The sequence below is a fragment of the Vibrio sp. E150_018 genome, assembly GCF_053544035.1.
The window spans coordinates 115344-157204 of sequence record NZ_JBHGNY010000008.1; the positions used below are offsets into that span (position 1 = coordinate 115344).

Below are 41861 nucleotides of genomic sequence, written 5' to 3' on the forward strand. Positions count from 1 at the left end.
TTCTGGTAAACGAGTAGCATGGAATGCGTTGTAACAATGCCCTGCAATGATACCAGCAAAAATACCGCCGAAGAATGACATATTAACTTCAGCATCGATTTGTTGTGCTGTTGCAGTTAATACAAAGTAAGCAACGGCACCGGCTAAACCAGCCGCACCCGCACCATCTTTAGATAAACCAATTGCAATACCTAAACCAAATAGTAAAGGTAATTGGCTGAAAATAGCATTACCGGCTGATGCCATAAATGCGATGTCTAACAGGTCAGGTTGACCCAGACGAAGTAGAAGCGCTGCAACAGGTAATGTTGCAATAGGTAACATCAACGCTTTACCTAGTCTTTGTGCATATCCAAGTATATTCACCGTAATTCCCCCCTATAGGATTGGTAAAATTCGTATCACTTATTTTTCTTAAAGAATTTAGTACAACGACAGTCTATTCGATTAATTTTGGCCCGCAAATTAAAACCCTATTATTTGTGATCTTTATCAATAGTTATTTGCGAGTTTGCGTCATTCTTGTGAAGGATTTATCTTATTTATACTGGATAGTTTTCAAAACTTATTTTATCATGCAAAATAATGAAGTGAATATCCTATTCTAAATTTTATTTTTGTCCTATAAGAGGTGTACTGTGAGACTAATTCCACTCGATAATGCAAATGAAGTTGGCCTATGGTCAGCTCGCCATATTATAAATAAAATCAACAAGTTCAACCCAACAGAAGATCGTCCTTTTGTTCTTGGTTTACCGACAGGTGGCACACCTCTAATGACTTATAAGCAGCTAATTAAACTACATAAAGCTGGCGAAGTAAGTTTTAAGCACGTTGTGACATTTAACATGGATGAATATGTTGAATTAGCAACGGATCATCCTGAATCTTACCGTTCATTTATGTATGAAAACTTTTTCAACCATATTGATATTCAAGAAAAAAACATCAACTTACTCAACGGCAATACCGATGACCATGAGGCTGAGTGCAAGCGTTACGAAGATAAAATCAAGTCCTACGGTCGTATCAACTTATTCATGGGTGGTGTAGGTAACGATGGCCACATTGCATTCAATGAACCCGCTTCTTCTCTGTCTTCACGAACTCGAATTAAAACACTGACTGAAGATACACGAATCGCTAATTCACGTTTCTTTAATGGTGATATTAGTCAAGTACCTAAATATGCGCTAACTATCGGTGTTGGTACGTTACTAGATTCTGAAGAAGTTATGATTTTGATCACAGGCCACAATAAAGCACACGCTTTGCAAGCGGCGGTCGAAGGCTCAGTCAATCACCTTTGGACGGTATCTGCTTTACAACTGCATGCAAAATCAGTAATTGTGTGTGATGAACCTTCAACTCAAGAGCTTAAAGTAAAAACGGTTAAATACTTTAAAGAACTTGAAGCAGAAAATATTAAGAACTTGAAATAGAGGATGCCGACTATGTATGCTCTGATAAATGCAACAATCTACACAGGTCATGACGTACTTACAGAGCATGCTGTGATAGTGGATGCAGGTAAAATTCAATCTATCGTTAAAATGGATGAACTACCAAAAGAGATAGAGATTCACGATCTACAAGGCGCAAATCTTAGTCCAGGTTTTATCGATCTACAGTTAAATGGTTGTGGCGGCGTAATGCTGAATGACGCAATCACCGCCGATACCATGCATATCATGCACAAAGCCAATTTAAAATCTGGCTGTACTAGCTTTTTGCCAACATTAATCACATCCTCTGATGAAGATATGCAACAAGCTATTTCTGCAGCTCGTGAATATCAGCGACGCTACCAAAACCAATCATTGGGATTACATTTAGAAGGTCCTTACCTTAATGTGCTGAAAAAAGGCATCCACCGTCCTGATTTTATTCGCAAATCAGATGATGAGATGATCCAAACGATTTGTGATAACCACGATGTGATAGCCAAGGTAACCTTAGCACCAGAGCAAAATGAACCAGCGCATATTCAACGTTTAAGAAATGCAGGTATCGTTGTGTCCATCGGCCACACTAACGCTACTTACCAAGAGGCTCGTCAAGGTTTTGCTAATGGTATTACATTTGCAACACACCTTTTCAATGCAATGACTCCGATGGTTGGACGTGAACCAGGTGTTGTAGGTGCAATCTACGATACTTCAGAAGTTTATGCTGGTATTATTGCTGATGGCTTCCATGTAGACTATGCCAATATCCGAATCGCCCATAAAATCAAAGGTGATAAGCTAGTATTAGTGACGGATGCCACAGCTCCAGCAGGAGCTGACATGGATCACTTTATTTTTGTGGGTAAGAAAGTATATTACCGAAATGGTAAGTGTGTTGATGAAAATGGCACACTTGGTGGTTCAGCTTTAACCATGATTGAAGCCGTACAAAATACGGTTGAGCATGTAGGTATCGCTTTAGACGAAGCACTGAGAATGGCCACGCTTTATCCTGCACGAGCAATCGGCGTAGAGAGACAGCTTGGTGAAATCAAACCGGGAATGGTCGCAAACCTCACTGTGTTTGATCGTGACTTCAATGTAAAAGCGACGGTTGTTAACGGACAATACGAGCAGACATAGAATGAATGGCGGACAAATTGGTAATGTAGATTTAGTCAAACAACTTAATAGCGCGGCAGTATATCGCCTAATTGACCAACAAGGTCCAATTTCGAGAATACAAGTTGCCGATGTTAGCCAACTAGCCCCCGCCAGTGTCACTAAGATCACTCGCCAACTACTTGAGCGAGGATTAATTAAAGAAGTAGCACAACAAGCCTCCACTGGGGGTAGGCGTGCTATTTCTTTAACTACAGAAACGACCCCTTTCCATTCCATCGCTATTCGTTTAGGCCGAGACTACATCCAGTTAAGTATCTATGACTTAAGCGGCCATGAACTTGCCAATCATCACGCCTCTTTTAAATATGATAAACAACAAGATTTATTTGATGGTTTAGTCCTACATACCAAAGCATTCATCAATCAACACAAAGATACTATCGAGCAATTAATTGCTATTGGTGTCACTCTTCCTGGCTTAGTTAACCCTGAGACTGGGGTAGTTGAATACATGCCAAATACCGAGATCGATAACCTTTCTTTAGGTAAATTATTAAGCGATACATTTGAAGTTGAAACCTTTGTCGGTAACGATATTCGAGGATTAGCACTGGCTGAACATTATTTTGGTGCAAGTCGTGACTGCCAAGATTCCATCTTAGTGAGTGTTTATCGAGGCACTGGTGCAGGTATCATAGTTAACGGTCAAGTATTCTTAGGCTCTAACCGCAACGTAGGTGAAATCGGTCACGTACAAATTGAACCACTAGGCGATCGCTGCCAATGTGGTAATTTTGGTTGTTTAGAAACCATTGCCGCCAACCCTGCAATTATTGCTCATGTACAATCACGACTTGATCAAGGCTTCCCCTCAAGCTTATCTCGTGTCGATAAGCTTACCATGAGTGTGATTTGTGAACATGCAAATCAAGGAGATGACCTAGCTAGCCAAGCACTTATCCGTGTTGGCCACTACCTAGGTAAAGCCATCGCCATGACGGTTAACTTATTTAATCCACAAAAAATAATTATCGCAGGTGAACTGGTCAAATCGAAAGATATTATCTTTCATGCCATTCAACGAAATATTGAAAGCCATTCACTAACCGCTTTCCACAAAAACCTTCCGATTGTGGAATCCAAACTGTATGAGCAGCCTACCATTGGGGCATTTGCTATGATCAAGCGCGCAATGCTTAATGGTGTATTACTACAAAAATTACTGGGCGAATGAGATAAATAACACACTCTTTGAGTGCTTAAGTATATAATTCCGACGGGTATATCAATTGATATTCCCGTTTTTTATTTTAGGGAAAGGAATATTATATGGATCTCTTGCTTATTATCGCCGCTTTTGTTTCCGGCTTTATCGCGCTCAAATGCAGCCTTCCACCATTAGTCGGCTTTTTAATTGCAGGGTTTGGCTTGCAGTATGCAGGCTTTACTAGTAACGAAACCATATCGACATTATCCGATTTAGGTGTCACTCTTTTGCTATTCACTATCGGACTAAAGCTAGATGTGAAAACCTTACTCGCGAAAGAGATTTGGGCCAGTGCAACCTTGCATAATTTACTATCTACAACTTTTTTCACTTTAACTCTACTAGGCCTAAAGACTATCGGGATAAGCCTATTTAGCGATGTAGACACCACTCAAATACTGCTACTTGGTTTTGTATTATCCTTTTCCAGTACCGTATTTGCGATTAAAAGTTTAGAAGAAAAAGGCAGCATGAATTCCACCTTTGCCACCATATCAATTGGCATCTTGATCATGCAGGATATTTTTGCCGTACTTTTTCTTACCATTTCAACCGGTAAACTACCTGAATGGTATGCACTCGCGCTGTTTATTCTTCCCTTTCTTCGTCCTCTTTTTTATAAAATCCTCGACAAATGTGGTCACGGCGAGATGCTTGTCTTATACGGTTTTTTTATGGCGCTAGTCATGGGGGCTGGGCTTTTCAATCTCGTGGGAATGAAGGCAGATTTAGGTGCATTAATTTTAGGTATGCTGCTTGCAGGTCACTATAAAGCATCAGAGTTATCTAAATCTCTCTTTAACATTAAAGAACTATTCTTAGTTTGTTTTTTCTTAAACATTGGTTTATCTGCTCCACCTACTTTAGACGGCTTTATTCTTGCTCTGCTATTGCTTTGCTTATTGCCAATTAAGGGCGCGCTGTACTACGTCGTCATAAACCTATTTAAATTCCGTGTACGTACATCTTTACTCGTTTCACTTACCCTACTTAACTACAGCGAATTTGGACTCATAGTCTCAGGACTTGCTTATAAACTCGGTTGGTTACCCGACGAAATGATGATCGCGATTGCTATGGCTGTCTCTTTATCTTTCATTATTGCTGCGCCAATCAATAGTATGAGCCACAAAATCTATCGTTACACATCGCACTGGTTAAGAGATCAAGCGGATGAAAAACTGCACCTTAAAGACAAACGTATTAACCCTGGCCATGCCCAAGTCCTTATTCTCGGCATGGGCCGCATAGGTACAGGTGCTTACGATGAAATTCGTACCCGTTATGGAAAAATCAGCTTAGGCATAGAAACTCGATCAGATGTTGTACAAACACATAAAACCAGTGGTAGGAATGTCATCCAAGGCGATGCAACCGATTCTGATTTCTGGGAGCGCATCCTTGATATTGCCAATGTAAAGTTAGTATTACTTGCTATGCCCCATCATCAAGGGAATCAATCAGCACTCGAGCAGTTAAAAGCTCGTAACTACCAAGGGAAAATTGCGGCGATTGCCGAATATCCAGATCAGGTGGTTGAAATGACGGAAAATGGCGTAGATGCTGCCTTTAATATTTATAACGAAGCTGGTGCGGGTTTTGCTCGCCATGTATGCGACAAACTCAATCCACAATTCAAGACAATGCAACCCGGCGATTGGGATACAAGTAATAATTTAACTTAGTATCCATCGAATCGGATAAAAACCGACCAAGAGTGGATAGAATCTATAAATATATCGATTTTGGTGAATTCTATTCACACAAATTACTTTTATGTAATTAATTTAATAATGATTGGTTGATTTTTTTGTTGGTCATGGCAAATTGGATTCAACAGATTAAATTAACTCTAATAAACGACTAGAAGTTTAAAACGGATTTTAAGGAAGAGAATATGTGTTCAATATTTGGCATTTTAGATATTAAATCGGATCCCACCCCACTACGCCCATTGGCGCTAGAAATGTCTAAAAAGCTTCGTCACCGAGGTCCAGACTGGTCAGGTATCTACGCTTCAGATAAAGCGATTCTAGCTCACGAGCGTCTATCTATCGTAGGTTTAAACAGCGGCGCACAACCTCTGTATAGCGAAGATAAAAAACACATCTTAGCGGTCAATGGTGAAATTTATAACCATAAAGAAATTCGTGCTCGCTATGCTGACAAATTTAACTTTCAAACCGATTCTGACTGTGAAGTTATCCTAGCGCTATACCAAGAATTAGGTGAAAACTTATTAGAAGAACTAAACGGTATCTTTGCTTTTATCTTATATGATGAAGAAAAAGACAAATACTTAGTTGGTCGTGATCACATCGGTATTATCCCTCTTTATCAAGGTTACGACGAACACGGTAACTACTACGTAGCATCAGAGATGAAAGCACTAGTTCCTGTTTGTAAAACCATCAGTGAATTCCCTCCAGGCAGCTACTACGGTTCTGATGATGCGGAACCTGTCCGCTACTACCAGCGTGATTGGATGGAATATGCAGCCGTACAAGGTAACTTAACGAGCAAAGAAGACTTAACTCAAGCACTAGAAGATGCAGTCAAACGTCAGCTAATGACGGATGTACCATACGGCGTATTACTTTCTGGTGGCCTTGACTCTTCTATTACTTCTGCGGTTGCCAAACGTTTTGCTGCCATGCGTATCGAAGATGACAGTCAATCTCAAGCTTGGTGGCCACAACTGCACTCTTTTGCGATTGGTCTAGAAGGTGCACCTGATTTAAAAGCCGCTCGTGAAGTAGCTGATAAGCTGGGTACTGTTCACCATGAAATGACCTACACGGTTCAAGAAGGTATCGATGCCATTCGTGACGTGATTTATCACATTGAAACTTACGATGTTACTACGATTCGCGCTTCTACCCCAATGTTCCTACTCGCACGTAAAATTAAAGCGATGGGGATTAAAATGGTTCTTTCTGGTGAAGGCGCCGATGAAATCTTTGGTGGTTACTTGTACTTCCACAAAGCACCAAATGCTAAAGAGTTCCATGAAGAAACGGTACGTAAGCTACTTGCTCTTAACATGTTTGACTGTGCCCGTGCTAACAAATCATTAGCGGCTTGGGGGGTTGAAGGACGTGTTCCATTCTTAGACAAAGAGTTTATCGATGTTGCAATGCGCTTGAACCCTGAAGACAAGATGTGCGGTAACGGAAAAATGGAAAAACACGTTTTACGTGAATGTTTTGAGCATTACTTGCCAGAGTCGATCGCATGGCGTCAAAAAGAACAATTCTCAGATGGCGTTGGTTATAACTGGATTGATTCTTTAAAAGCACAAGCAGAAGAGAAAGTAACTGATCAGCAACTAAAGACTGCAGCATTTAAATTCCCATACAACACACCGACAACTAAAGAAGGTTATGTATACCGTGAGATTTTTGCGGAATTATTCCCTCTAGAATCAGCAGCGGAATGTGTACCGGGAGGACCATCTGTAGCCTGTTCATCAGCCACTGCGATCGAATGGGATGAATCATTTAAAAACAACGCCGATCCATCAGGTCGCGCCGTGAAAGCAGTCCATAACGACGCTTATTAATCCCAATCTTTCTTGCCTAAAGGTTTGAATGATAGATCTGAATTCTGCATCCTGAAGCCACTGGGTATATAATAAAAGCCTACCGCACATGAGTGTTGGTAGGCTTTATCAATTACAGAGCTAATCTTAAAAAATCACCTCTAACTATTTGTTGAAATTATTCCGATATTATTTACGCCACTCCACGTCACTATTTTCAACCCTTACTTCAACCTCTTGATTTATCAGTGTTATAAGCAAAATTGATCGTTTTTCACCATCAGGCTCTTGATAAATAGCTTTAAGCCCAGAAAATTGGCCAGATTTTATTTGAATGGTTTCACCTTTTTTAGGTATTTGTTTTTCTAATAATTCTTCTTGATAAATCCGACACTGTAAGTGTTGAATCAAAGCCCCTGATACTTTATGTGGTTTACCGCCAAAGCGAACAAAATCCATCACACCTCTGGTTGAACGAATAGTCGTAAAGCTAAGGTGCTCTTCATCTTCTAATGCGATAAATATATAAGAAGGAAACAATGGCTCCATGACTTGTTTCCTTTTTCCTCTTAGGATTTTTTCTATTTCAATTTCAGGGTAATAGCACTCGACGCCTTGGTTTTCCAAATGCATTTTGGCCCTTTTTTGCTCACCACGCTTACAATACAATAAATACCAAGACTTCATACAATCCATACCCTAGAAAATTTTATCTATTCTAACAGTTATCCCTATTAGTAATAAATGATGAAATCTAATCGCAACACATTACAACATTAACTTACACTTTACATTACCGCCAATCTTGCAACCTGGGAGGTTATTTTGTAATCAAACAATAAATAAATGATAATTTGATGGCAAATTAGGATTGTGATTTTGAAATTTGAGCTGTATATATAATGTAACATTAGATTCTGTGATCTAAAGCATAATTAAAACTAATGCTAAATGTAAATCGATATGACAATTTAAAAATCTTATTTATCGGTCACCAGCACAACATTATATGGCAAATATAACCTTCATTATAAAGCCACCACACAAATGGAAACTCACATGACAACACAACAAGTCACTGTTTCAAAGACTAAATCATTTATGACTGTGTCCATGATTGAATTATGGGAACGATTTGGTTACTACGGCATGCAAGCACTAATCGTTTACTTCATGATTCAACGCCTAGGGTTTGAAGATTCACGCGCAAACTTAGTATGGGGTGCTTGTGCCGCATTAATTTATGTTTCACCAGCAATCGGCGGCTGGATTGGCGATAAGATCTTAGGTACTAAACGTACTATGATCATGGGGGCATTTATTCTGGCTCTTGGTTATGCCTTAATGACACTGCCGTCTGAAAATACTTGGGTACTCTTTTTTGCACTAGGTGTTATCGTCGTCGGTAATGGTATGTTTAAACCAAACGCTGGTAACCTTGTACGTAAAATATACGAAGGTGATGATTCTAAAATCGACAGTGCGTTTACTATCTACTACATGGCGGTAAACATTGGTTCAACGATTTCGATGTTATTAACGCCTTGGGTGAAAGACTACGTCAATGACAATTATCACAATGAATTCGGTTGGCATGCAGCATTTGCGGTGTGTTGTGTAGGCTTATTAGTCGGTTTGGCTAACTTCTTCGTAATGCGTAATACTTTAGGCGCTTACGGTTCTGAACCAGATACTAAACCTGTCGATGGTCGTAAACTTACTTTCGTTCTATTGGGGTCGATAGTTGCTGTTGCAATTTCTGCGGTTATTTTAGAATATCAAACTCTTGCTCGTATATTTGTTTACCTTGCGGGTATCGTTGTTTTAGGTATTTTCACTCATCTAATTCGTAGCAGCGAGCAACATGAGCGTGCTGGTCTTATTGCTGCACTCGTTCTGATCATACAAACGGTTTTCTTCTTTATTTTCTACCAACAAATGTCTACGTCATTGGCTCTATTTGCACTACGTAACGTTGATCTGAACTTCACTGTTTTTGGTAGCCATCTATTAACTTGGTCTCCAGCACAGTTCCAGGCATTGAACCCTATTTGGATCATGCTACTCAGTCCTATTCTTGCTTTGATTTATTCAAAAGCTGGCGCAAAAAATAAGGACCTTTCTATTGCTGCGAAATTTGCTCTAGGTTTTGCTGTCGTAGCAGTTGGCTTCTTTGTTTATGGCTTTGCAGGTAACTTTGCAGTAAACGGTAAAACAACGTCTTGGGTGATGATTATCGGCTACGGTGCATACTCTCTAGGTGAATTATTAGTAAGTGGCCTGGGCCTTGCGATGATTGCTCGTTATGCTCCTGAGCGTATGGGGGGCTTTATGATGGGGGCTTATTATGTTGCTTGTGGTATTTCTCAATACTTAGGTGGTGTTGTGGCTAACTTTGCTAGCATTCCAAAAGGTATGACTGAACCATTAGAAACATTGGCTATCTATACGACCCTATTCAACAAACTAGGTATGGCTGCAGTAGTTTGTACTTTTATGGCATTAGCTGTTCTACCGTTAATGCGCCGCCTTGATAAAAAACACCAAGGTATTCAGTAATTAACTACCGACCATAGTTACTAACTGAATCCTCAACGTGTAAAAAATACCGCACAATTCAACTGAACTGTGCGGTATTTTTATGTTAGATAGCCAGATAAATTCAATACATTATTGCGTAGAACGAATCAAGTCAGCCATCATTTCAATATGCTCATCCGAGTCGTTTAAACATTCAATATAACGGTAGGCTTGCCCACCAGCTCCTTGATAGATGTCTTTACATTCAATGGCAATTTCTTCCAAGGTTTCGATGCAATCACAAGCAAAGGCCGGTGAAATAACATCTAAGGTGGCAAGTTTCTTATCCGCTAAATTTTCGAGCGTTTTATCGGTATAAGGTTGTAGCCACTCTTCTTTACCAAAGCGGGATTGGTAACTCATGCCTATTTGCTGTTGCGATAAGCCAAGCTCAAGACGCAACAACTCTGTGGTTGTTTCACAGTGCTTCGGATAAACATCACCTTGATTGGCAAGACGCTGTGGGATCCCATGATATGAACACAGTAGATAGTCACCTTGCCCATGCTGCTGCCAGTAATCGCGAATCTTACTTGCCAGCGCTTTAATGTATAAAGGGTGCTGATGATAATCACGAATTAAGTGATAACCCGGCAAGGCAATCATTTTACTCAAACTACGTGATAGCGCATCGGATACCGCCGCGGTGGTGGTACTCGAATACTGAGGATATAAAGGCAGTACGGTAATCGTATCGCAGCCCTGCTCAATCAGCTTATTAATGCCACTTTCAATACTAGGGTTACCATAAGTCATCCCTAGCTCTACCGGGAGTGTGAGCCTCTGTGCAAGCTTTTCGGCTTGGCGCTTTGAATACACCATTAAAGGTGAACCTTCATCCATCCAAACTTGTTGGTAAATCTTAGCTACTTTGGGTGAGCGCAACGGTAAAATCACGCCATTAAGTAAAGGCCACCAAAGTAACTTCGGGATGCTCACAACGCGTTTATCACTCAAGAAAGGTTTTAAAAAGTCTTTAACCCCTTTAGCAGATGGGGATTCTGGCGTTCCAAGGTTGACTAATAAAATGCCTGTTTGGCTTGCGACTGATTTGCCCATCCTCGACCTCTACAAAAAGATATAAAAAAAGCGACATTACGAATAATGTCGCTCAATATAACAAAAATCTTACTTAGTCACTTATCTATTTTGCCTATCAAATCAATCGTAAAATAGACACTACAGTGAGACTAAAAATTAAGATAATGCTTTTTCGATGTCAGCACTTACTTCTGAAACCTGCTTAGTACCATCAAATTTCAAATATTGAGTGTGACCCGCTTCTGCTTCTTTATTGTAGTAAGCGATAAGAGGAGCCGTTTGCTCATGGTAAACACCTAGGCGAGCACGTACTGTCTCTTCTTTATCATCATCACGTACTACTAGATCTTCACCTGTTACGTCATCTTTACCTTCCACTTTAGGTGGGTTGTAAGTCACGTGGTAAGTACGGCCTGATGCTAGGTGAGCACGACGGCCTGCCATACGATCAACAATCACGCTGTCAGCAACGTCAAATTCGATCACATAATCCACTTCAACACCAAGTTCTTTCAAGCCATCTGCTTGAGGGATAGTGCGTGGGAAACCATCAAGTAAGAAACCTTTTTCACAATCCGCTTGTGCAATGCGCTCTTTGATAAGACCAAGAATAATGTCATCAGAAACGAGTTGACCCGCATCAATAACCGCTTTCGCTTGCTTGCCCATTTCAGTGCCTGCTTTAATTGCAGCACGTAACATGTCACCAGTTGAAATTTGTGGAATACCAAACTTGTCCATGATGAATTGAGCTTGAGTACCTTTACCAGCACCCGGAGCACCTAAAAGAATGATGCGCATGTATATTCCTCTTATTTAAAATTTTTATACCGAAGCTCACTGTAATGAATGTAAAACAATGGAGACACTGCGGTAAGTTTCGGTATAAGGATGAAGTCAGCATATCCCTGTTGTATCAAAAAATACTGACCTATTACAAAACTAGGGCCAGAATTTTACCACAAATTCCAGCCCCATTTCATTTTTACTTAATAAGAAGTGCGTTGATTGCACCAACAAAGTGACTTGGATCTTCCATTGCGCCGCGTTCTGCAAGCATAGCTTGGCCAAGTAACACTTCAACCCAACGGCCAAAGGCTTCTTCATCTGCTTCATCTGCCATACGTTTCACTAACGCATGATTAGGGTTTAGCTCGAAGATATACTTCACTTCAGGCACTTCTTGTCCAGCTGCCGCTAACAGTTTTGCCATCTGTGTACCCATTTCATAATCATCAGTCACTACAACCGCAGGCGTACTCGCAAGCTTGAAGGTCGTGCGAACTTCTTTTACTCGGTCACCCAAATAATTTTTAGTACGCTCAACAACCGATTTAAACTCTTCTTCCTTTTCTTTCTGCTGCTCTTTTTCGGCTTCATCTTCAAATTTAGACAGATCTAAACCCGCTTTAGTGATTGCTTGGAATTGTTTGCCATCGAACTCAGTTAAGTAATTCATTAACCATTCATCAATACGGTCAAACATAAGAATCACTTCCAGACCTTTCGCTTTAAATTGCTCTAGGTGTGGGCTATTTTTTGCCGCAGCGTAGCTATCAGCCGTTAGATAATAAATTTTATCTTGACCTTCTTTCATACGCTCAACATAAGAAGCTAAAGATATGGTTTGCTCTGAATTATCAACATGAGTCGAGGCAAAGCGCATTAAACCAGCAATTTTCTCTTTATTTGAGAAATCTTCTGCCGGGCCTTCTTTTAGAACAAGACCAAATTCTTTCCAAAAGCTTTGGTATTTTTCTTCATCACGGTTGGCCATTTTTTCCAACATGCCAAGAACACGTTTAGTGCACGCACTTCTTAACGATTGAGTGATCTTGTTATCCTGCAAAATTTCACGAGATACATTTAATGGCAGATCGTTAGAATCAATTAAGCCTTTTACAAAACGTAAGTAAGAAGGCATAAACTGCTCAGCATCGTCCATAATAAAGACGCGTTGTACATACAGTTTCAAGCCGGCTTGATGATCTCGATTCATCATATCCCAAGGTGCTTTCGATGGGATATATAACAAGCTAGTATAATCGTTCTTACCTTCAACCTTGTTATGGCTCCAGGTCAATGGATCGGCAAAGTCATGCGAAACATGCTTATAGAACTCAATATACTCTTCATCATTGATCTCGCTTTTCGCGCGCGTCCATAATGCTTGAGCTTTGTTGATTTGCTCCCAAGACGCTTCTTTTTTAGTGACTTTAGTGCCATCTTCATTTTCTTCGCCAGTTTCAACATCTTTTTCTGTCCAAATGGATACTGGAATACCAATATGGTCAGAGTACTTACCAATCACATCACGCAGACGATATTCATTTAAGAATTCTTTACCTTCTTCACGCATGTGCAAAATAATATCAGTACCACGTGCTTCTTTGGTGATGTCTTCAATTGTGTAATCGCCTTCTCCCGCAGAATGCCACTGCACTGCTTTATCTGCAGGTAGGCCTGCCGCGCGCGTGCGAACCGTTACCGCATCCGCCACAATGAAAGCCGAATAGAAGCCAACACCAAATTGACCAATGAGTTGTGAATCTTTACTTTGGTCTTCTGATAATTTAGAAAAGAAATCTGCCGTACCTGATTTCGCAATCGTTCCTAGGTGTTCAATGACATCTTCACGTGACATACCAATACCATTATCAGAAATAGTCAGCGTATTGGTTTCACTATTGAAAGAGAGTTTAACGCCTAGATCGGCATCACCTTGGTACAAATCTGCATTTGATAATGCTTGAAAACGTAACTTATCAGCTGCATCAGAGGCATTAGAGATTAGCTCTCGCAAGAAGATTTCTTTATTAGAATACAGAGAGTGAATCATCAAATGCAGTAGTTGTTTTACTTCTGATTGAAATCCACGTGTTTCTTTATTTGTTGTCATTGTATCGCTCATTAGAACTCCACTCTTGTTTGTACAGATGGTATTACAAAGCTGTTTGTTAAAAACTTACTCTACAAATTTGGGCTGGCGAATATAAATTCAAGGTGAAAATTCATCAAAACCGTGTTTTTCTTATCACTTTTCATTATCATGAAGGTGAAAAATATCACAAAATCTAAATTTCGCTAATTTTTAGCTATGCGAAAAATCGATTTCAACCAATTTTTGCTACTGAGAACACCTAAATGACCAATATAGGCACTAAATATATTCTTGCCCAAAAGTTCATATTCGATCCTTATAGCAACACGCTAAGTGATCTAAATGATGACAACAATATCGTACGTTTAGGAAGTAATGAAAGCCGCATACTTTTAATCTTAATTGAAAACTCAAATCAAGTAGTGAGTCGTGATCAACTACACGAGTATGTATGGCGAGACCAAGGATTTCAGGTCGACGATTCAAGCCTTACTCAAGCAATTTCTACGCTTAGAAAAATGCTACAAGATTCAACGAAATCTCCTCAATTTGTGAAAACGGTACCAAAACGAGGTTATCAATTGATTTCTTCGGTCGATATTGCCACCCAATCACAAGCACATGAAGTAGCCGATAAAGTTGAAGCTCTGAATTTGAAAGATGACTCAACGACTACTCATAATAAAGAAGAAGTAAAACAAACGGTTCAATCAAGTCAAAGTACTACTGCAAGTGCGAAAGTAACATCACCGAAAACAGATACAACGTTCCCAGCTTGGCTTTATTTAGTTTGGGCTCTCATCGTTCTATTACCACTTTTAGCGTGGGTGAGTGAAATTCCTAATAGCAATGAGTTGACTAAAATTGAAATGGAAAGTGATATTCCGCTTTTTGTGCCGACAAACCAGCCACAAATCGATCAATGGTTACCGATTATAGAAAGATGTACCAAGGCTTATCAAAAACATGTTCCGACTCCTCTCTCTCGAGTGATCGCAACCGGTGGTGAAAGTGAACATATTGCTTTGAATTATATCTATCCACTCAACGCTACCGAACAAAATAAAACCATCGTATTGTTTGTTAACCAAACGAATTTTGAATCCCTTTGTCAATAGAGGCGACCATGAAAAAAACAATATCGATTATCGCACTTGTTGTAGCTCTAATAGGTTCATGGAACTATTGGCAGGGTGATATCAAATTAAAACAAGAGCTGACCTCAAGAGAATGGCAATCCAAAACGATTGCTTATATGAACTTTTGGGACCAAAAAGTTCAGCACTTAGATAAGGCAAGTATTTCATCAACTGTTAAGTATCTGCCAAACCAGACATATATCAAAAACTCGACGCTAGTTTTTACTAGTAAAGATATCGAGCAGCCAGTAGAAATCATCATTTCAGAATCTGGTAGCTGGGAACTTAGCGACCATTACTTAATAATTAATGAGAGCGAGTTTAAAGATATTTCGACTACTCCGATCACTCAAATCACACCAAAGCAAGTCGAAAAACTGAAAACGCTATTTAAGATTAATGCTCAGCAAAGCCGAAAAATCGATGTGGTCAATAAACGCACTTTATTGCTCACCAGCTTAGCGCACGGCTCAACCGTTTTATTCTCTCAATAAAATTTCCTACGAATAGCACAAGGGCAAGTTAAGTGTTGCCCTTTTTTTTACCTAACTTTTCTGATCCAACATTAGATTGGAGTTCTATATGAAAGCTAAAATTGAAATCTTTTACTGTCGCCAATGCAATTGGATGCTGCGTGCTTCGTGGTTAAGCCAAGAACTACTTCATACTTTTAGCGAAGAAATAGAAAGTGTTGCTCTACATCCAGATAGTGGTGGTCGATTTGAGATTGTCTGCAATGACCAAGTTATTTGGGAAAGAAAAGCAGATCATGGATTTCCCGAAGCAAAAGTTCTCAAACAACGAGTTCGTGACATTATCGCTCCAGATAGAGCCCTAGGGCATAATGATAATAAATAGTTGATTAAAATTTACTGCTTGAAAACTCACACTATTACAATTACCACGAACGGCCATAATATGGGATTTATACTAACAGCTCTAAATCCTGCATCTTGAAGTCACTTAGGTATAATGGTGACAAACAAGGAGAAGTTATGCATATATTAATCACTGGAGGAACAGGGTTTATCGGCTGTGAGTTAATTAAACATCTCACAGGCCATCAAATTACTGTACTGACACGCTCACAAAAAAAAGCCAAATCAGCCTTACGACATGCTGACTTTTCAAACATTGACTATATCAATAAATTATCTAGCTTCTCAGATCTTAATCATATAGATATCGTGATCAATCTTGCCGGTGAGCCGATTGCTACAAAGCGCTGGTCATCTACTCAAAAACAAAAAATATGTCACAGCCGCTGGAATACAACACAGCAACTTGTTGATCTCATCAAAAAAAGTAACTCGCCACCAAAATGTTTCATTAGTGGCTCAGCAGTCGGTATCTATGGTGATAAAAGTCAGCAGCATGTGTATGAGAATACTCCTCTTGCTAAAGGTGGTTTCCCTTTCAAAGTTTGTCAACAATGGGAGTCTATTGCACTACAGGCACAAAGCGATAAAACACGAGTATGCTTATTAAGAACAGGCATAGTACTCGGTACTGAAGGTGGCGCTTTGGCCGCTATGCTACCACCATTCAAGCTTGGTGTTGGCGGTAAAATGGGGAATGGTGAGCAATATATACCATGGATACACTTGCAAGATGCAGCCCGCGCAATTGCATACTTAACCAATCATCATAAAGCCAATGGCATTTTCAACCTAAGTGCGCCTCACCCTGTTACCAATCTCGTATTTAGTAATAGCTTAGCAAAAATATTAAAACGTCCAGCCATAATAACAACGCCTCAATGGGTAATGAAATTCATCATGGGTGAATCATCACAATTACTCTTTGAGAGTGTGCGAGCTAAACCAAAACACCTAACGGAACTTGGTTTTATATTCACTTTCTCTCACTTCGAGTCCGCACTAAAGCAAATTTTGCATGCTCGAGAAAACTAATCTAACAAATTTAATCCCTTCAATAATTGTATGTCATTAAACCTTAATATTTATGTGTCATTATTCAAAAATAGAGAGGCGTATCATGGAGTAGTTTAATGACCCTCAACCAGCTTAACTGGCTGTGTATAGCCATTGTATGTACTATTTTTTTGATGTTCTAATGACAGAAAAATTTTTCGAGTATTAATTTAAAACTCAAACAAGCAGCTTTCACCTTTATCTTATTATCTTACTACCTTGAATTATCACGCTCGTGACCTCATTGTTATATAAATGATTTAGGTCCCCGAACCTACTCCCCCCAAGTGACTTCAAGGATATTGAAATGCAGCCAGAATTCATCATTGAACTTAATGAACAAAATTTCCGCTCAACGATAGAACTTTCGCAACAACAACCGGTTCTTATCCAGTTTTGGGCACCATCTGTGGCTGAAAGCACTACTGTTATCAACGAATTACAAACACTAGCCAATCAATATCAAGGTGCATTTACTCTCGCTTTTCTTAACTGTGAAACAGAGCCCAATTTAGCCTCTCAATTTGGGGTTCAATCTCTCCCAACGATTGCTTTGTTTTCTAATGGCCAAGCAGTCGATGGCATGGCTGGGCCTCAAAATATTGAAACCATCACAACTATGTTGGTGAAACACCTTCCAAGCCCGGAAGATTTGACTCTTAAAACGGCCATTGAAGCAATGGAAAATAACCAACATCAAGAGGCCTTAACCTCACTACAAGCATTACCGGAAAACTACACTTCACGTGGTGATATCAAGCTCGCGATTGCCGACTGTTTATTAGAGACACAACAGTTTGATCTTGCTAAAACACAATTAGCCAATATTCCACTTGAATATCAAGATAATTATTACAAAGGCTTGGTGGCAAAATTAGAGTTACATGAACAAGCGGCAGACAGCCCCGAAATTCAAGCGCTAGAGTCACAATTTGCAGAAGAACCGATGAATCTAACATGCCTATGTGATTTAGCACTACAATATCATCAGGTTGCACGAGATGAAGAAGCGCTGCAATTATTGATGGGGGTTTTGAAGAAGGATCTCCATGCTCATGATGGAGAAGTTAAAAAGGTGTGCATGGATATTTTATCTGCACTAGGACAAGGAAATGCACTCGCTTCTAAATACCGTAGACAACTTTATTCACTGCTATACTAGGCGTGGCATGTCACGTATTATCAAAGACTATACTTTAGACTAAAGCAAGATTATTTCTGGTTGCCTTTCAAGTTATCAATAATTGGGCAATCAGGATTATCATCTCCCGGGCAATCATCGATCCACTGAGTCAACTGCTTCTCGATCTGTTGCAATTGCGATAATTTTTCTCTTACCTCAATCAGCTTTTGCTTAGCCGTTTCTTTTACATCACAACTATGACGAATAGGATCATTCGCCAGTTCAACTAAGCTTCTACACTCATCTAAGCTAAACCCAACCATTCGTGAACGCGCGACTAATTTAAGCTGTTCAACAATTTCCTCAGTATAATATCGATAACCATTTTCAGCCCGCAATGGTAAGTTAATCACATTTTTAGATTCATAAAAACGAATAGACTTTGCCGACAACCCAGTTAATTTTGCTACTTGGCTAATGTTCATGATTACCCTCCAAAATAAAATCGATCATAAACAAAAGGTTCATAATCGATTCAAAGTATACAATGTAGAGCTAATGAATTAACGTAAGAATATTACTCAACTTTCAGTAACCAAGTGAGAATTTTACTTCTTTGCTCTTCAGATGCCTTCTTATACCAGTAGGCCAACATTTCACTTGGCTTACCCATTGTTTTTAGGTCTGAAGAAACTTGTTTTCGATTTTGAAAAGCCCAAGATGAGAAGGCTTCTTTTTCTGCTTGCTCAGCTTCTTGATACCAGTATTCAACCATTTCTTGTGGTTTACTGATTTCAGATTTAGGTGTTACAACTTGAAGAGTCGAATTACTGTATTCTGCCCCTTCATTAAAAATAGCTTGGATATAACCGGCTGGTATTTTGTAGTCAACGACTGAAGAATCATTTGATGTTGCTATTTGATATTCAAGACCTTCTACCTTAGCTTTCTCTAAAGTCACCATATCAATAGGAAATGTCACATACTGCGTTGTTGTACAATTATCATTACAAGTTTCGCTAGTAACTTTATAAGCCTTGAGTGGTACACTTTTTCCACGGTAACGAGCTTCTTCATAAAGATTATATGTTTTAAAGTATGTCATACTCATCGCTACATATGACGATTCGATATTGGTTGCACCATGCTTGGGAAAAATAGCGGTAATATTCGCGGCACTATTTAATATCTGACTGTTATTAACTAATATATCACTTGTTGTAAAAGCTTTTCCTTTAATTTCAGTAAAATTCGAGCGTTCTTTCACTGATTGAATCGCATCGGAATAGTCACCATCATCTGCAAAGTTTGCACATGATGCTAAAAATAACGTGGACAACACCAAACATATCTTTTTCATAAATTCACCTACGCTATAAAAAGAAACGCTGGCCTAAGCCAGCGTCAGGTTCACGTATTATACCGATAAAAAAGGATTAAAAACCGTATTCAATCCCAACACGTGTCACAAGATCTGTATCATTCGTTGTAGCATCTTGGTGCGTTTTACGACCTGCAACGCGAATATAAGGAACAAACCCATTAATAGTCATCATTAACTGACCAGAAATAGTGCTTGCGTCATCATCTTGCTCAATACCACCTTTATCTGAATCTAGGTTCGCAGCATAGCCTAACTTAAAGCCAATATTGTCGTACCAGTACTGGCCAATAATCGAGTAAGAGTCTTGAGATAGATCATCAGCACTATTTGCAGCATTGACTTCTTCATGCTTAAACGCAGCAGAAAGACCAAAACCCGCCGGAAGTGCTAGGTCAAAACCAGCGATGTAAGCAAAGTTATCATTGCCTTCTACGCCTTTAAAGTTATTACCAGCTTCAACCGCTCCTAATAATGTTAATTTATTTATTGTATATCTAGCGTTCAGACCACCAAAATAAGAATCACGTGTAGCTTGTCCCCCCCCAAAGTCTCCAGAATCTCGACCTACAGAGGCAGCAAAAGTAAAGCCTCCATAATTCAATGAATCATATCGAATTTGGTTAGATTGACGATCATAAGTCCCTTGAACACCGCCCCAATCAAATACACTACCTAAGCCAGGATTAGAGAAAGGCCAGTCAACAATTTCATACATTGGTGTCAACATACGACCAAATCGAACTTTACCCCAGCTATCACCTTGTAGACCAACAAATGTATCACGGAAACCAAGAACACCACCTGGATTACCACCTTGGCCCCAATCAGTATTATCAACATAACCTGATTCGATTTGCATAAAGACATTTAAACCATCAACAATATCTTTACCTGCTCGGAAACCAATACGTGATTCATTTTCAATTACAGATCCCGTGCTATCACTACGCTTATCTGTAACGTTGTAATTCACAACAGAAATAGCGGCTACGCCGTATGCTTCAACAGTAAAATCGGAGTTAATACCAATTTCAGCCGCGTTAGCTGTACTAGCAAATGCTGCAGCTGAAACTATAGCGCCGAGTAAAGTACGTTTAAAAATTTTTTCCATGGAAAAGCTCCTAAAAAATGGACATAGCTGTTTTTATTTAACCTTGAAGCTTTAAGTGGCCGCCGAAAGCAACAAGGTATCCTTCCTATTAATTTGCTTAGTAAACTAACTAAACAAAAATTTTATGTTTTTAATGTTCGCACACAATGTGTGTCCACGTGCTTAAGACTAACTTCGCTACGCAAAACATCAACAATAAGTTAATTTTTTAACAGAAAAACATGAGCGAGTGCAAAGTTCCCTAACATTGGTGATCAATATCACAAAGTAACAATAAAAATATAAATTCTATAAATCAATAATTTAAATATGAATATACAAGATAACTAAATATAACTACACCACAAAGTATTCACGAGGCCAGCTCCTCTGTCGAACATAAATAAATAAGCCAAATATAAGAAAACATTGATTAAGCAATAAATACAAAAAAAGGCCCCTGATTAGGAGCCTTTGAAAAAATAGTGACTTAATTAACGATTTAAATAAAGATTAATCATTCAATATTGCTAATAGCTGCTCTTCCGTTTGGATCTCGACGCCTAGCTCCTGAGCCTTAGTTAGCTTAGATCCTGCTGCCTCTCCGGCAAATAGAATATCCGTTTTCTTCGATACACTTCCCGCTACTTTCGCCCCTAGTGCCTGTAGTGCTGCTTTAGCATCATTACGATTTAATTGGCCAAAAGACCCTGTGATTACTATGGTTTTATCTTTAAGAGGTAATAAATCAGGATCGGAACTGACTTCAACTTCAGGCCAGTGAATTCCTTGACTTATAAGGTCATCAATCACTTTTTGATTATTTTCTTCTGAAAAGAAGTGTACGATATGCTCAGCCACAACTTGACCCACATCGGGTACTTCAATCAAATTATCTTTGGTGGCAACTCTCACTTTCTCTAAAGTGTGGAAGTGTAATGCAAGATTTTGCGCTGTCGCTTCACCAACTTCACGGATCCCTAATGAATAAAGAAAACGTGGCAATGTTGTTTCCTTGGCAGCTTCTAAGGCGTTGACAATATTCTGTGCCGACTTAGGCCCAAGTCTATCTAAAACCGTAATCACGCCTGCAGATAACTTGAATAAATCCGCAGGTGTTTGAACCATTTCTTTTTCGACTAGTTGCTCAATCACCTTGACGCCGAGTCCGTCCACATCCATCGCTTTACGTGACACAAAGTGCTTCAATGCTTCTATTCGTTGCGCTTGGCAGATCAAACCGCCAGTACAACGAGTAACCGCTTCACCTTCAATTCGCTCAACTTCCGAATGACACACCGGACATTGAGTCGGATAGATAACACGAACAGCATCTTCAGGGCGTCGGTCAGACACTACACCAACAATTTTAGGGATCACATCGCCAGCTCGGCGAACAATCACCGTATCGCCAATATGCACATCCAAACGTTCAATCTCATCGGCATTATGTAGCGTGGCATTACTGACCGTCACGCCACCGACATAAACTGGTTCTAGTTTAGCAACAGGAGTCACCGCCCCGGTACGCCCCACTTGAAACTCCACATCATTTAAACGTGTCATTTCTTCTTGAGCTGGAAACTTATAAGCAATCGCCCAGCGAGGTGCTCGGGCAACAAAACCTAATTCTTCTTGTAAGGCAATGTCATCTACCTTAATCACTACTCCATCAATTTCATAAGCAAGCTCACTACGACGCTGCAAAATATCTTGGTAATACGCTTTTACCTTTTCCAGCCCTTCAACCACTTTTGTCTCAGGACACATAGGTAGTCCCCAAGATTTTAGAGTTAAAAAACGTTGATAATGGCTTTGCGGTAACATGCCTCTTTCAACAATGCCAACACTATAAGCATAAAAGCTTAATGGTCGGGTTGCGGTCACTTTAGAATCGAGCTGGCGCAAACTACCGGCCGCTGCATTACGCGGGTTAGCAAACGGCTTAGTACCATTTTTTAACGCTTTTTCATTAAAGGTATTAAAACCATCCAAAAGCATGAAAACTTCGCCGCGTACTTCAATACGCTGTGGCCAATTATCACCTTGTAGTTTAAGTGGAATCGATTTGATGGTTTTTACGTTGGCGGTGATGTTTTCACCGGTAGCACCATCACCACGAGTCGCCGCTTGAACTAAAATACCGTTTTCATAAAGCAAGCTCACTGCCAGACCATCCAATTTAGGCTCACAGCAATACGTATCACATTGTTTGGTTTTTAAACGAGTGGCGATCTTTTTATGGAAGTTATCTAACTCGGATTCTTCAAATGCGTTGTCTAATGAAAGCATAGGTATTTCATGTTTTACTTGGATGAAGCCATCAAGCGGTTTCCCGCCCACTCGCATTGATGGAGACGAATCAGAAGCTAGCTCTGGATTTTCTTGTTCTAATTCGATTAACTCTCGCATTAATCGGTCATATTCTGCATCGGTAATTTCAGGGTTATCTTCGACGTAATAACGGACACCATGGTGATGAAGTGTCTCTCTTAATTGCTCTATTTTGCGCTCAACTTCGCGATTCATAGTCTTTACCTGATCGTACTTATTTATTAAAAAAGGCCCCTATGAAGGAGCCTGAATCTTCGTTTCTAGTATTCTTGCATTATCAACGGTTTATTCAGCTTCAGTGTTGCGAGCCACATAATCGCGAATTTGTTGACGATAGGCAGAAAGTCTATCTGGGGTCATTAGGTTACGTTTGTCATCTAATACATTCGCACCTAAATCATCCGCTATTTGCTGAGCCGTTCTTAACATCAATTTAAAGTTTTGATCCGCATCGCCGAAACAAGGCAAAGTCATGAAAAATGAAATACCTTTGGTCGTAAAGGCTGCTGGATCATCATGTACTAATGTGCCTGGATTCATCATATTAGCAACACTAAATAAAACTTTTCCTGTTCCTGATGTGTCAGTATGACAGTGAAAAATATCCATCGCGCCATAATGCAAACCATGTTGCTGCATGCTGTCAAATAATTGAGTACCAACAAACTCTGAAGAACCGGCTGCATGTACATGGAAAACAATCACTTCCATGTCATTCTTATTAATTTGTTTATTCTCTTGTGACCCTTTTGGCTGAGAGCCAACTGATGCTGGGGCTGATTCGGTTTTTTCCTGCTTTATTCCAGAATCAGCAATATTTTCATTGATAGCAACTTTTTCCGACTCAGAAAATGGGGATTGTGTTTTAGCTGTTTGATGTTGAACTTCCATTTTGACAAGTTCATCTGTGACAACATCATCCGTCGCGACAAAAGAAATATCCGACTCCCCAAATAAAGGATCGATATCGTCTTCTGGCTCGTCAATATGAAAAGCTGGCTCTTTACGCTCTTTAACTGAAGTGGCATGAGAAACGATACCTTCTTGCGCATCACCAGCAAGCTGACTATTGACCTTTGGTTCCATTTTATTCAAAGGCTTATCAGCAAATTTAGCTTTGCTTTCTTTTTTACTCGTCCATATACCATGTACTAGCAAACCTGCAATCGCCAGCCCACCTACAATAATGAGTACTAGTCGCAATTCCTGCATTTATCACTCTCAACTATTAATGTAATTACCGAAACCATCGCTCAACTTGTTGAATTACAAAAAGTCATTTTGGATGCTTAATTATGTCTTATCATGCCATAGAAATGGCTAAATGAGTGGTTTGTATATAACTACTGATTACTTTACCAAAAAAATTATCCCCAAGTCACCTTAAGATGTGAGATTCAGCAAGAATAAAACAAGCTTTTCTTATTTATCTATAACAGTAGAATAAACCCTACGCTTGTCCCTTATTTATGGAGTGTTCATGTCATCTTCCCTTAACTTAAAAGCAAACCAATCACCGAAAACAGGATTAGGTTATTTTGTCTATGGTGCTCAATTATGTTTCAAGCCAGGCATTCGACGCTTTGTCATTTTACCCTTGCTGACCAACATCATTTTGTTCGGTGGTTCATTATTCTATCTATATAGTAATTTAAGTGAATGGTTAGATAATTGGTTAGGTACACTGCCGGACATACTGTCTTGGTTGTCTTATTTATTACTACCATTATTAGGCATTACCATTATTGCAACATTCAGTTATTTTTTTAGTACTGTTGCTAATTGGATCGCAGCCCCCTTTAATGGCCTACTGGCTGAAAAGTTAGAAATCCAATTAACGGGCCAAGGACCTACAGATCAAAACCTGTTCTCATTAATTAAAGACACTCCACGAATCTTGCATAGAGAATGGGTCAAACTTAAGTACTACCTACCGAAAGCGCTTGGTCTCTTTATTCTGTTGCTTATTCCTGCATTAGGCCAAACACTGGGCCCTATTTTATGGTTTACTTTTTCTGCTTGGATGATGGCAATACAATATTGTGACTACCCATTTGATAACCACAAAGTCACTTTTCTTAAAATGAAAAATGATCTTAAGAATGACAAATGGAATGCTTATAGCTTTGGCGGATTAGTCGCTTTATTCACCATGGTGCCGATTGTAAACTTATTCGTTATGCCGATTGCTGTCTGTGGTGCAACAGCAATGTGGGTAGATAAATACAAATCACTCAATAAATAACACAAGGGGCAGCTTTACGAATTGCCCCTCATACTTTTAACGCAGACATTTGTCCATATCATATAACCATTTATTCCTTTCACCTTATTTGCTGTAGATTTATGATTTCAATCATGCATACATAAAGTGCTTATTAATTCATACCCTACCGTGTAATGAAGGAACATCAACATGACAAAGATTTACGAAGATAACTCTCAAACTATTGGTAACACTCCTCTTGTTCGCTTAAATCGCGTAAGCAAAGGCAACGTTTTAGCTAAGATTGAAGCTCGTAACCCAAGTTTCAGCGTAAAATGCCGTATTGGTGCCAGCATGGTGTGGGAAGCAGAAAAAGCAGGTTTATTGAAGCCTGGCGTTGAACTAGTAGAGCCAACCAGTGGTAACACTGGTATTGCACTTGCATACGTTGCAGCAGCACGTGGTTACAAATTGACACTAACCATGCCTGAATCAATGAGCCTAGAACGCCGTAAGCTATTAAAAGCATTAGGGGCTAACTTAGAGCTCACTGAAGCAGCAAAAGGCATGAAAGGCGCAATTGCAAAAGCAGAAGAAATCGTAGCAAGCGATCCAAGTAAATACTTACTACTTCAACAATTTAACAATCCAGCTAACCCTGCTATTCATGAACAAACTACAGGTCCTGAAATTTGGGATGCAACAGATGGCAACATCGACGTGTTTGTATCAGGTGTGGGTACTGGCGGTACTTTAACTGGCGCGAGCCGTTACTTTAAAAAGACTAAAGGTAAAGCAGTCACAACTGTTGCAGTAGAGCCATCTGAATCGCCAGTGATCGCTCAAGCGCTTGCAGGAGACAAAATTCAACCTGCTCCGCATAAAATTCAAGGTATTGGTGCTGGTTTTATCCCTGAAAACTTAGATTTAGAGCTAATTGATAAAGTTATTTCAGTGACTTCTGATGAGGCTATTACGATGGCTCGTCGCCTAATGGAAGAAGAAGGAATACTTGCCGGAATTTCATCTGGCGCAGCGGTTGTTGCAGCGAACAAAATCGCTGAACTACCTGAATTTGAAGGGAAAAATATTGTAACCATACTGCCAAGTTCTGGTGAGCGCTACCTAAGTACAGCTCTGTTTTCTGGTATCTTTACCGACAAAGAAAACGATCAATAAAACTGGTCCAAATCAATTTTTCTATGAAAAAAGCTCCTTTATGGGGCTTTTTTGTTGATCCCTACCACTCCTTTAGTGATAATCGGGATGTTTTATTTTTAGCTTCAAAATAAAGAAGCCTGTTAATTAACCAACTAAGATTAGTTAACAGAAAATAAATACATGATAAGTGATGACTGAAAGCAATCGATTAGAACTCCTTATTTTTCTTCACTAGCGAAGTACTAAATAAGAAGGTAAGCTAAATTACTTTTCAGTTTCCAACAAAAAACAAATTAATCGGGGTAACACACATGTATCAGAAGCAAGTAGAAATCACTGCAGAAAACGGCCTTCACACTCGTCCTGCAGCTCAATTCGTTAAAGAAGCTAAAGCATTCGATGCTGATATTACAGTGACTTCTAATGGTAAAAGCGCAAGCGCTAAGAGCCTTTTCAAACTACAAACTCTTGGCCTAGTAAAAGGCACTGTAGTAACTATTTCTGCAGAAGGTCCTCAAGCTGAAGCTGCTGTTGATCACCTAGTTTCTCTTATGGACCAACTACACTAATCACATCTGTGATTCACGGTATTTTTACTTTTTATATTTGAACAAATTAAGGTAAGGCTATGATTTCTGGAATTCTAGCATCTCCTGGTATTGCTTTCGGTAAAGCACTACTTCTTCAAGAAGATGAAATTGTCCTAAATAAAACACCTATTTCGGACGATCAAGTTGAAGCAGAAGTAAAACGCTTCTTTGATGCTCGTAATAAATCTTCTGAGCAATTAGAAGGCATTAAACAAAAAGCACTTGAAACCTTCGGTGAAGAGAAAGAAGCTATCTTCGAAGGCCACATTATGCTGCTTGAAGATGAAGAGCTAGAAGAAGAAATTTTAGCCCTCATCAAATCGGACAAAATGTCTGCTGACCTTGCAATTCACACTGTGATTGAAGAACAAGCGACAGCACTTGAGTCTCTTGATGATGACTACCTTAAAGAACGTGCTACCGATATCCGTGATATCGGTACACGTTTTGTTAAAAATGCACTAGGCATTAACATCGTATCTTTAAGCGCTATCAACGAAGAAGTGATTCTTGTTGCTAACGACTTAACACCATCTGAAACAGCACAAATTAACCTAGAATTCGTTTTAGGCTTTGCTTGTGATATTGGTGGTCGCACATCTCATACCTCTATCATGGCTCGTTCACTTGAACTTCCTGCGATTGTGGGTACTAACGACATTACAAAACAAGTATCGAATGGTGATACTCTGATTTTGGATGCAATTAACAACAAAATCATCGTTAACCCTTCTGATGCAGAACTAGAAGAAGCAAAATCTATTCGTAATAACTTCTTAGCAGAAAAAGAAGAGTTGGCGAAATTAAAAGATCTACCTGCTGTCACTCTAGATGACCACCATGTAGAAGTTTGCGGTAACATCGGTACAGTGAAAGACTGTGACGGTATTATCCGTAACGGTGGTGAAGGAGTAGGTCTATACCGTACCGAATTCCTATTTATGGATCGTGACTCGCTTCCAACTGAAGAAGAGCAATACAATGCTTATAAAGAAGTTGCTGAAGCAATGGGCGATCAAGCTGTAATTATCCGCACTATGGATATCGGTGGTGATAAAGATCTTCCATATATGGATCTACCAGAAGAAATGAACCCGTTCTTAGGCTGGCGTGCAGTACGTATCAGTTTAGACCGTCGTGAAATCTTGAAAGATCAATTACGTGGTATTTTACGAGCATCAGCACACGGTAAGCTTCGCATCATGTTCCCAATGATCATCTCCGTTGAAGAGATCCGTGAACTTAAAGCAGCGATTGAAGAATATAAAGCTGAACTTCGTAACGAAGGCCTAGCATTTGACGAAAACATCGAAATTGGTGTAATGGTTGAAACCCCTGCTGCTGCTGCAATTGCTCATCACCTTGCAAAAGAAGTTTCATTCTTTAGTATTGGCACAAACGACTTAACTCAATATACTCTTGCAGTTGACCGTGGTAATGAGTTAATTTCTCACTTATACAACCCGCTATCTCCAGCTGTTCTGACTGTGATCAAGCAAGTAATTGATGCATCACACAAAGAAGGCAAATGGACTGGTATGTGTGGTGAGTTAGCAGGTGATGAACGCGCTACCCTACTTCTATTAGGCATGGGCTTAGACGAATTCAGCATGAGTGGTATTTCGATCCCTCGCGTTAAGAAAATCATCCGTAACTCAAACTTCGCAGAAGTAAAAGCAATGGCTGAAGAAGCTCTTGCTCTACCGACTGCGGCAGAAATCGAAGCTTGCGTTGATAAATTTATCGCAGAAAAATCGAATTAAGAATATAATCTTTTAACTAAAGATTAAAAAGTTAACTGCTTAGGAGCACGACATGGGTCTGTTTGACAAACTTAAGAAGCTAGTATCTGATGACACAGCTGATGCGGGTGCGATTGAAATTATCGCTCCACTTTCTGGTGAAATCGTAAACATTGAAGATGTGCCTGATGTGGTTTTCGCCGAGAAAATCGTTGGTGATGGTATTGCTATCAAGCCAAATGGCGACAAAATGGTTGCACCAGTAAATGGTACAATTGGTAAAATCTTCGAAACTAACCATGCTTTCTCTATCGAGTCTGACGATGGTATCGAACTATTCGTTCACTTTGGTATCGACACAGTTGAGCTAAAAGGTGAAGGTTTCACACGTATCGCTGAAGAAGGTCAAGCTGTAAAAGCAGGCGACACTATCATCGAATTTAATCTTGCATACCTACAAGAGAATGCAAAATCTACTTTGACTCCAGTTGTTATCTCTAACATGGATGAAATCAAAGAGTTGAACAAACTTTCTGGTAACGTTGTTGTTGGTGAAACACCAGTTATCCGTATCACTAAGTAATTTTCTTGATGATATAAAAAACGCTGCTCAAGGGCAGCGTTTTTTATATCTGGAATATATATGAAAATAGACCAGCGACTGAAAACTCTCCAATCGCTGATAATAATTGATATTAAGCTAAAGCCAACTCCGCCAGCATTTCTTTTGAGGGTGCGAAGAAGTAAGCACCTGTCACGGCTTGAGTAAAACGCAATAGATGATCGGTTTTACCATCGGTTTCACCAAACATATTGTTCAGCATAACTTTAAAATTATGCAGGCGATTACAGTAAGCAATAAACAGTAAACCATGCTCGCCAGACACTGAACCATAAGGCAAACTATGGCGAACCATCTTCAAGCCTTTACCATCTTCTTTAATATCGACACGACCAACGTGAGATTGTGCTGGCACGTCATCTAATTCAACCGAATCTGGTTTAGTTCGACCAATTACTTTTTCTTGAGCAGATACATTTAAACGATTCCAAGCTGGTATATTATGAATATAACGCTGCAGCATCACATAGCTACCACCAGCAAACTCACCCTCTGGGATCACAGCAACCTGACGACGCTCATCCCCTTCTGGATTTTCCGTGCCATCAATGAAATCTGTCATATCACGGCTATCTAAGAAACGATAACCATAGGTTTCATCAACAACTTCAACATCATCATTAATCTCTATCATCAGTTTACGAAATAGGTAGAAATGCAAATCGTGTCGGTTAGAGTGGCAATGTAAAAGCACATCCGTTTCAGTGGCAGGAGCAATAGTTTCACCTTTTCCTAACTCAACAAACGGCTCTAATTCTTGAGGCATACTCTGATTAGTTTTTTGCCAGAAAGAATGAGTAAAAGCCAAAGTGATATAAAGGTTGGCATCCGGTTGCTGGTCATTAAGATCTGATACCAGATCAGGCAAGGCTTTCAGTTGCTCAAGAACATGAGAATGATGGCGATTAATCTTAAGCATACATTGTAAAGAAAATGGATTAGCTTCTGGAATAATGGCTGATTGTGGTAGAGACATGAATACTTCCTTATTCTATATTTATTATGATCATTACGCTAAATTCGGGATTGTAAAAGTGTCTTTCACTCTCTTAGAATGCGACAAATAAATTAATAACCATACTAGGCCTAATAAAGTCAATGCATCACTCCAGTTGAACAACCATTGAGTAATAGATAAATGATAAAGCGTAATCACAAACTGTGCGGAGACCACAGCAAAGGTGTAACTGCGGCCAAAACTTAATATCTTATTAAGCCAAACCCGTTCCGGTGTACGTAATGATATTGCCCATGCCAAAACCACGACAGGTAAACCGACCACCAACCCCAGATATAAGCTATCGGGGACAGGATACACAATTGATAGCAACTTAGCGCCCATGGTTCGACTGGCACTGGCAATGATAAAAACAATCCAAGCTTTCGCCAGAAATAACCAACTTAACCATAGCCATAGGCTCGGCTTTAGGAAACCATTTCCATCATAATCATCGACACTGTAAGTGATCGCATACTGCACTGCTCTTTTTTTCCTTGCCATTTTGATATTTAATTATGCAGAGGACTGTTAGTCTTATATCCTACACAATCAGTAGCTGCATTTCGCCACCAATACTTTAACAAATAATGAATAGATAAAAATGAAGCCAAGTAAAAAAAACATTTCACCAGAAACTCAACAAGAAGCACTAGCGGTAGCAAAATCTACTCAAAAGCCAGGACAGACCAAAGAACAAACTAAATTGATTGCGCAAGGCATAGAAAAAGGCATCGCACTGTATAAGAAGCAACATAAAGAAAAGTTAAGAGAAGCAGACAAATTACGAAAAAAGCAATCGAAAAATAATCATCAATATCAAACGAAATCAGGCGTAGAACCATCTACGAACGACAATCCATCATCTATCCAGCCAATATTACCCTGGGTTCTATTAATTCTCAGTTGGGTTGGATTTGCTACTTATCTGTTGTTACAAAAATAACAGTATATTATTTCATTAACCCTAAAAACTGGGCGATATCAGCTTGCCATTGCTTTAGAACTCGTACATCGAAAGGCCCCCAATTATTCACCTTATAATACCCATCATTATGACGACGACCATCTTGTACAAAAGATAAATGAATACCAATTGAAGGCAAGGCTTTCAGTACATCTTGAATGGTTCTTCTTGGCCAACCGGTTAATTCCATTAATTTAGGTACATTTGGGCGTTCTAAATCTTTAATTAGCAAGGCAATATAAAGGCGTCTTGCAAATACCGGGCTAAGATCCACAATGATATCCTCAAAAATGACCGAGTCGATCAATAAAAACAATTGAGCTTATTATCACTCTAAACACGTAAAGCTATTTTGAGTAGGATCAATCAGATGCGATACAAATTAACCTTCTCCCCTGACAATGATGGAAACAAGTGCATTAACACGCTGAATTGTGTACGATTCGTTAAATGAAGATTAAGCGAACAAGGATAATAAAAATGATTATCATGTATGGCATCCCAAACTGTGACACGATCAAAAAAGCCAAAAAATGGTTAGACGCTGAAGGCATCGAATATCATTTTCATGATTACCGTAAATCAGGAATTGATGCTGAATTAATTGCCTTATTTTTCCAAAAGTTTGGTTGGGAAGCCGTAGTCAATAAACGCGGCACTACCTACCGCCAGTTATCAGACGAACAAAAAAACACCTTAAATCAAGATAGCGCCATCTCATTACTAATCGAAAACCCAGCGATGATTAAACGCCCTATCTTATTAACTGAATCAACAGCCATTATCGGATTTAAAGCTGCTGATTATGAAGCTCAATTAAAGTAAGGAAATCACAAGGATGTCAGACAGTCCCGTACTTGCTCTTGCGCAAGATTTATTAAAGCGACAATCGGTCACTCCAGAAGATGCCGGTTGTCAAGATTTAATGATTGAACGCTTAAAAGCACTTGGATTTGAAATTGAAATCATGGTATTTGAAGATACCACCAACTTTTGGGCTCGCCGCGGCTCTAGCTCACCTCTCTTTGCTTTTGCAGGACATACCGATGTGGTCCCTTCCGGCCCATTAGAACAATGGCATACCCCACCGTTTGAACCAACGATTATTGATGGTTATTTGCATGCTCGTGGCGCTGCAGATATGAAAGGCTCACTCGCCTGTATGGTCGTTGCCGTAGAACGTTTTATTGCCGATCATCCCGATCACCAAGGCTCAATTGCTTTTTTGATTACGTCCGATGAAGAAGGTCCATTCATTAACGGTACGACCCGCGTGGTTGATACCTTAATGGCACGCGATGAAATTATCGATATGTGTATTGTGGGTGAACCATCAAGCACCAATCAAGTAGGCGATGTCATCAAAAATGGCCGCCGTGGCTCGATCACAGGTGACTTAATCGTAAAGGGTACTCAAGGCCACGTTGCCTACCCTCATCTCGCGAATAACCCAGTACACCAAGCACTGCCTGCGTTATCGGAATTAGCAGCGACCACTTGGGATAATGGCAACGACTATTTCCCGCCGACTAGCTTTCAAATTCCGAATTTATCATCCGGCACCGGCGCTTCAAATGTTATTCCGGGTAAGTTTCATGTCCAGTTCAACTTCCGCTTTAGTACTGAACTCACTGATGTTGAGATTAAACGTCGCGTCCATTCAGTCCTTGATGCTCATGGCTTAGACTATGATTTAAAATGGACTCTCAGTGGTCATCCATTCTTAACCGATCAAGGCCCATTAATTGATGCCGTAGTGGAAGCCGTAAAAGCAGTTAATCATCAACCTGCACAGTTACTTACTACGGGTGGCACTTCCGATGGGCGATTCATTGCACAAATGGGTAGTCAGGTAGTCGAGCTTGGACCAGTTAATGCTACCATTCATAAAGTGAACGAGTGCGTGAAAATTTCTGATCTAGAGAAACTGACAGATATGTACCAAAAGACCTTAGAAAACTGTCTAACAGGAAAATAAATCTTATAGGACACTTTCTAATTAAGAAGAGTAGCATATGACCCAATATTCACTTGAGCAACTGACCGGATTATCTCAAACTCATCTCACTACTCTGCTTGTTGAAAATAAAGAGAGCGCGGGACAAAAAGAGTTTCTGATTCATCGTGATGTTAAAACACCACTGAGCGGATTAATCCGTGATGCTCAAGTGAATGGGTTTGAATTTTCTATCGCCAGCAGCTTTCGTGATTATCACCGACAAGCCATAATCTGGAATGCAAAGTTCAGTGGTGAAAGACCAATATTAGATAGTGACAGCCAGCCTCTCGATAGTACAACGTTAAGCGACCTAGAAAAAATTCACGCTATCATGCGTTGGTCAGCTCTACCTGGTGCCAGCCGCCATCACTGGGGTTGCGAGTTAGATGTTTATGCACGCAATCTGTTACCTCAAGACACTCAACTACACTTAGAGCCTTGGGAATACCATACGGGTCATCAGGCAGAATTTAATATCTGGTTAACGGAAGCTATGCCTAAATTTGGTTTCTATCGCCCCTACCAACATGACCTTGGTGGTGTTGCAATAGAGCCTTGGCATATTAGCCATATTGATACCGGGCGAGAGATGCTAGAGCAGTTATCCATAGATAAGCTGCAACAAATTTGGGTCAAGCATCCCTTTTTGGGGGTTGAGTCAATATCTCAGTATGCTGAAAGCTTATATAATCGTTATATCAATAATATTAGTGTGGCCTGAATATTAAGCTCAACTAAGAAGAAGGACCTATGGATTTAGATTTACTACTCAACCCTTGGGTAATTAGTATTATCATCATTGTATTCGTGATCGGCAATTTGGCGTCAATGAAATATTTGGGGCAATCAGATTTAGTTCGTAAAAACCCAAAAGCAAAATCTGACCTAGAGAAACTCATTGAAATTTATAAAGAAAAAGATCGACAAGACAAAGCAGTTCGGGAAAAGGAAAACGATTCAGATGATATCAACTCATAATATTGGAATATAAAAACACCGCCAACTTCAGCGGTGTTTTTTTATTGAAAATCACACAGCCCAACAACTAAGATTTATCGTTAGTATCAAACATCGCTTGAAGTACTGGAATCAAAGTTTGTAAGTCTTCTTGTTGAATCGGCTTGCCATTGACATCGGTCACATTAATAGACGTTCGATTGTCTAAATCACCAACTAATAAGCCATATTTCTTATCGCTTAATGTCAACGGTTCAACACCTAGGCTTTGCCATACATCTTCATCTGGATCTTTATAATCCGTATCAATAGTGCCTTGCGAGCGGTTTTTACTGGTAATGTTAAAGCCGATTTGCGGCAGAACTGTTTCAAGTTTGCTCCACACTAAATCGTAAGGTGCACGAGCAATGATCACTGGTAAACCACTTCTATCTTTACCCATGGTTACCGGAACTTTATTAATCAATTCTAAAGCTCGAATTCTCGCTTCTTCCGTCACTTGCTTATCGTATTGAGTGGTAATGTAGTTCACCATGACACTCGAATAACGATCTTCAATTTCAGGGGTTAACTCAATAGCATCATTATTTTCTTTCCATTCGACGAGTGCCACATGAAAACCATAACGTCCCGCAGCATCTAAACGATCGACTTTATAACGGCCTGCAATTGGGTACGATTCATCTTCCGCACTTAAATTAATCCAACCCGTTTCTAATGACATTGGTGTATCAGTTCGAAGCTCGATACCTTTTTCATCCACCATACGATGAAGCATATCCCAGACTTTATTAAGTTCTTCTTGGCTAATTAACCAAACCGTCACTTCATTGTCTTGCTTTTCAACACGAGCGCCAGGGATTAACTCTAAAACCTGTTGGGGGGCTCGTATATCAACGTCAGGACCAAGTTTCCCTTTATAATCACCTTGAGGGATATTGTATTGAGGATAAAACTGAGGCTGAGCATCAGGAAGCGTTACCCACTTTTGATCCAACGAAGTATCTAAATACTCAAAATCATTTTTCGCTTGTCGACGCTGTTCTGGATCCCCAGCACACGCTGACAATACCAATACCGCTAGTGAGCTAATCACTAACTGGTGAGAGAATTTCATTTCTATACAACTCCTGAAAATAGGCTTAAGCGAACTTGAAACCCATTTTTATTGAATACCAGCATCTTTAAGCGCTTGAGTCACAATCACTTGGCCAGATTCCGTTAACTCGGTTAATGGTAAACGCAAGAAACCTTCAGAAATCAAACCAAGCTTATGAGCGGCCCATTTCACTGGAATAGGGCTAGATTCAATAAATAAATTTTTATGTAATGGCATCAGCTTCTGATTGATTTCATCAGCCGCATCAAGTTGCCCTTCCGCTGCTAATTTAAACATTTTCGCCATTTCTGCAGCGGCGATGTTATTAGTCACTGAAATCACACCATTACCACCGCGCTTAACAAAATCTAAGCCAGTCGCATCATCGCCACTTAGTAAGACGAATTCATCGCCACAAAGTTCACGGAATTTATCCACTCGAGACAAATCACCCGTAGCATCTTTAATTCCAACAATATTATCGATCTGAGATAAACGGCCAACGGTTTCAGGTAATAAATCCACTGCGGTACGACCCGGTACATTATAAAGAATCACGGGTACTTCACTAACTTCAGCAATCGCTTTGTAATGTTGGTATAAACCTTCTTGAGTCGGCTTATTATAGTACGGCGTTACACTCAAACAACCAGCAACACCGGAGTCATTAAGCAAACGGCTAAACGTCACCGCTTCATGAGTCGCATTGGCACCCGTGCCGGCAATAATAGGGATTCGTCCTGCCGCAAACTCCACCGTTTTATTCACGACTTTGACATGTTCTTCAACGGTTAAAGTGGCAGATTCGCCTGTCGTTCCAACCGCAACAATGCCGCTTGAACCTGATTTAATATGATATTCCACTAGATTTTTAAGGCTATCATAATCGACTTCATCGAGATGATTAAAAGGCGTAACTAGTGCAACTATACTTCCTGAGAACATGCTTCTCTCCTTACGAAATTCGACTATATCCAAGTCACTTGGGTATAGCATGTTACTTTAACAAGCTCAATAAAGACAAGGGTTCAACATCCCTTTCTCAACATTTACAACGAAATAATGACATTGGTTTCGTTTCTTTAAATAAAGTGCTAGTTTTTATCTCCATAACATATACTTAAATCGCTCAGTTTTATCTATGATAAGATAATCCTATTATTTCAATTTGGACGTTGAGATCATGATTCATCATCTAGTCATTACCGCTATTGGTTCCGATAGACCGGGCATTTGCAATCGCTTAACCCAGGTTGTTACGCATTCTGGCGGAAATATTGTTGATAGCCGCATCGCTTTGTTTGGCAAAGAATTCACACTGATTATGCTAGTTTCAGGGGAAACAACCACGATCACTCGCATCGAAACCTTATTACCTACTATGAGTGCTGAACACGATCTCATGGTAGTCATGAAACGTACGGCTCCTCACCAAGCACTGCAATATACTTACAAAGTTGAATGCACTATTGAATCGGAAGACCGAGTGGGCTTAACCGAAGCCTTCACGCAATTTTTCTTCAATCATCAGATCAATATTGCAGAGCTGAGCGCGCAAACTCAAAAATCGCCTAAAAAGACGCCACACACCCAAGCTGATCAATTCCATATTTTCATCTCAGGTTTAACTGAACTAGATATGGATAGCCGCCAGCTAGAACAAGCATTTGAGCGATTATGTCAGACACTTTCTGTCAAGGGCGAGCTGCAAATACAAGCGCAAATAGATTAATCATTTCACTTTATATACCCAAGTAGCTTCGAATAAGAAACTTGTAAGGCTCAAAGCCATAAAGAGGCCTTGGCCGCTCAAGCATCCATTCATATAAAAGTAGTTCAAGAGCTTATGGATATGCTGCATGAGAGTCAGCGAGAAAAAGCGATGGATAAAATCATCTCGACTCGTTTAGACAATGTGGTTGCACACCCATTTAGAAAAACAAAGTAGTGTTTAGCACTGCCACTCAACCCTGTCCTGTTTGGAGTAATCACTAGACAGGACACTGGATTTTCGATAAAAGTGTACACTCTAACGTAACAAGAATGCTCTAAAAAGGACGTGGTGAAAAACGCCACGCCAAATACCACTAGTTGAGAAAGTAAGGACAAAACCAATGGCAATCGAAGTCGGACAAACTGCACCAGATTTCACTCTGAATGACCAAGACAATAACCCAGTGACGCTCTCAGAGCTTCAAGGAAAGAAGGTGTTACTCTACTTCTATCCACGCGCTTCAACACCCGGCTGTACCGTTCAGGCTCAAGGTCTGCGTGATACTAAAGCTGAGCTAGATGCCCACAACGTTGTTGTGCTTGGTTTAAGCCCAGACACCCCGAAAAAACTGACCAACTTTATCAACAAGCAAGAGCTTAACTTCACTCTACTAGCTGATGAAGAACACGAAGTTTGTGAGAAGTACGGTGTTTGGCAGCTCAAGAAGTTCATGGGTCGTGAAAACATGGGCGTTGTAAGAACAAGCTTCCTGATTGATGAGTCTGGCAACCTTGAGCATGTATTCAACAAGTTCAAAACCAAAGATCACCATGAAGTTGTACTGGACTACCTAAACAGCAAATAACCGTTCATGTTCAATTAACTTGGCAACTTGGGGGCAGACATGATTGGCTACATTCGAGTATCAGACTCACAAAGAGCCGATGGCGAATCACAACGAGAAGCGATTAAGGCGTACGCCGCTATACGTGGAATACAAATATCGGATTGGATCGAAGAGCATGTGTCTGCCACCAAGACAGAGCTGCGTGAGCGAAAGTTATCTTCCCTCATCACCTCTCAACAAAGCATCATTGTATCGGATATCACCCGTCTGGGTCGCCACAAGGTTATGGAGTTAGTAGGTGCTATAGGCCAGATCGCCTCATATGGTGAGCTACATTTGGCATACAACGACACAATCATAAGTTCAGAAAACGTTGATAACGCTGAAATCATTTTTACCGTTATTGGACAGTCCTTTGCCAGCGCAGTAGAGGCTCAGAAACGCTCTGAGCGAGCTAAAGCGGGTCATGCCAAACGCAAGGCCAAAGGGCTATCATCTGGCCGCCAAAAGGGACAGAAGGTTAAATCCAAGCTTGATGAGCATACAGCGTTCATATTAAATATGCTTGATTCTGACAAGTCAAAGGCTGAGGTTCTAAGAGAGCTTAGTGACAAAGGGGTACAAGTGTCTCGAAGTCGTTTCTACTCTTGGCTGGAAGACCGTGGCCTGCATAACAAGAAAGTAGAGTTTCAGGCAGACATGTTCACTGAGTAACCGACTCAGTGCTGATTATCCCTTAATCATACTTGGCTAGCTCATTTATTGCCCACAAACACTTTTAAGTTGTTAATGGTAATACTTTACTCTAATGCGTGTACTACGAAATGAATACTGCCAAATCAGAGTATATAAATGTACCCACAACTTAATATTAAGGGCTGAAATTATCACCATAATGTCATTGAATCCTAACTTTAGCTTAAAGCCGCACAAACGCCGAAATAACCCTCTGCTTAAAAGCCCCTAATCGTAGCTCATCGAATGTTTCTATCGGGTGAGAAGAGCTATTTTTTTTGTTTGATCGAGCTATTCCAAAACAACTTAGGATCTTCTTTATCTCGATCATCTAAAATGTCACTTTTCTCTTTATGATCGCGCAGATCTAAGCGATCGTTTAGATCAGGATCTATCTTGTCTTTCATCTTGGCAAACATGCATGATTCTGGGATGTCTTGCTCGATTCGTTCGGAAAATTCAATCAAACTTTGTTCTGCAAAGGTAAATAACCATGCTTGCTGGTTTAAAATGCCATTAACTCGAAGAATTCGCCCAAGAACCTGCCTAAAATACAGCTCTGTTTTGACAGAACTCATGTGACAACACACCTGAAGACGAGGAATATCAGTACCTTCACTAATCATTCCAAAAATTGAAGAAAATGATTCTACTTTTTCATTGCTAGTCAGAGTTAAGTGCTCATTATCAACGAGTACGATTTTAGGTATTCGGCACACATTATCTGCTATCGCTTCCTTTAATGTATATTGATAATTAACTTGAAGTTGCCCTTCAGGATTGGTGTACTCACCCATTACGATAGGTAAAGAGTCAGATCGCCAAGGTGTGCCAGATAATGCAAGGGTATAAGTGGCTAAGTCTTGAATTTTAGTGAGCACTTGTTGGCCCCATACGTTAGCATTTTCAATCTCAGAACCTGAGCAATGATGTATTTCATCAAAGACAACAAACACCCGATGATTCTGTAACGCTTTCCAAAATTCATCATTAAGGAATTGGATTGATTGATAAGTTAATGATTGTCCAATCGATCCTAATCCACCATTGAATGTACAACCGAGAACCCGCGAAAAGGTTCTTTTTATTCCATCAGAAACGGTTAGCGACGGTGAGAAACACAACACAAGATCAATCATATCTGCTTCTAATAATCTTGAGGCCACTTCTGCGGCGAGTACTGTTTTTCCTGCCGCTGGCGTAGCTTGGCAAAAGAAATGCTGTTGATTTCCCTTGTATTTGTTCAATGCATTTTCAGCGCATTCTGCTTGCCATTTTCTTAGCACGAAGATCTCCCTTTAGAAAGTACCTTGATAACATGGGTAAGCACATTCAACTTACCTAACAATGAAGTAGAGCGATCTTTTAACTCTTTCTGAAATGGTGCCAATTCCTTCTCTAAATCAGGGAATCAAGAAATAATCGAACGGCACTCATCAATTTCATTCAGCGTGATTTCAAGCTCTCCCGCATATTCATTACGTTCCATCACCAAGACCGAATAATCTGAAGCTGTGTGTTTTTGTTCTATATCGGACTCTTTATTTGTACCGTTTAACAGAGATTGCTGTTTAAACTTTTCACTTTGAAAGTACCTTTTATCTCGTCCAGATCCTTCACTAACAAGCCACTGCTTTTTTTCAAAGCGTAGGATCTGCCTATAAACTTTCTTTCGTGCCTCAATTGGATCGATCTCTTCTTCTATAAGGGAAAGAAAAGCATCTCGTATTTCTATTACAGAAAATCCACCCATTCCCTTTTCAATCAGCAATTTATGCATTAATGCACTGATTTTTATAGGCCGTTTCATTTATTCACTCACACTAACAAAAACTAAGGATTGCTTAGTATACAGAAATAGACAAAACTAAGAAAATCTTAGTTAATGTAGGCTTAGAGAAATGAATCATAAGTGTCGTTCAATAACCCCATCCCAATACGGCTTAAACAAGCACGTAAAAAAGCAAATCTCTCCCAAAAGGCTTTGGGGGTTCATATAGGTATGGATGAAAGTTCAGCAAGTCCTAGAATGAATCAATATGAGAAAGGCAAACACACACCAGACATCAACACTCTGAAATTACTCGCGAATGAATTAGGTGTACCACTTAATTACTTTTTTTGTGAGGATGAAGCGACGGCTAAGTTGGCTTGCCTCATTGCGAACATGAGTGAAAGTGAAAGAGAGGCATTAATTCTCACATTGGAGGATGCTACTCTGGATTCTGAAGCGTAATACAGTCATTGTCTGAAGGTATTTTTAAATCTGAACTTTTCTCATTAAAAAAGTAGGCAAAAACCTGCCAGTTATTAAGCAATATATTGCCTGCTTTTCTTTGTTGCTGAAATGTAAAGTCATTGATTTTATTTAAAATTAAAGTTGGCATATTAATTGCTATGACATGGAGTGTAAATTCGAGGCAAATGCTGCCTTCGTTTATCTATCACTCAAAAAGGATATTAGTAATGCCAACTCCATGTTATTTATCAATCCAAGGCGCAACTCAAGGCAACATCACTGCTGGCGCATGTACTGCTGATTCAATTGGCGATTCTTACGTAGAAGGCCATGAAGATGAAATGCTAGTTCAACGCATTGACCACACCGTGACCATTCCAACCGATCCTCAATCAGGTCAACCTTCAGGCCAACGTGTTCACAAACCATTCAAATTCACGGTTGCTTTAAACAAAGCGGTTCCGCTGATGTACAACTCACTCACTTCTGGTGAAAAACTAGATGAAGTCGAGCTAAAATGGTACCGCACGTCTATTGAAGGTAAACAAGAAAACTTCTTTACCACTAAATTAGAAGGCGCAACCATCATTGATATCAACTGTGAAATGCCACATTGCCAAGATCCAGCAATGAAAGACTTCACGCAAAACATCACGGTATCGATGTCTTACCGCAAAATCACTTGGGACCACAATAATGCGGGTACTTCAGGTGGTGATGACTGGCGTAAGCCTATCGAAGCATAATTGCTTAGATAATCGAACATTTAGCTTGGCAGGAATCTGCCAAGCTTTTTATTAATTCAGTATTTTCTGTCAGAGTTTTCTTTGGGTTTTGTTGTTTTTAAACATGAACTTAAAATAACCATACACTTTGTGGTTATTTGTATTTGATGGTGATAAATTCATCAGTTAATGCAGAAACAGTGCTCAAAGAAAACGATGAAAGTGTCGGTATAGGTAAGGATTAAACATGGCTACGCTACAATTTAGTATTAGTGTCGATGGCGTCAGTGACGAATCGTTAGTCGTGAGAAGCTATCAAGGACAAGATAACTTTTCTTCGGTTCAGCAAACTGAGGATACGTGGTGTCATGGTT

41 protein-coding genes and 3 pseudogenes (1 of these 44 only partly in view) are annotated in these 41861 nt (G+C 39.8%); 27 read left to right on the forward strand and 17 right to left on the reverse strand.

Features of this window, described 5'->3' with window-relative positions:
• Window positions 1–366, reverse strand: partial view of an N-acetylglucosamine-specific PTS transporter subunit IIBC gene (nagE, locus tag ACE3G9_RS09935; protein WP_449219039.1) — the start only. The gene continues 1194 nt to the left of window position 1, outside the view; the window shows 366 of its 1560 coding nt (coding positions 1–366); its start codon is at window positions 364–366; its stop codon lies off the left edge, out of view.
• 272 nt (window positions 367–638) lie between these two features.
• On the opposite strand from nagE, the gene nagB reads away from it, so the two are divergent.
• The 5 genes from nagB to asnB all read left to right on the forward strand — a co-directional run bounded on the left by nagB (window position 639) and on the right by asnB (window position 7402).
• Window positions 639–1442 (forward strand): glucosamine-6-phosphate deaminase, encoded by an 804-nt coding sequence (gene nagB, locus ACE3G9_RS09940; RefSeq protein WP_417879231.1) that lies wholly within the window; start codon window positions 639–641, stop codon window positions 1440–1442.
• 12 nt (window positions 1443–1454) lie between these two features.
• Entirely contained in the window at window positions 1455–2591 is a 1137-nt protein-coding gene (gene nagA, locus ACE3G9_RS09945) for an N-acetylglucosamine-6-phosphate deacetylase (protein ID WP_449219040.1), read from the forward strand.
• A gap of 1 nt (window position 2592) precedes the next feature.
• Complete coding sequence (gene nagC, locus ACE3G9_RS09950) at window positions 2593–3807, forward strand: DNA-binding transcriptional regulator NagC (protein WP_417879233.1); 1215 nt, start codon at window positions 2593–2595, stop codon at window positions 3805–3807.
• 95 nt (window positions 3808–3902) lie between these two features.
• Window positions 3903–5525 carry a cation:proton antiporter domain-containing protein gene (locus ACE3G9_RS09955; RefSeq protein ID WP_417879234.1) on the forward strand — a complete coding sequence of 541 codons (1623 nt, stop codon included), beginning with the start codon at window positions 3903–3905 and terminating at the stop codon, window positions 5523–5525.
• A 212-nt stretch (window positions 5526–5737) separates the two neighbouring features.
• Complete coding sequence (gene asnB, locus ACE3G9_RS09960) at window positions 5738–7402, forward strand: asparagine synthase B (RefSeq protein WP_417879235.1); 1665 nt, start codon at window positions 5738–5740, stop codon at window positions 7400–7402.
• 168 nt (window positions 7403–7570) lie between these two features.
• Here asnB and rfaH read toward each other — a convergent pair whose 3' ends face one another.
• Window positions 7571–8068, reverse strand: a complete 498-nt coding sequence (gene rfaH, locus ACE3G9_RS09965) for a transcription/translation regulatory transformer protein RfaH (protein ID WP_449219041.1) — start codon at window positions 8066–8068, stop codon at window positions 7571–7573.
• Window positions 8069–8440: 372 nt separating this feature from the next.
• On the opposite strand from rfaH, the gene ACE3G9_RS09970 reads away from it, so the two are divergent.
• Complete coding sequence (locus tag ACE3G9_RS09970) at window positions 8441–9940, forward strand: peptide MFS transporter (protein ID WP_417879237.1); 1500 nt, start codon at window positions 8441–8443, stop codon at window positions 9938–9940.
• 111 nt (window positions 9941–10051) lie between these two features.
• Here the strand turns inward: ACE3G9_RS09970 and hemH are convergent, their stop codons facing one another.
• The 3 genes from hemH to htpG form a co-directional block, all read right to left on the reverse strand.
• Window positions 10052–11020 carry a ferrochelatase gene (gene hemH, locus ACE3G9_RS09975; RefSeq protein ID WP_417879238.1) on the reverse strand — a complete coding sequence of 323 codons (969 nt, stop codon included), beginning with the start codon at window positions 11018–11020 and terminating at the stop codon, window positions 10052–10054.
• 138 nt (window positions 11021–11158) lie between these two features.
• Window positions 11159–11803, reverse strand: coding sequence for an adenylate kinase (adk, locus tag ACE3G9_RS09980; protein WP_449219042.1), 645 nt, complete (start codon window positions 11801–11803; stop codon window positions 11159–11161).
• 184 nt (window positions 11804–11987) lie between these two features.
• Window positions 11988–13913 carry a molecular chaperone HtpG gene (htpG, locus tag ACE3G9_RS09985; RefSeq protein WP_449219043.1) on the reverse strand — a complete coding sequence of 642 codons (1926 nt, stop codon included), beginning with the start codon at window positions 13911–13913 and terminating at the stop codon, window positions 11988–11990.
• Window positions 13914–14146: 233 nt separating this feature from the next.
• Here htpG and ACE3G9_RS09990 point away from each other — a divergent pair, with 233 nt between their 5' ends.
• From ACE3G9_RS09990 to ACE3G9_RS10010, 5 genes are all read left to right on the forward strand, one after another.
• Window positions 14147–15001, forward strand: a complete 855-nt coding sequence (locus ACE3G9_RS09990) for a winged helix-turn-helix domain-containing protein (RefSeq protein WP_449219044.1) — start codon at window positions 14147–14149, stop codon at window positions 14999–15001.
• 8 nt (window positions 15002–15009) lie between these two features.
• Window positions 15010–15516 (forward strand): regulatory protein ToxS, encoded by a 507-nt coding sequence (locus tag ACE3G9_RS09995; RefSeq protein WP_417879242.1) that lies wholly within the window; start codon window positions 15010–15012, stop codon window positions 15514–15516.
• Window positions 15517–15604: 88 nt separating this feature from the next.
• Window positions 15605–15880, forward strand: coding sequence for a SelT/SelW/SelH family protein (locus ACE3G9_RS10000; RefSeq protein WP_417879243.1), 276 nt, complete (start codon window positions 15605–15607; stop codon window positions 15878–15880).
• Between the two features lie 137 nt (window positions 15881–16017).
• Window positions 16018–16935, forward strand: a complete 918-nt coding sequence (locus ACE3G9_RS10005) for a TIGR01777 family oxidoreductase (protein WP_417879244.1) — start codon at window positions 16018–16020, stop codon at window positions 16933–16935.
• A gap of 328 nt (window positions 16936–17263) precedes the next feature.
• Complete coding sequence (locus ACE3G9_RS10010; protein ID WP_417879245.1) at window positions 17264–18118, forward strand: co-chaperone YbbN; 855 nt, start codon at window positions 17264–17266, stop codon at window positions 18116–18118.
• A gap of 50 nt (window positions 18119–18168) precedes the next feature.
• On the opposite strand, the gene cueR is transcribed toward ACE3G9_RS10010, so the two are convergent.
• The 5 genes from cueR to zipA form a co-directional block, all read right to left on the reverse strand.
• Window positions 18169–18564 carry a Cu(I)-responsive transcriptional regulator gene (gene cueR / locus ACE3G9_RS10015; RefSeq protein WP_417879246.1) on the reverse strand — a complete coding sequence of 132 codons (396 nt, stop codon included), beginning with the start codon at window positions 18562–18564 and terminating at the stop codon, window positions 18169–18171.
• Window positions 18565–18656: 92 nt separating this feature from the next.
• Entirely contained in the window at window positions 18657–19439 is a 783-nt protein-coding gene (locus tag ACE3G9_RS10020) for a hypothetical protein (RefSeq protein WP_417879247.1), read from the reverse strand.
• A gap of 76 nt (window positions 19440–19515) precedes the next feature.
• On the reverse strand, window positions 19516–20574 hold the full coding sequence (locus tag ACE3G9_RS10025; RefSeq protein WP_417879248.1) for a porin: 1059 nt from the start codon (window positions 20572–20574) through the stop codon (window positions 19516–19518).
• Between the two features lie 492 nt (window positions 20575–21066).
• Window positions 21067–23082 (reverse strand): NAD-dependent DNA ligase LigA, encoded by a 2016-nt coding sequence (ligA, locus tag ACE3G9_RS10030; protein WP_449219045.1) that lies wholly within the window; start codon window positions 23080–23082, stop codon window positions 21067–21069.
• 90 nt (window positions 23083–23172) lie between these two features.
• The gene (zipA, locus tag ACE3G9_RS10035) at window positions 23173–24099 is read right to left on the reverse strand and encodes a cell division protein ZipA (RefSeq protein ID WP_449219046.1); all 927 of its coding nucleotides are present in this window, start codon (window positions 24097–24099) and stop codon (window positions 23173–23175) included.
• 268 nt (window positions 24100–24367) lie between these two features.
• Here zipA and cysZ point away from each other — a divergent pair, with 268 nt between their 5' ends.
• The 5 genes from cysZ to crr all read left to right on the forward strand — a co-directional run bounded on the left by cysZ (window position 24368) and on the right by crr (window position 29169).
• Window positions 24368–25132 (forward strand): sulfate transporter CysZ, encoded by a 765-nt coding sequence (gene cysZ, locus ACE3G9_RS10040; RefSeq protein WP_417879251.1) that lies wholly within the window; start codon window positions 24368–24370, stop codon window positions 25130–25132.
• Between the two features lie 171 nt (window positions 25133–25303).
• Entirely contained in the window at window positions 25304–26272 is a 969-nt protein-coding gene (gene cysK, locus ACE3G9_RS10045; RefSeq protein ID WP_417879252.1) for a cysteine synthase A, read from the forward strand.
• Window positions 26273–26565: 293 nt separating this feature from the next.
• Window positions 26566–26823: an HPr family phosphocarrier protein gene (locus ACE3G9_RS10050; protein WP_417879253.1), complete on the forward strand. Its 258-nt coding sequence runs from the start codon at window positions 26566–26568 to the stop codon at window positions 26821–26823.
• Between the two features lie 59 nt (window positions 26824–26882).
• Window positions 26883–28607: a phosphoenolpyruvate-protein phosphotransferase PtsI gene (ptsI, locus tag ACE3G9_RS10055; protein ID WP_449219047.1), complete on the forward strand. Its 1725-nt coding sequence runs from the start codon at window positions 26883–26885 to the stop codon at window positions 28605–28607.
• 52 nt (window positions 28608–28659) lie between these two features.
• Window positions 28660–29169, forward strand: coding sequence for a PTS glucose transporter subunit IIA (gene crr, locus ACE3G9_RS10060; RefSeq protein WP_417879255.1), 510 nt, complete (start codon window positions 28660–28662; stop codon window positions 29167–29169).
• A gap of 112 nt (window positions 29170–29281) precedes the next feature.
• Here the strand turns inward: crr and ACE3G9_RS10065 are convergent, their stop codons facing one another.
• Window positions 29282–30184, reverse strand: coding sequence for a Dyp-type peroxidase (locus tag ACE3G9_RS10065; RefSeq protein WP_449219048.1), 903 nt, complete (start codon window positions 30182–30184; stop codon window positions 29282–29284).
• A gap of 33 nt (window positions 30185–30217) precedes the next feature.
• Window positions 30218–30688, reverse strand: a complete 471-nt coding sequence (locus ACE3G9_RS10070) for a DUF2919 family protein (RefSeq protein WP_417879257.1) — start codon at window positions 30686–30688, stop codon at window positions 30218–30220.
• Window positions 30689–30809: 121 nt separating this feature from the next.
• On the opposite strand from ACE3G9_RS10070, the gene ACE3G9_RS10075 reads away from it, so the two are divergent.
• Window positions 30810–31151, forward strand: coding sequence for a DUF2956 domain-containing protein (locus tag ACE3G9_RS10075; RefSeq protein WP_417879258.1), 342 nt, complete (start codon window positions 30810–30812; stop codon window positions 31149–31151).
• A 7-nt stretch (window positions 31152–31158) separates the two neighbouring features.
• On the opposite strand, the gene ACE3G9_RS10080 is transcribed toward ACE3G9_RS10075, so the two are convergent.
• A complete protein-coding gene (locus tag ACE3G9_RS10080) occupies window positions 31159–31446 on the reverse strand; it encodes a helix-turn-helix domain-containing protein (RefSeq protein ID WP_449219049.1) in 288 nt (95 codons plus the stop codon).
• A gap of 206 nt (window positions 31447–31652) precedes the next feature.
• Here ACE3G9_RS10080 and ACE3G9_RS10085 point away from each other — a divergent pair, with 206 nt between their 5' ends.
• From ACE3G9_RS10085 to ACE3G9_RS10100, 4 genes are read left to right on the forward strand one after another with little or no spacing between them, the layout of a single operon-like run.
• Complete coding sequence (locus ACE3G9_RS10085; protein WP_417879260.1) at window positions 31653–31997, forward strand: ArsC family reductase; 345 nt, start codon at window positions 31653–31655, stop codon at window positions 31995–31997.
• 13 nt (window positions 31998–32010) lie between these two features.
• A complete protein-coding gene (dapE, locus tag ACE3G9_RS10090) occupies window positions 32011–33150 on the forward strand; it encodes a succinyl-diaminopimelate desuccinylase (RefSeq protein WP_449219050.1) in 1140 nt (379 codons plus the stop codon).
• Between the two features lie 37 nt (window positions 33151–33187).
• Window positions 33188–33892 (forward strand): M15 family metallopeptidase, encoded by a 705-nt coding sequence (locus ACE3G9_RS10095; RefSeq protein ID WP_449219051.1) that lies wholly within the window; start codon window positions 33188–33190, stop codon window positions 33890–33892.
• 29 nt (window positions 33893–33921) lie between these two features.
• Window positions 33922–34149 carry a DUF2897 family protein gene (locus ACE3G9_RS10100; RefSeq protein WP_449219052.1) on the forward strand — a complete coding sequence of 76 codons (228 nt, stop codon included), beginning with the start codon at window positions 33922–33924 and terminating at the stop codon, window positions 34147–34149.
• 67 nt (window positions 34150–34216) lie between these two features.
• Here ACE3G9_RS10100 and bamC read toward each other — a convergent pair whose 3' ends face one another.
• Window positions 34217–35245: an outer membrane protein assembly factor BamC gene (gene bamC, locus ACE3G9_RS10105; RefSeq protein WP_417879264.1), complete on the reverse strand. Its 1029-nt coding sequence runs from the start codon at window positions 35243–35245 to the stop codon at window positions 34217–34219.
• A 48-nt stretch (window positions 35246–35293) separates the two neighbouring features.
• The gene (gene dapA, locus ACE3G9_RS10110; RefSeq protein WP_417879265.1) at window positions 35294–36172 is read right to left on the reverse strand and encodes a 4-hydroxy-tetrahydrodipicolinate synthase; all 879 of its coding nucleotides are present in this window, start codon (window positions 36170–36172) and stop codon (window positions 35294–35296) included.
• A 238-nt stretch (window positions 36173–36410) separates the two neighbouring features.
• On the opposite strand from dapA, the gene ACE3G9_RS10115 reads away from it, so the two are divergent.
• From ACE3G9_RS10115 to ACE3G9_RS10130, 4 genes and pseudogenes are all read left to right on the forward strand, one after another.
• Window positions 36411–36959: a glycine cleavage system protein R gene (locus ACE3G9_RS10115; RefSeq protein WP_417879266.1), complete on the forward strand. Its 549-nt coding sequence runs from the start codon at window positions 36411–36413 to the stop codon at window positions 36957–36959.
• A gap of 45 nt (window positions 36960–37004) precedes the next feature.
• Window positions 37005–37175, forward strand: a pseudogene (locus tag ACE3G9_RS10120) (bacterioferritin comigratory protein); the annotation flags it as partial.
• Window positions 37176–37341: 166 nt separating this feature from the next.
• A complete protein-coding gene (gene bcp, locus ACE3G9_RS10125) occupies window positions 37342–37806 on the forward strand; it encodes a thioredoxin-dependent thiol peroxidase (RefSeq protein ID WP_027696953.1) in 465 nt (154 codons plus the stop codon).
• A 39-nt stretch (window positions 37807–37845) separates the two neighbouring features.
• Window positions 37846–38502 carry a recombinase family protein gene (locus ACE3G9_RS10130; RefSeq protein ID WP_449219059.1) on the forward strand — a complete coding sequence of 219 codons (657 nt, stop codon included), beginning with the start codon at window positions 37846–37848 and terminating at the stop codon, window positions 38500–38502.
• 205 nt (window positions 38503–38707) lie between these two features.
• Here ACE3G9_RS10130 and ACE3G9_RS10135 read toward each other — a convergent pair.
• Both ACE3G9_RS10135 and ACE3G9_RS10140 read right to left on the reverse strand, forming a co-directional pair.
• Window positions 38708–39809 (reverse strand): annotated as a pseudogene (locus ACE3G9_RS10135) (DEAD/DEAH box helicase).
• A pseudogene (locus tag ACE3G9_RS10140) lies at window positions 39803–40321 on the reverse strand (hypothetical protein). Before ACE3G9_RS10140 ends, ACE3G9_RS10135 begins: the two co-directional pseudogenes overlap by 7 nt.
• Window positions 40322–40435: 114 nt before the next feature.
• Here ACE3G9_RS10140 and ACE3G9_RS10145 point away from each other — a divergent pair.
• Window positions 40436–40759, forward strand: a complete 324-nt coding sequence (locus tag ACE3G9_RS10145) for a helix-turn-helix domain-containing protein (RefSeq protein ID WP_449219053.1) — start codon at window positions 40436–40438, stop codon at window positions 40757–40759.
• A 230-nt stretch (window positions 40760–40989) separates the two neighbouring features.
• Window positions 40990–41508 (forward strand): Hcp family type VI secretion system effector, encoded by a 519-nt coding sequence (locus ACE3G9_RS10150; RefSeq protein WP_449219054.1) that lies wholly within the window; start codon window positions 40990–40992, stop codon window positions 41506–41508.
• The last annotated feature ends 353 nt before the right edge of the window (window positions 41509–41861 follow it).

Bases quoted from the DNA above. Each gene is read 5' to 3' on its own strand.
- nagA (WP_449219040.1), top strand. From the start codon at position 1,455: ATGTATGCTCTGATAAATGCAACAATCTACACAGGTCATGACGTACTT.
- nagC (WP_417879233.1), top strand. From the start codon at position 2,593: ATGAATGGCGGACAAATTGGTAATGTAGATTTAGTCAAACAACTTAAT.
- ACE3G9_RS09955 (WP_417879234.1), top strand. From the start codon at position 3,903: ATGGATCTCTTGCTTATTATCGCCGCTTTTGTTTCCGGCTTTATCGCG.
- asnB (WP_417879235.1), top strand. From the start codon at position 5,738: ATGTGTTCAATATTTGGCATTTTAGATATTAAATCGGATCCCACCCCA.
- rfaH (WP_449219041.1), bottom strand. From the start codon at position 8,068: ATGAAGTCTTGGTATTTATTGTATTGTAAGCGTGGTGAGCAAAAAAGG.
- ACE3G9_RS09970 (WP_417879237.1), top strand. From the start codon at position 8,441: ATGACAACACAACAAGTCACTGTTTCAAAGACTAAATCATTTATGACT.
- hemH (WP_417879238.1), bottom strand. From the start codon at position 11,020: ATGGGCAAATCAGTCGCAAGCCAAACAGGCATTTTATTAGTCAACCTT.
- adk (WP_449219042.1), bottom strand. From the start codon at position 11,803: ATGCGCATCATTCTTTTAGGTGCTCCGGGTGCTGGTAAAGGTACTCAA.
- htpG (WP_449219043.1), bottom strand. From the start codon at position 13,913: ATGAGCGATACAATGACAACAAATAAAGAAACACGTGGATTTCAATCA.
- ACE3G9_RS09990 (WP_449219044.1), top strand. From the start codon at position 14,147: ATGACCAATATAGGCACTAAATATATTCTTGCCCAAAAGTTCATATTC.
- ACE3G9_RS09995 (WP_417879242.1), top strand. From the start codon at position 15,010: ATGAAAAAAACAATATCGATTATCGCACTTGTTGTAGCTCTAATAGGT.
- ACE3G9_RS10000 (WP_417879243.1), top strand. From the start codon at position 15,605: ATGAAAGCTAAAATTGAAATCTTTTACTGTCGCCAATGCAATTGGATG.
- ACE3G9_RS10005 (WP_417879244.1), top strand. From the start codon at position 16,018: ATGCATATATTAATCACTGGAGGAACAGGGTTTATCGGCTGTGAGTTA.
- ACE3G9_RS10010 (WP_417879245.1), top strand. From the start codon at position 17,264: ATGCAGCCAGAATTCATCATTGAACTTAATGAACAAAATTTCCGCTCA.
- cueR (WP_417879246.1), bottom strand. From the start codon at position 18,564: ATGAACATTAGCCAAGTAGCAAAATTAACTGGGTTGTCGGCAAAGTCT.
- ACE3G9_RS10020 (WP_417879247.1), bottom strand. From the start codon at position 19,439: ATGAAAAAGATATGTTTGGTGTTGTCCACGTTATTTTTAGCATCATGT.
- ACE3G9_RS10025 (WP_417879248.1), bottom strand. From the start codon at position 20,574: ATGGAAAAAATTTTTAAACGTACTTTACTCGGCGCTATAGTTTCAGCT.
- ligA (WP_449219045.1), bottom strand. From the start codon at position 23,082: ATGAATCGCGAAGTTGAGCGCAAAATAGAGCAATTAAGAGAGACACTT.
- zipA (WP_449219046.1), bottom strand. From the start codon at position 24,099: ATGCAGGAATTGCGACTAGTACTCATTATTGTAGGTGGGCTGGCGATT.
- cysZ (WP_417879251.1), top strand. From the start codon at position 24,368: ATGTCATCTTCCCTTAACTTAAAAGCAAACCAATCACCGAAAACAGGA.
- cysK (WP_417879252.1), top strand. From the start codon at position 25,304: ATGACAAAGATTTACGAAGATAACTCTCAAACTATTGGTAACACTCCT.
- ACE3G9_RS10050 (WP_417879253.1), top strand. From the start codon at position 26,566: ATGTATCAGAAGCAAGTAGAAATCACTGCAGAAAACGGCCTTCACACT.
- ptsI (WP_449219047.1), top strand. From the start codon at position 26,883: ATGATTTCTGGAATTCTAGCATCTCCTGGTATTGCTTTCGGTAAAGCA.
- crr (WP_417879255.1), top strand. From the start codon at position 28,660: ATGGGTCTGTTTGACAAACTTAAGAAGCTAGTATCTGATGACACAGCT.
- ACE3G9_RS10065 (WP_449219048.1), bottom strand. From the start codon at position 30,184: ATGTCTCTACCACAATCAGCCATTATTCCAGAAGCTAATCCATTTTCT.
- ACE3G9_RS10075 (WP_417879258.1), top strand. From the start codon at position 30,810: ATGAAGCCAAGTAAAAAAAACATTTCACCAGAAACTCAACAAGAAGCA.
- ACE3G9_RS10085 (WP_417879260.1), top strand. From the start codon at position 31,653: ATGATTATCATGTATGGCATCCCAAACTGTGACACGATCAAAAAAGCC.
- dapE (WP_449219050.1), top strand. From the start codon at position 32,011: ATGTCAGACAGTCCCGTACTTGCTCTTGCGCAAGATTTATTAAAGCGA.
- ACE3G9_RS10095 (WP_449219051.1), top strand. From the start codon at position 33,188: ATGACCCAATATTCACTTGAGCAACTGACCGGATTATCTCAAACTCAT.
- ACE3G9_RS10100 (WP_449219052.1), top strand. From the start codon at position 33,922: ATGGATTTAGATTTACTACTCAACCCTTGGGTAATTAGTATTATCATC.
- bamC (WP_417879264.1), bottom strand. From the start codon at position 35,245: ATGAAATTCTCTCACCAGTTAGTGATTAGCTCACTAGCGGTATTGGTA.
- dapA (WP_417879265.1), bottom strand. From the start codon at position 36,172: ATGTTCTCAGGAAGTATAGTTGCACTAGTTACGCCTTTTAATCATCTC.
- ACE3G9_RS10115 (WP_417879266.1), top strand. From the start codon at position 36,411: ATGATTCATCATCTAGTCATTACCGCTATTGGTTCCGATAGACCGGGC.
- bcp (WP_027696953.1), top strand. From the start codon at position 37,342: ATGGCAATCGAAGTCGGACAAACTGCACCAGATTTCACTCTGAATGAC.
- ACE3G9_RS10130 (WP_449219059.1), top strand. From the start codon at position 37,846: ATGATTGGCTACATTCGAGTATCAGACTCACAAAGAGCCGATGGCGAA.
- ACE3G9_RS10150 (WP_449219054.1), top strand. From the start codon at position 40,990: ATGCCAACTCCATGTTATTTATCAATCCAAGGCGCAACTCAAGGCAAC.